Consider the following 45731-nt stretch of genomic DNA (forward strand, 5'->3'; position numbering starts at 1 on the left):
TTGCCGCTGTTATCAATTGTATCGCCGTCAACGTCTACATAGCCAACCGACATGGTGTCGTCGTTCTCTGTACCGTCAACAATTCCCGGACCGTTTGGATCAGCCATTGTACCCTCTTTCTCATCATGCAAGCCGCGGGCGTCGCCAACCTGGCCAAAAACCCCCAAAATGGGTTCGTGGCGCCGTTTGGCGTTCATCACACGGCATCGCTGGATGCCCTCTACATGTCGTTTGGCTGCCCCAAGCCAGAACTCGTCCCCCAGTTGGACTTGCTCTAAATATGATGCAATCGAGGCGAGGAAGAAACAAAAACCTGAAAAATTTGACGAAAAGCGCCGCAATTACGGCGACATTGAGTGTTAATTATTGGTTAATGTCTGTTGGGGTGTCGGCGCCATTGTTTCCGAATTTGGGCGCAATCATGGCATGAATTAAGACTTTTGCCTGCCGGGGAGGAACATATTTGAGCCTTTATTGGCTTGGGCTTCCCCCGGGTCACTCCGCCGGACAAGTTGTCGTTTCCAAGTGTGAACCAATGGCAGAAGATTAAGCTGAAAATCTGTTGTGGTACGTCAGACACAGGTTGGGGTTTGGGATTGTTCGCAAAATGGCGACAAGTCGGGGTTAGGTGGGTAATTGACCTCAAATCAGGAACGATGTGGTTCGAATCGCTGGGCAAAAATTCAGGAGATTGCGCGGTTTATTGCCAAATACGGGCGAATCTCGTGCTGAGCGATTCTGCCCGTGATCTTTCCGTTGATATGACGGGTGTCGCGAGATCTCAAAGCGGTGCGAGATTGTTGGTGACACGAAGGCACGGGCATACGTTCGTTACCGCAAACTCTGCCGCAGCGTGTGTTCTGCCTAATCTGTCTTGAGAGAGCGGTGGTGCTGTGAGGGAGGATCGAACTCCCGACCTCACCCTTACCAAGGGTGTGCTCTACCACTGAGCTACCACAGCATGACCGTGGCGCGGTGTTTAGGACCAAAGTTGATCATGTGCAAGCGCAATCTGGACCCTTTTTTCCGGCTCATGTAAAGAAACTGCATGGAACGTAAAACGACCCCAGTAAATAAAGCCAAAAAATCTGCCAACAGCCGTGACGATCGGCTAAAGGCAGCGTTAAAAGCCAATATGGGTCGCCGCAAAGCGCAGGCCAAAGCACGTGCGCACAGCGATGCGTCCGACTCAACTGAGGCAGTGAAGAGTGAAGGGCAGGATTAAATGGATTCGATAGTTGTACGCGGTAACGGACCGCTAAAAGGGCAAATCCCAATTGCGGGGGCCAAAAACGCCTGTCTGACGCTGATGCCAGCCACGCTGTTGAGCGAAGAACCGCTGACGCTGACCAATGCCCCGCGACTGAGCGACATTAAGACCATGAGCGAATTGCTTGGCTCATTAGGTGCGGAAGTGACCAGTCTGCAGGATGGCAAGGTACTGGCAATGTCGAGCCATGACATCAACAACCACATCGCGGACTATGACATCGTGCGCAAGATGCGCGCCTCCAACCTCGTGCTTGGTCCGATGCTGGCGCGTTTGGGCCATGCGGTTGTGTCGCTGCCCGGGGGCTGCGCGATTGGTGCGCGTCCGATGGATTTGCACATCTTTGGTTTGGAAAAGCTGGGCGCAGAGATTGAACTGAAAGACGGCTACCTGCACGCCAAAGCGCCAAGCGGCCTGAAAGGTGCGGTGATCGAGCTGGCCTTTGCCTCTGTGGGGGCAACCGAGAACATTCTGATGGCGGCCACGCTGGCCAAAGGCACCACCGTGATCAAAAATGCCGCGCGGGAGCCGGAGATTGTTGATTTGGCAACCTGTCTGCGCGCGATGGGCGCCCAGATTGACGGCGACGGCACTTCCGACATCACCATTCAGGGTGTGGACCGCCTGCACGGCGCGACCCACCCGGTTGTGACCGACCGCATTGAACTGGGCACCTTTATGTTGGCTCCGGCATTCTGTGGTGGCGAAGTGGAACTGCTCGGCGGGCGCCTGGATCTGGTGGAGAGCTTTGTTGCGAAGCTGCATGAAGCTGGCATTGACGTTGATGAGACCGAGAAGGGTCTGAAAGTGGCGCGCAAGAACGGCCGGGTGAAGGCTGTGGATGTGACCACCGAGCCGTTCCCAGGATTTCCAACCGACTTGCAAGCGCAGTTCATGGCAATGATGTGTACCGCCGCAGGCACATCGGTGCTGGAAGAGAAGATTTTTGAGAACCGCTTTATGCACGCCCCGGAGCTTATACGGATGGGCGCCAATATTGAGGTACACGGCGGCACCGCAACAGTGCATGGTGTGGACAAGCTCAAAGGCGCGCGCGTCATGGCGACCGATTTGCGCGCCTCGGTGTCGTTGATTCTGGCCGGATTGGCGGCAGAAGGTGAAACGATTGTGAGCCGGGTGTATCACCTGGATCGCGGCTATGAGCGCATTGAAGAGAAGCTGGGCGGCGTGGGTGCCCATATTGAAAGGGTACAGGAAAAGTGACGCAACAGGATGCACGGTTTGAAGACGGCGGTGACCACCCGCTAAACCTCGGCGCGTTGGATGCGGAGGATTTGCAGGTGCTTTCCACGCTGGTGCAGGACGCCATTTTTCCAGCGTCCGAGATGCAGTGGTTGGCCAAAGACCGCCGTTTTGCCGTGTTGTTGAATCGGTTCAGGTGGGAAGACCAAACAGCAGCGGATCGCCGCAAGCGTTCGGTGGAGCGGGTGCAGAGCCTGCTGGTGGTCGACAATGTAGTGGGGGTGGCCTCACAAGGTGTGGAGCGCGGTGATGCGGACACCATTCTGTCAGTTCTTTCGGTGGCGTTTGAGCCTGGGGATGATGCGGACGGCGCGGTAATCCTGACCTTGGCGGGTGACGGGGCGATCCGGCTGCAGGTGGAGGCGCTGGAAGTGTCACTAAAAGACGTGACACGTCCCTATATTGCGCCTTCCAGATCCACGCCAAGCCATCCAGAATGATCCGTGCCCTCACGGCCGATGATTTGCACGCCTACCGCAGTCTCTGGCTGCACGGGTTGAGTGCCGATCCATCTGCGTTTCTGCTGACGGCTGCGGAAGCGGTGGCGACAACTGACAGTGCTCTGGTGGCCAAGCTTTCTGCGGGTGAGGGGATTGGTGCGTTTGAGGGCGAAGCACTTGTAGGCTTTGTGGCGCTGCGGCGTGGTGGTCCGGAACGAATGCGTCATATGGCAGACCTTGGGCCACTATATGTGCATCCGTCCGCCCGGCGTCGCGGATTGGCGCGCGCGCTTATGGATGCGGCGGTTGAGACAGCGCTGGCGCTGGACATTCTGCAGCTGGAACTTTGTGTAGACATACAAAACGCTGCGGCGCAGGCGCTCTACCAAGCTTGTGGCTTTGAGCAGATTGGCGTGCGGCCCCGATCTGTGATTGCGGATGGCGTGGCGCGGAATGATGTTCTGATGCTGAGACAGCTTGACGCTTGAGCCTCTTAAGGGTGCGGTCTAAGAAGGCGTGACCTTTACGGAGAGACCAAATGCCCGTTTTTCTTGATGCGCAAGCTGCTGATTTTGAAGCCGCCTTCACCACCCTTCTGGGGGCCAAACGTGAAGACAGCCCGGATGTCGATGCCATCGTGGCAGACATCATCGCAGAGGTGCGCCATCGCGGAGATGCGGCAGTCATTGAGCTGACAGCGAAGTTTGACCGTCTGGAGCTGACGCCAGACACACTGCGCTTTTCCGCAGAAGAGATTGAAAGCTACTGTGCGCAGGTGAATGACACTGACCGTGCTGCGCTGGAATTGGCCGCAGACCGCGTGACCGCCTATCACGCGCGGCAAATGCCAAGTGACGAAAGCTGGACCGACGACAGTGGTGCCACCTTGGGGTGGCGCTGGACGCCCGTGTCGGCGGCCGGGCTATACGTGCCAGGTGGATTGGCAAGCTACCCGTCGTCTGTGCTGATGAACGCGATCCCGGCCAAAGTTGCTGGTGTGGAACGGTTGGCGATTGTGGTTCCGACTCCGGATGGCGTGGCCAATCCGTTGGTTTTGTTGGCGGCACGGCTGGCGGGCGTGGATGAAATTTACCGCATTGGTGGGGCGCAGGCCGTAGCCGCGCTCGCCTATGGCACCGACACAATTGCACCGGTGGATAAAATCACCGGGCCGGGCAATGCCTTTGTGGCGGCGGCCAAACGCCGGGTATTTGGCAAAGTGGGCATCGATATGATTGCCGGGCCAAGTGAAATTCTGGTGATCGCGGACAAAGACAACACCCCGGATTGGATTGCACTCGACCTGCTAAGCCAGGCGGAGCACGACGAAAGCGCGCAGTCGCTGCTGATCACCGATGATGCCGCTTTTGGGCAGGCGGTTGCTGACGCGGTGGACAAGCGTCTGGAAACACTAGAGCGGCGTGAGATTGCCGGGGCAAGTTGGCGTGATTTTGGTGCGGTGATCACCGTGTCGGATTTGGATCAGGCGGCGGCTTTGTCCAACCGGATTGCGCCCGAGCACTTGGAGCTGTGTGTGGCGGACCCAGACGCGCTGTGTGAAAAGATCACCCACGCGGGGGCGATTTTCTTGGGGCAATTCACGCCGGAAGCGATTGGCGACTATGTGGGTGGTCCAAACCACGTGCTGCCCACAGCCCGCTCCGCGCGGTTTAGTTCTGGCTTGTCGGTGATGGATTTCATCAAACGCACCACGTTGTCGAAAATGACGCCGGAAGCGTTGAAGGCGATTGGCCCTGCGGCGGAAGCTTTGGCGATTTCTGAGAGCCTTGAGGCGCATGGATTGAGTGTGCGCGCGCGCTTGGATGCGTTGAACAAATAAGGGGCTTTGCCCCGTCACAGCAGGCTGTGACTCCCCAAGGTATTTTGGGAAAGAGAAAGCAGGTGTCGCCTCAATAGTGGCTGGTGTAGCCGCCATCCACTGCCCAGACCTGTCCCGTCACATAGCTGGCGGCGGGGCTGGCGAGGAAGAGGATGGCGGGGGCCAGCTCTTCGGGATTGCCCCAGCGCTTGAGGGCGGTGGCGTTTTGGAGTTTTTCCAAAAGAGCAAGATCTTCTGCTGCGGCGGCATTGGGCGCGGTCTTGAAAAAACCCGGTGCGACGGCGTTTACGTTGATGCCATGCACACCAAGTTCGGCGGCCAAAGCTTTGGTCATGCCGTTGATGCCCGCTTTGGCCGATGTATACGCTGCGTCGCCCGATTGGGCGATCAGACCCGCTATGGACGAGATGTTCACGATGCGCCCATATCCTTTGGCCTGCATTTGGTCTGCGGCCCTTTGTGACAGGCGGAACGGCGAAATCAGGTCGATGTTTAGAAGAGATTGCAGGTCGTCACGGGTGAACTCTGGCAATGTCCGACGGTCTCGTTGGCCGACGTTATTGACCAGAATTGAGAGACCGCCAGAGTCGGACAGTGTTGGAAACGCCAGCTCAGCGGCGGTTTCATCCGTGACATCAAAGGGCAGGGATGTGGCTTTTAGACCTGTCTTGCGCAACTTGGCGGCAACTTGCGCGCAGCGTGTCTCGCTGCGACCGTTGATCCAGACATGCGCGCCGGCTTGTGCGAGCAGCTCTGCGGCGGCCTTGCCGAGCCCATCGGTGCTGCCAGTGATCAGGGCATTTTGATCCATGAGATCAAAGGCGGGCAGGGGCGATGGCATGGCGTGTCCTCTCAGTGGGTTGGGGATGGATTGCGCAGGGGATGCTGCCTGTCAATGGCGCCGTAAGTGCGACAGTGGCAACCGATGGACAAAGCGGGGGGTGGTGCGCTACTCATGCTGCATCGCAAAAACGCAAGAGACTGACATGTCCCGGATCAGCCACATCCAAATCGACGACCGCAACCTGCCGCCTCCCACACCGGAGATTGATCAGGAGCGCAAGGTGGCGATTTTTGATCTGTTGGAGGAGAACAGTTTCTCGCTGCCCAAGCGCGATGATCGTGTGGTCCCGGATGGGCCTTTTTCGGTGGATCTGTCGATCCGCGAAAAACGGCTGGTGTTTGATGTGACCAGCGAAGGGGGCGACAAGGCGGCAGAGTTTCACTTGAGTCTGTCCCCGTTTCGTCAAGTGGTGAAGGACTATTGGGCGATTTGTGAGAGCTACTTTGATGCCGTAAAAAATCTGCCGCCAAGCCAGATTGAGACCATCGACATGGCGCGGCGGGGCATTCACAACGAAGGTGCGCGGGTGTTGCAGGAGCGGTTGGAAGGCAAGGCTGAAATCGACACTGACACGGCACGCCGTTTATTTACGTTGATTTGCGTTCTGCACTTCGGAGGCTGAGCTTGGTAGCGGACCCCGATCAGAAGCAGGTTTTGCCACAATCGGTTTTATTCTGTTGTGACCAGAACGCGGTGCGTTCGCCCATGGCGGAAGGCATCATGAAGAAATTCTACGGTCAGGATGTCTATGTCCAGTCTGCGGGCATTCGCAGTGATTTGGAAATTGATGGGTTTGCCATTGCCGTGTGCTCTGAGATTGGTGTGGAACTCGACCGGCACCGCACCCGCAGTTTTGAAGAGATGGAAAAGCTCGGCGATGAGTTGTCCAGCTTTGACATGGTGGTGGCGCTCACACCGGCCAGCCGCAGCACGGCTGAGGACCTGACGCGGTTTGACCATCTTGAGCTGGAGTATTGGCCGGTGTCTGATCCAAGTGGTGCACAGGCCGGGGATGGGCGTGAGGCGAAGCTGGCCGCATACCGCATCGCGCGGGATGAGATTGTGGCCTATCTGCAAGGCCGGTGGGGACCGCCGCGTTAAGAGCTTTGGCTGCCTGCTAACCTTTTGTTTGCCATAATTGGCGATGCTTGCGGTGATATCAGCAAAGGACTCACCATGCGGCAGACTTCGCCAAGCGTTTCAAAGACCCAAGCAGCGGATCTTGGGGTGATCCAATCGCTTTATGATAAAGGTGAGTTTCGCAAAGTTGTGTTTCGTGCACAAAAAGCCCTAAAGGCCCTCCCGGGCCATGTGGGGTTGCACGCGCTGGCGGGGTTTTCGGCGCAGCAATTGGGGGATGATAGGACCGCAGAGGCTCTGCTGTCCAAAGCTGCACAGCTTGCACAAACGGAAGAAAATGCCTCCGTTGATTTGCCGCTTGGGCTTGCGCAGATTGGGCGCCATGCGCTGGCCGTGCCGCTCTTTGTGGCGTGCCTGAAAAAAACACCAACGCATGCAGCAGCTCTCAATGGTCTTGGCCGGTCCCTGCTTGCGCTGGGCGAGGTGCAAAATGCAATTGTTCTACTGGGCGACGCGCTAAAACATGGCGCGGACCAGCCAGAATATGCGGCGGATCTTGGAGCTGCGTTTGAAGCCTCCGGCCAGCCGGTTTTGGCGCTGGAGTGTTATGAAATTGCGCGAAAACTGGCCCCAGAGCTGGGCCGTTTTACGCGCTCCGCGAAGGCGATGTACGGCTTGGGGCAGTTTGACAAAGGGCTGGTGTGTTTGGAGGAAGGGCTTGCTCTTTGGCCGGACGATCCCGCGCTGTTGAGCAATTATGCGTCGATCCTGAATGCGCTTGGGCGCCGCGACGACGCTTTGGCGCAATGGCAAAAGGTGCTGGAGGCACATCCCACGTACAGCGTTGCCTATTCGAACTTTGCCAACAGTCAGAAGCCGTCCTTGATTGAGGGGTTTGAGGATCGGATTGACGCCCAGTTGAAGCGCAACCCCGCCAAAACAGATGCGCTCAAGTTTCACTATGCCAAAGTTGCCGTGCATGAAGAACGCGGTGACTATGAGGAGGCTTATCGCAATTTGCTGACCGCAAATGCGCTTCGATTTGAAGAAGCCGGCTTTGACATCGAGGTAGAGGCGCGTCTGTTTGATCAAATAAAGCAGCAGTTTGATGCGCAGCCAGATATTGAAGTCGCCATGGATGAAAACGAGGCAACGCCGATCTTTATTCTAGGCATGCCGCGGGCTGGGTCATCGTTGACGGAAACCATTATTGGCCGTCATTCTGAGGTCGAACAAAAAGGCGAGCTGGATTACCTTGCACTGCTTGTCAAACAACTCGGGCTGCTCGGCAACCCACTTGACGGCGCACAAGCCAATTTGTTGCGGCAAACCTATTTGTCCCGCCTGACCCAAGCCGGCGGTGGCGCTTTCATCACCGACAAAATGCCGCAAAACTTCCGTCTGATTGGGCATATCGCGACCGCCATTCCAAAGGCGCGAATCGTGCATGTGCATCGCGATCCCAAAGCCTGTTGCTGGTCCAATTTTCGACATTTCTTTACCAGCGACGGCCTTGGATTTACCAATGATGTTGACTGTCTGATCCGCTACTATGACATGTATCAAGACCTGATGGCGTTCTGGCATGAGCGGTTCCCCGGCCGCATTATTGATGTCGACTATGAAGCACTGACTGCCGATCCTGATGTTGAAATTCCTGAACTTATTCAAACTCTTGGCTTGGATTGGCAAGAGGCCTGTTTGGCGCCGCAAGACAGTGCCAATGTGGTGCGCACAGCCTCGCAGGAGCAGGTTCGGAAGAAGATATACAAGGGCAGTGCCCAAGGATGGCGCAAGTATGAAGCGCAGGCAGGCGGCTGGCTCAGCCGACTGCCAGACCACCAGCCAAATGGTGGCTAAAGGGAGGATTCGCCGAGGGATCTTCGGATAATTCGGCTTCTTTTGGTTTTGGCCCTTGAAAAAAAGGGAAAAAGCCCTCATTTAAGCGCACGTCCTGCAAAATGCTGCAGGTGCTAATCAAAGGAGAGACCATGGCGAAGGAAGAACTGCTCGAATTTCCCGGTGTTGTGAAGGAACTCCTGCCCAATGCGACGTTTCGGGTCGAGCTGGAAAACGGCCATGAGATCATCGCACATACGGCAGGAAAGATGCGTAAAAACCGCATCCGTGTTCTGGCTGGCGACAAGGTTCAAGTCGAGATGACACCTTATGATTTGACCAAAGGTCGGATCAACTACCGCTTCAAATAAGCGAACTACATCAAGACACTGCGCGGCCCCAAGCGGGCCGCCTTTTCGCATTTAAGAGGTCCGGCATGCGGTTGATACTTGGCTCGGGCAGTCCGCGCCGCAAAGAATTGTTGGCGCAGATTGGGGTGGTGGCAGATGCCATTTGCCCGCCTGACATCAACGAAGACCCCCATGAAAATGAGTTGCCACGGCCGTATTGTGTGCGGATCGCCCGTGAAAAAGCGCTGGCGGTTGAGGCTGCAGCCTCTGACGTTGTGCTGTGCGCGGATACAACGGTGGCCCTGGGGCGCCGCATTATGGGCAAGCCGCGTGATTCTGATGAAGCAGCCGCGTTTCTCAAGGCGCTGTCTGGTCGCCGCCATCGGGTGATCACCGCCGTTGCTCTGCGCAAGGGTGATCAGCTGTTTGAGCGCGATGTGGTCAGCGCGGTGAAAATGAAGCGTCTGTCTTCTGAGGAGCTCAACGCCTATCTTGCCACCAACGATTGGCAGGGCAAGGCAGGCGGCTATGCCATTCAAGGCCCGGCTGGGGTCTTCATCCCGTGGATTTCCGGCTCATTTACCGGCATTGTTGGCCTGCCTGTGGCCGAAACCGCTGGCCTGCTGCAAGCGGCCGGCTACCCGCTTTATAAGGAACGCACATGAACGGACGTCAGATCATTTTGGACCACATTGAGGGGCGCGAAGCCGCCGCGCTGATGGTGGATGGCCAACTCGATGACCTGCTGATTGACAGCGACATGCCGCGTCCCGGCACCATCTACCGCGCGGTTGCGGACCGGCCTGTCAAAGGGCAGGGCGGGATGTTCTTGAAAACTCCGGATGGCATGGCCTTTTTGCGCCAGGTCAAAGGTCTCGCGCCGGGGGATGTTCTGCTGGTGCAAGTGACTGGATTGGCCGAGGCCGGCAAGGCGATCCCGGTCACGCAAAAAGTGCTGTTCAAAAGCCGATATGCCATTGTCACCCCGGGCGCCCCTGGGGTGAATGTCAGTCGGTCCATTCGTGAGGAAGAGCGCCGTGATGCCCTTCTGGGGGTGGCCCATGGGGTGGTTGAAGCGCCGGATGCCGGGATCATCCTTCGGTCTGCTTGTGCCGAGGCGGATGATGCAGATGTGGCTGAGGATATTGCCGCCATGCTCGATTTGGCCGAGCAGGTTTTGGCAGATGCCGACGGCCCTGCGGAGAAGCTGATTGATGGCGATGGCCCACATGTTTCTGCGTGGCGCGATTGGTCCGAGCCCGCCGAGGTGGTGACCGACGCTGGCGGCTTTGACAGCCACGGTGTGCTTGATGCGCTGGAGGCGGCGCAAGGCGCGCAGGTGTCCTTGGGCGGCGGCGGCTATATGTATGTCGAACCCACCCGCGCGCTTGTGGCGGTGGATGTGAACACCGGCAAAGACACCTCACCTGCGGCTGGCACAAAAACAAACTTTGCCGTGGCCAAAGCGCTGCCGCGGGCCTTGCGCGTGCGCGGACTTGGTGGGCAAATTGTGCTGGATCTAGCGCCCATGCCCAAGAAAGACCGCCGCGGGTTTGAAAGCGCCCTGCGGGCGGCATTCAAGCGGGACACCATTGACACTGCTTTGGTGGGCTGGACTCCTTTGGGGCACTTTGAATTGCAACGCAAAAACGCCCGTGTGCCGCTTTTGGATGTGCTCAAATGAGCTGTCCGATCTGTAAGAAAACCACTCTGCAAAGCTATCGTCCGTTCTGCTCCAAACGCTGTGCGGACATTGATTTAGGCAAGTGGTTTGGCGGCGACTACGCAGCCCCCTCACACGATCCGGAAGAGGCGATTGAGGCCTTGGAAGAGATTGAAAAGCAGTCATCGCGATTGCATTGAATTTTTTCTCGAATTCCTCTGGACAGCCCCTGTTGGCTGTCATAGAAGGCCTGCACCCAAGGCGAACAAGCCTTCCCGTGCCCGGGTAGCTCAGGGGTAGAGCAGTGGATTGAAAATCCTCGTGTCGGTGGTTCGATTCCGCCCCTGGGCACCATTTCTACAAAGCAGATATGATCTATGGCGATAGAACTTTGCCGCCTTCGCATTGAACGCCTGTGAACCGTATGCAAAATCATGGCTCTGGGAGTTGAAAGCTTCGGTCAAACAGATCAGTTTCCGTCGGCGTGCAGCCATCAAGTAGGAATCGTCTAAACTCGTGACGTCGCTCATTACATTCCCCTTCAAATTCACGAATGCTCCTGCTGGGTTTTTCTCCGAAAGGTTGGTCAGTGTTCCGTACTCTTTGGCGAAGCACCGCGCAGGTAATGGCCGAAAGCCTCAGCCGGTTCTGGCCGGAAGAAACGTGCTGTCACCGTGTATTGATCTGAACGACTACAACTGCAGTGCTGTGGTCGACTGGCTTGAATTTGCAATGGAAACACCTGAGATCCATCAAGCGGTCAACGCGCATCGGTTTCTTTCGAACGCGCTGATGGCCTTGGGTTCGAAATCAACGGTGCACGTGTCCGGACCCAATCGAGAGACTGGCTACAAGGGCCATTCCTTTATTGTCCGAATTCAGCAGCCTCGTCCCCGTGACGTCCTCCGTTTGATGCAGCAGGCTGTCCGACACTACAATATTGACGTTGCAGGCATAGGATGCCTCCCAGTTAGGGGAATCGAGGTTTCCGTCGACTTCAAAATAAGAGCCAACAGGGAGCTGCCTTCTGATGAACGAGATATCAAGAGATGGCAAATACAGGACCTGCTCTGGCGGCATCTACGGGTTGTTCCCAGCTTTAGCGAATTGAAGAACTGTTCACCAAGGTTTACGCGCGAGGGGCCAAAACGAACCCGCGCAGACTTTGTTGTACAGCAAACAACCCCCAAGCCTGCGTCCGTTATTTCGACTGCTGGCATCAAAGGTAAGCAGGCATCAGCCCTTATGCTTTCAGCTTATCACCAACCACATCTGGACATGACCTACTACGTGGGCTCCAACCAAGAAAGTGTTTTGCTGAGGGTCATGGACAAACGGTCGGACAGGAGGGATCCAAGCAGAACTTCTAGGGATGAATTGCCCGAAAAAGAATGGCGGGCAAGAATAGAAGTCAGTCTATTGGGTGCTCATGGTGTGGTCGGTGTTCCCGAAGCGCTTGGTGTGGGCACGGTTAGGGACTTGGTCGGTTTCAAGTTTCGAGAAGTAAGAAAACTGGTATTTGAGTTCTATGTGCCAACCTTTGACGGTGATGGTGACGTACCAATCAGTGGCCTAAGAACTAGCGTGACGGAACTTGAGGCCTTTCGGCGCGGGGGAGTTTACGGTCTCGACCGATTTCATCAATCTCTGAATGAGGTCGCAACACAGACGGATCTCCTCGATGATGACTCCTTGTACGCTCAACCTTTAGGAAAGAAGGGGCGGCTTGTCTCTTACACAGCATTGAACGGAAAGGTAGATCGCGCGCTTAAGGCTCTCGAAACGCGTTGGGGTGGCTGACGCATGACCGTTAAGGAAGTGATGGCGCAACGTCTGAAGTGTTCTCAGGTTGTATTGGATCTCGGAACTTTTGTTGACGGAATTACCTTATAGAGGGAACGGTCCGAATTCCGTAGAAATTACGCATTCAGCCATAGTGGCTTAATCGATACTGCTTATGGCCGTAGGCTGCGAAATCTCAGCTGAAGTCGATCCCTAATAACTTCAATATACTCATACAGATCGCTGATCAGAGTTCTGAAGAAAACAAACCAAGTAAACTGAACGAAGCACGCAACGGTTAAGCTCTCTAACAACTCGTCTACTCTTTCTGTTTTATCAGTGAAGGATAAGGTGAAGCAGTTGCGTCTTGGCCAGCAGGATGTGTCATGTACTTCTACTTTCGTAGTGCTTTGAGGGCTGAATGTTGGTTGTGCAGGGATCGTGCAGGTCGGTTTGTTGGGTGTTGAAGCGAACGATATCTGCAGATCGCGGAGCTTGGCCCGTGACCTGCCCCCCCCCCGATAAAGGTTTTGACTGACGTACACGATCTGCAGGTGAGGGGGCTGCTCAGTTGGATTTGTCCGGGCAACTATCCACCACCAACTCAAGCAGCGTTTCGAGATACTTCCATAACGGTCCAATCGCATCCACGATGCCGCTTGCTTCGGTTGTCCTAAGAAGATCCAACAATCTCACCTCAGTGTCATTCAGGGGCAGCCCAAGGACATCAACCAGAACCTCATGGGTTCCAGGATGGTATTCCTCAATGGCGGTCATCAGGAATGTCTGGGCGTTTATGTCTAGGGTTTCAGCAAGAGCAGGGATGCGGCTCAACGGAACTCTGGTGATGCCTTGCTTCATCATGCTGATGACATTGGCGTTCTTCATGCCAATTCGGTCAGCGATTTCCCTCTGTGTCAGGTCTGACGCATCAATGGCTTCGGCAAGTATTTTGGCTGTGGGGCTGGCGGTCATTATCTTTCACCTCGTGATGTTGTTTCGATGAGATGTGATAGCGACGAGCGTTGCGTCCTTGTTTGAAAATTGCCTTGTTTCTGATGGGGGTGTCCGGTCGTGCGCAGGCGCATTCTAAGCGTCACCAGAACGCTTTAGCGATTGATGTGCTTAATGACTGCATTTTTCCGCTAGCAACACTTCCTGCGCGCGCCCTGTGGGCGTATGGGCGTTCCTTGGCGTCAATCTCCGGTCATTGTGTTCACGTCGCCTGAATCCCTCGGCCGCGCCTGTCTACGGTTCAGTTTCTAACGTTCCATTAGAGTCTCGCAGGCAGTCAATTTGTGACGAATGTGGTTTGCCACAACAGTGCCTTCTGGCATGGGCAGAGGAGCGTTGACACGCTCGGGGTCGGTTAGTTTCTGGCTGAGGAACGAGATCTGTTCTTCAGGCAAAATGGGTACTCTAGTGCAAGATAGGCGTGGGTGTTTCTTCGTCGTAGCCTTGTTTTGTCATTGATGGTGTCCGATTGCATCGATTGCAAAACAGGCCGAGTGAGGTGCCGGTAAGTGGGGTGGGGCTTCAAAGTTCATGCAGAGACGTAGTGCGATTGGAGCAGTCCCATTTAAGATTGCCTGTATAAGGATACGCGGCCGCCCCCAAGTTTTGGCGAGGGAATACCTTATACGCTTGTCCCTGACTGGTTAGGGCTTCTTGTCAGGTGGATGGCGGAGGTGTTCATTTGCTGTCTGAAAAGCCTTTCCCAACGGATGAGATTGGCAGCAGTTTGGCACATATCTATTCAGGTGCGACGCCGATTTTCGGCCCAATCTGGGTTTTCGACTGACCTTCAAGATGTTGCGACGCAGCGCGTCGAATCCGCTTTTCGCTGCATTCGCGAGTTCCATATCAAGAAGGCTTCACCCTTTGCTGACTGGATATATGCTATAAAAGATAGTCACGTGACGGAAGCGCTCTTAGCAAGTTCCCGAAAGGCTTCGTCGTCGAGATATCGTGATGAAGAGGATGCAACTGGGCAGCGGTTAGGAGCTGTGCAATAGTGCCCTTCGTGTAACTGGTCCGGTGGTGCCATCGCACTTTCCAGCCTGAACCGCATTCAACGTGGCGTTAGGCCACTTGTTTCCTTTTGGATCCTTACTTCCAGATCGTGTGCTTCTGATACACCCAGGCTGACGAGGTGACCAAGGATGGAATCGATGCGGTTTCGCGATGGGTGATCCTGACCAAACAGAGACGGATCATCGACGGCCGCTGTTGTAAACCATTCAGCGACTTTTCGACCTATAGCGAGCTCATGCCACATCGAGCGGTTGTCGCTTGTTACATCAAGCCAAGTTTCGACGGCGTCCAGTAGGAAGTCGATGTGGCGTGCGGTCGGAGCGACGTTCAGAGTGTTCATCGTACAGAGCGCAATAAAGGCAGTCGGTCCGCCCGCCATCATTGGTTGCAACGCTTCGAGAAGCGGATCGACACGGCCGAAGATAGCCGGAACGAGATAGGTTTTTGCGCCAGAAATTGGACTGCAATGGTTCAATAGTATCATGCCGATCAAGGGGCCGGTATATAGGCCAATCCCAAGTTTTCCTCGGCGGCGATCCCAATCCCAATGTCTAAGTTTGATCGCTCTCGAAACCATCTTTTGACGCAAATAGAATGCGCGATCTGGCGGTCGGTTAGCTTCGTTAAAATAGTGGACATCAGCTCCGTTTACGATCGTTGCGGCAATATCGCAGAAAGATTGATCTGGCAGTTCAATTATTGGCTGAAGGAGCGACAAGAAACGATCCTGCGCAGCGTCCATCAAAACTGAGGAGACCAATACATAGAATTGATCGTTCCAATCGCGCGGTGCCCGGTTGATCTCTGCATCAGCGGATTTGCCGTGGCCGTTCCTTCGAGCGGACCAAGCCGAATAGGAGTCAACTATTTCTTCGCGCCAGTCAGCCAGTGCACATCCTTCATTATTGAGCAGCGCGATCCATTTTGAGAGTTCCTGACTGTTGACGTGAACAACGGCTTCCTTGGAACTGTCCCTAAAAATGTCCCCGTCACGCTTGGGGGCAGTTTGCTTGCTGTTCGGTGAGAAAATCTTGCTGTGCTTGCGCGGCAAAATTGGCGGTTCTTCTGGAAGCTCTGGCCATGAGGGTTCAGGACCGCCATCGAGCCACATGATCTCAGCCGTAACCGCGTCAGCGTCCTTGCTCGCTTTCTCCTCCTCGTAAGCCGCTCGAATAGAGCTGTCCTCGTTATGGGGATTCCAGCGCCAACGACAGCACGTGAAAGCTAAGCGAACCGCAGATTTGAGCAGTCGCGGATCGGTATCTTTAACGTACTTATGTGCTGCCGTAACGGCAGTTGCAGCGGCCTGATCTTTTCGAAGTATCGCTTTAAGGAAGTTATTGCGGTCCTCAACCCGCCCATTCCGGCTCCAAAGATGGATGAGGGCGCAAATGCCTTGCGCCGGCCGGTTGAAATCGAGGCTTTCGTTCGAGCCGTGGCGGTCGACCTCTTCTGACAAAGCAGTGTCTACCACGGTCCGTACCCAGTTCTCATGCTCGTTAAGGAGAGCATCTCCACCATCCCTCGCAACAAGCAGGGCCGTTGAGATCAACCTCGTCGATCGTGATTTAAGGTGATCGGTGTCGCTGAAATCCGGTAGATCTCCAGCAGCGTAGTGGACGGCGTCTCGAGCCAAATCCTGCGTACCTTTTGCTGGATTACTGATGGCCATCTGAATTCTCAACTCAACCGAGTTTGAGCGCTCACTCGCCTGTCGTCGAACCTCAAGACGCTCGAGATGCGCAGCTTCTGCCATTGGCGATTTGTATGCGAGGCCCCCTTCGACCTCGATCCAGTTCGCTTTGTCGAGCATGTTGAGTGCATGGGATCCTATAAAGGCGGGATCGCTGAAGTCTGCTTCGTCGCAATGCGGGCCGGTCACATTGGTTGCATCAGCCAACAATGAGCGCACCTTCTGCCCAGGGCCATCCTCGTTGATGTAATAGGGTATTAGTTTCTCAAGCGAGATGGTGCGTGATTGGCGTTTTGCGAGGTCGGCAACCATGACCCGGCCTTTGGGCTCCCTTTGAAACATCATCCCGTCCCCAAGCCTCTCCAACGTCAAGCGTTTGCGATCGTTAGCGAGTAGGTCGGGGTTGGCCACAAACGGGACGAGCGCATCACGCGTATTCGGCCAATGTGATAGTAGCACGTCGAGCGCGACCAGCAGAAAGGCGGCGCAGCTACCTTCTGGTCCGAGGATGTCCCTGAGAACAGTGTCAAAGTCTTCGCCCTTGTCGAGGCGCTCTTGCGACCATGCTTCGAGCGCCATTAGGCCGGAAGACGCAGCGTATACTTGCGCTTGACTGGAGCGAGACCAGAAATAGGTCTGTACCCACGGAAAGAAGCGCTTCTCACCACCGAAGTCGATCGTGAAGCCATTCGTTCCCGCCTTTTTGCCATTCGCTTGGTGCTCGACAGCCTCGACTACGAGGGAGCGGATAAGTTCGAGCCCGACTTGGGGGATCGTATCGAGTAAGTCGAGAAAAGGGGGCTGCGCTGGCGATACCGGTAAGTAGTCGGTATCCGAAAAACCGAACGCGCCGTCCAAGGGATCTCGTCGTGATCGACCTCGCCCAGGCTGTCCAAGGAGACTGCGCTTGATTAGCGCCGCAAGCTCGTTTGGTGCGGCGCTGGCCAAGGTCTTGCTGAATGGCCGAATTGATTTGACCTTGTAGTGATCGTCCTCATTCGCGATCGCAATCAAATAGGCCTTCGTGTCATTGGGCGCGTGTGACGCGAGCAGAAGCGCCATGTTCCGAAGGTCTTCGATCATTGTCGAGTGAGTCCGGCGTTCGAGCCATGGCGTGTTCTCGGCACCCGGGATCGTTATCGTGGCATCACGCAAGTCCAGCTGCATCAACCAATCAAAGAGCATTTTAGCCGTACTTTGGCCAAGTGTGCGGACGCTCAGTATCGTTAGAGCCAGAGATTCGATGAGCTTCAAGATTGCAGCAATCGCTTGCATGGGAATTTCGCTCGCATTCACAGCGCACCAAATGAGGACCGTGAGAGCCGATGGTGTAGTAGCGATGCGCAAAGAGCCCGGCTCCTCGACAGGAAGCTCTACGCCTTTCTCGGCGATCTGTTTGATGGCGTTTGCGGCCGAGATCGTCTCGGTCGCGACGATGGCCGGTACAGATTTCGACGAGCAGCGCGCCACCGTCGGCCAGCAAAGCTGCGCGGTAGCGCGTGAGAAGCTGCGCCGACAGTTCGGATCGCACAATCCCAAGAAGCGCTTGGCGGCGCCACGCATCGTGGGCGCCTGGTCGAGAAAGGGCCTTAAGCATGGCTGCCCAGTTCGAAACATCCGACTCTTGCTCGAGTGCGAAGCGACCTGCAAACTCAATTCCACGCGCCACCCGTGGAGAGGGCGGGACCGAAAGATTGATGCTGTCAAGCAGCGTAGCGTCTTCATTGAGGCGCGCTCCGATCGCCCAATCGCGCAGCACGTCGTGGTGAAAGCCTAGGCGGTCGCGCTTGGGCTCGGACAACGTCAAACTGCGCAGCAAATGGGTTCTTGCTGACGTATCAGTCGACACCTCGATCAAATCTACCCCTACTAAAGCTGCATCTGCAAGCTCAGCCAAAAGCCGTTGTGCCGGACGTATATCATCTGACGGTGCTCCATCGGCGCTCTTCCACCAACGGTCGGCGAGAGCCACTTCAGTTCGAAGGTCGGCCGATCTCGGGATCTTGAGCAATTGGGCCAACCGATAGAGATTGCGCGCAATGCTCGCAGCAGGATGTTCCTTTGACAGTAGAGCGCGCAGTTCCGGTGCAGCAATACTCAAGGCTGCGACCTCTTCGTCGTTCAGTTCTCCCACAACCACTTTACAAGGTGTGCCCAGCATCGCTAGTGCGTCTTCAGAGACCCAGCTGGTGTCTTCTGCGTCAACGTTTGGCCGTTTTGAAACAACCACCGAAAAGCCTGGGACCTCTGCGATTTCGCGTAGCAAGTCATTCACTGTACGGCGCCGCTCGACTGACGTGAACATCTCGAGGGCGTCGATGAATAAGACTCCGCCACCACTGGCCGAAAGGTCCCATAAGAAATCCTTGGCAGTTCCAGAAACATCGAGGCGTTGCGCAAGCGCCGACCATCCCCCATCGGGCGTGCCTACGGGATCAAGGACGATGACATGGCCGTCACGGCCTATCCGCTCCGCAAGATGTCTCAAGACCCAAGATTTGCCCACTCCCGGCTTGCCGGTGATCTCGACGAAACGATGATCGTCGCGCGCAGCCTCAACTGCCGAAAGCGCGCCAAGGCGAGGGAGATTGACGCCTCCGACCGTAGTCCCGATCCCCAGAAGTGCGTGGCGCGACATTTCAGCCAGTTTGGCGTGGGAGAGCGCGAAATTCTTAGCACCTGCGAGGCGAAAACCACGGCTCATCAGCACATCTAAGAGACGTTGGCGCGAGATTGAGCCGCCAGCCTTGCCAGTCTCAATGACAATCTCAATGAGATTGCTCCAGAGCGCATCAGCGCGTTCCGTATCCTCGGGTGCGAGTACTTGACGAGCCAATGCCAATGAATGGGCCTTTGCCTCAGGTGCAGCAGACTCGAAATCAAACTCGAGGATTATGAAGCGCCTGAGAACGGCCCAAATCGCTTCGTCCTCGTTTGCCACACCTTGATCTACAAGGTTCTTTCGGAATGAGGCTGCGAAACTACGCATCTCATCGCTGGCGACACCTTTTAGCTTGAGCCGTGCGAAAAACTGACATCCACTCTGAGCTTTGCGCGCCCATTCGAGTACGTCTTGATAGGGCCCCGAAATAGGATAACTCGTTCTCTGGGTTGCGACCGCAAGCAGGTGGCGGTCCGTCGGGTTCTCAGCTGGATTGCTGCGCACGATCTGTTCGCAGACGCTTTTGAAAATTGGGTCTTTGGGTGAAAAGCGGATCGTGCGTTTCGACTGGATTTCGAGGATCGCGGTACCCTTGTCCGATATGCCGTGGACGATCAGGTCATCAAGGGCATAGCCATCGTTCTCTCCTTGAAGTTGAACGCGAACAATCTTGGAGCCGGGTAGGCCGCGCGCCGCGCTGCTTGCCAGCATTTGAAGGAGATAGTAGGCTCCAAGTTCACCCTCAATATAGGTTCCGGCACCACCGCGTCCGACAGGACTGGAGCCTTTCTGTTCCGAATTTGTGCTTTCCTCCAGGGACGGGCTCATCGCGTCGGTTGCCTTCAAATCAATTCTACATTTGCTCTATGCGATAGCGTAAACACCGAACAATTTCGATTTCTTTCTAAGAAATGCCTTCTTGGTTTCTCAGAAAAAGCAAACATGGTCTTTTGAATTGCTTCTTGTCCGTGACGCAAGTAGTCGATGCGCCGAAGCTCAGGAAACCGCTTGTTATGCTAATCCTGCTGCCCTGAGCGTCCGGCCGAATGTCCGCATTCCCAGTAGATCGGATGTACCCTCGGCCCGCGGCAAACTTCTGGAGTCCACTCCTTTCCCTATTGGACAAGCTAGAAACCAAAAAGGCTCTCATGGTGAGAGCCCTTGGGTAGTCATGCGAGTGTGCATTATCGTGGTGTACCGGCCAACATGGGCTCACATGCAACGGCGACCGCCGTGTAACCGAGGGAAGCCTCGCTATCCGTTGCTGGTGCTCGTTTTACGAGAAATACCCATCTCTGCAAGAAATATTTGCTGGTATGCAACAATAAGTGGCTATTCGAGGCGCTGTGGCTGCTGTTTGCGAAGGGGTTGTCGTCAAATATGAAAGGTGCCTGAGGCAGCTGCAAGAGTCTGGTGGCAATGCTTTCTGAAGCAGGAGTTGCGCTGGCGACGCTCCAACTTCCATTCCTTTCTATAAGGTTTGGCGGCTGGCCAGGCGTTGAGGCGAGGCAATGCCCTATATACGCGTCCGAAGGTGGCCAGGACTTTCTGTAAGGCGGTAGGGCAACGCCACGACGTTTATGCTCAACGAGTGTGCCTTTCCCAATTGGCTGGGGAATCAAACTCAGGTACTTGCAAGAGGGATTGGTGCTAAGGGCGGCTAACAGCAGACCTTCGCACCAAACACGTCTAACAACCGCTCCAGCCCAAAGAAGACATAGGCAATCGACACATCGGGCGGAGACCTGTCGGTCGCAACGAATGCGATTGCTTAGTGACACGCCAAGTAACCGAACAGTGGAATTCTATCCGCACGGCGACTTGTAGCCGCAAAAACGTCCTCACGATCCATCTTCTGCCGATTTTCACTTTGTTTTGAAAGCGTTATGCTGGAGGTTTTCACCACAGGCCCTTGTGCAAAAAAGGCGAACGGATGCCTCGGATCAGGACTGTGGAATAGGCGCCCGCTGCGTCCGGCATCATCGCAATAAAAGCAGCTGTCCTTTTCTTTGTGGGCTATAGTAGAGTTCAAATGAGGGAACTCAACGTAGGAATGTAATATGGAAGCCCGTACCAAGACCGTCGAAGATTGGTTCGCAATGATCCGCGAGGGGCATCTGACGTTGCCCAGATTCCAGCGCTTTGAGGCATGGCGGCCAAACCAGATCGAGGGCGTTCTGGAGAATATCCTCCGTGTTCCGTCACTGCCCATCGGAGCACTTCTGCTGCTGGAGGTGGGCGACAAAGAGCTCTTCCACTCTCGGCCACTTTCCGGGGCACCGAGCCCAAAGGGCATGCCGCAAATGAACTTACTTGATGGGCAGCAGCGCATGACGGCTCTTTGGAGGTCATTGATTGATAACTACGACGAGTTCACGGTCTTTGTCTCTTTGGAAAACGAAGACCGTCCCGAAGTTGAGATTGTGAAACGCTATATTTCCAAGTCCGGAAAGCGCATGCCGCTCTGGGCTGACAATCCGGTCGAGTGTCTGGAACGTCGTTATTTTCCTGTTGCGATTCTTTGCCCAGGTTCCAAAGGCGAGCTTCAGATGGACGAATGGACCGAGACAGCGGAGACGGACAAGGCAACTGACAAAGCCATCATGCGTTTGCGCCAAAGACTTGCCTCTTATCCCATTCCGTTTTTGTCGTTGCCCGTGACTACAGAACAAGAAACAGCGCTTGACGTGTTCATCAAGATGAACACGTCGGCATCACCGCTGAAGGATTTCGATATTGTTGTTGCACAGCTTGAGGGCGCAGTTGGCGACTCGCTGCACGACATGATTGCCGACCTTATCGAAAAGGTTCCAGCCGCGGCCGACTACGGGAAGGTAGAAGACGTAGCATTGGCGATTGGGGCGTTGCTGAACGGCAAGCCCCCATTAAAGCGCACTTACCTTGACCCAGCGTTTGGCAGTGAGCTCGCCAATGTTTGGGATCAGATTATAGTTGGATTAAAGCGCGGCGTGTCATTCTTGCGGGACGAAGCCATCTTCAATGAGCGTTTGCTGCCGACAGAGGTGATCGTCTACTTGACTAGTGCCCTTTGGGCGCATGTACCCGTCGACGGTGCAGATCAAGAGGGGCGTGCGCGGACGTTGATCAGGAAAGCAATCTGGCGAGCAAGTTTCACGGATCGCTATCTCAAGACTGCAACCACCCGTGCATTTGCCGATTACAAGGCGATCCAGCGGATGATCGTAAATCCAGATTCAGGTGCCACACCGGATCTGTTTGATGAAGTCCAAAATCCGTTACCAGCGGCCGTCGAACTCATTCGCGGCGGCTGGCCGAGTCGCAAGGACAGGCTTGGGCGGGCAATCGTCGCGGTCTCTCTCTATGGTGGAGGCTATGATTTTGCCGATGGCGCGAAAGCAACCGCAGACAATGTGCGCTTCCGTGAGTACCATCACGTTTATCCACGTAGCCTCCTTCAAGATCAGTTCCCTGATCACGAGGTGAATTCTGCCCTCAACTGCGCGCTGATTTCTTGGAAGACCAACCGGAAGATAGCGGCCAAAACCCCTAAGCAATACCTTGAGGAGCGGGGGCGGGATGCTAATGCCACAGAAGAACAGGTTCGGCAAAGGCTCGAAAGCCATCGCGTGCCTTACGATGATCTGGAAAATGGAGATTTCAAAATGTTCGTCGAAACGCGCGCAAATCTGATCCACTTGTCCATGCAGAAACTCTGCGAGGGCTCTGTCCCTTGAAGCGATTGTGTGACGGTCCGTCAGAAAGAAATCGAGCGACGTTTCCGCCCACGCATTAGGAGTACGAGTAGCTAGAGATTTGCTCATTCATTGAATGGTCGCATTGTGGGCTGCAACCGCAGCATCGAAACGCCTTGTCGAGATACCTCTTTGGGGCGTTCACCAAGCTTTGCAAAGACCGGTTCATACGCAGAGCGGCCATTATTCTAGATTTCAGAGACCGGGTGCTGCCTGCCCTCAAAGTGGATCTGCACACGGATCTGTCAAGGCCGCCAGCAAACACACTTTTCTCACGGGGAAACTCTGGGGTTGTCACGGCCTTTGAACGTGTCTTTGTCCGTTCAATGCACGAGCCTGGCTCAAGCAAACAAAGAGGATCTGACGTCAGTCCTAAGTATAAGCTAAGCACAGGGACATGCGTCAGAGGAATCTAAAGTGCCATACCGACAACCCAACCCTTATACTGACCTATTCTCAGCGCTCTTCCGTAGAGACGCCTTTACTACTGAGCGCTTCTTAACCTGACCTCCCATCTTCCAAACGCTTGAGCATACGGTCGACTGCTGCTGGGTTCCAAAGGTTGCCACGTGTCGTTCGTAATCCTTCTGCGTTTGCTGCATCAGCGATCTTCCGGTTGGAAACATCATTCGATGTCGCGGCCAGCAAGTTTCGTAGATCGGCAAGTTCACGGGCTTTTCCATCTGCCGCAATGGACCGGGCTTGCCTGGAAGCGTCAACAGCCTTTTGAGTTTGTAACTGTCGCTCGATCTTCGCCCTGGGTTCACGTGGAGACGGGGTCCGGACAAACTTGACCGGGCTTTCTGCGGCGCAAATCAATGTAATTTGCGTCTGCGTGAGCTCACCCAGGAGTTTGGCTGTCCTTAGGTCGCGGATGCTTTCTTTGAACTCCAGCAATTCATCAAACAACGCAACTCTGTTGTCGCCAGAATGGTTCGCAAACAAGCGCCGGAAGTCGTCGATGAGGATCGCCCCGTTATGCTCCTTGATGGCCTTTAAGAGCTTTAGAAGATTGGGAAGGTCGGCCAGTTTTGAGAAGTTGCGCGAATAATCGTGGAGAATACGAAGATCGACCAAACTCTCCAATTCTCTGGTTGCTCCACGCAGGTTGGAGATTTGTTGCCGGGCCGCAGGATGGTTCTCAATCGAACCTTTGGGTTTTGGGCCGTGTGACAGTAGGACGTATGCGTAAATCAAGGCGGCCTCTTTATGTTGTTGCAACATAGATAGATGGCCGGATGATTGCCCGCTACAAAGGTCTAGCTCAACTCAAGAAAAGTGATGTTTTCCTGCAACAAACAGCGGCCAATATGTGGAGAACGCCCGAAGGACACGAAGCCGCTGACTAACACAGATTGGTCGAAATCAATCCTAGGGAACCATCCTCATGTCCAAGCATACCAAAACCGTGTCCGACGCCTGCCAAAGCTGGTTGAGAACCTGTGAACGCAACGAGCTGGAGCGCTCAACAATGAAAGCCTATCGCAGCCATGCCAAGATCCACATTGAGCCAAAGATCGGGAATCTCCTGCTCGCGGATCTGTCGCGTGGCGACATTCGCGACTTCATGGACGATCTGCTGGACGATGATGTGTCACGAGCACAGGTGAAGAAGATCATGGTGAGCCTGCGCGCGATCCTGACGGAAGCAGTCGAGCGAGAATGGGCAACCCACAATGTGGCGACCGAAGTGAAATTGAAACGAAGTTCGCGGGCAGATGGAAAACGGGTTGAGGTGCCCACAAAACAAGAGATCAAGGTGATTATTGCAAACGCGCCGGCCTCCCATCGAGCGATGTTCATAACGGCAATTTTCACAGGAATGCGTATCTCTGAATTGCGGGGGCTGTCCTGGGATGCGGTCGACTTTGACCGGAAAGTCATTCAGGTTCGGCAACGCGCAGACGAGTATTGTGAAATCGGCTTGCCAAAGAGCCGGGCTGGAACGCGAGAAATCCCAATGGCACCGACTGTGTTTGAAGCGCTGCTGGACTGGAGGGATAAAGCCCCCGAAAGTAAGCTGAACTTGGTTTTCCCAAACTCCGTCGGCAAGGTCCAGAACTACTCCAACATCTACAACCGGGTGTTCAAGCCGATGTTGGTCACTGAAGACATCGTTGACGAAAGCGGGAAAGCCAAGTTTGGCATCCACGCACTTCGTCATGCAGCAGCGTCGTTGTTCATTGAACAGGGGTGGAACCCGAAGAAGATCCAAACCTTGCTCGGGCATGCGTCAATCACCATGACGATGGATGTGTACGGCCACCTGTTTGAGAATGCTGAAGAGGACGTTTCGATGTTCGAGAAGTTGGACGCAGATTTGATGGCTGCGTAGGGTGAGAAGTGGGATTTCGGCGCGAACGATACTGTGTTTGGCGGTGTGAACTCAGCGATTGCCAATGAGTTCTTCGCGAAGTAAATCTGTCGGAACGTTCATTGGCGTGAGGACTTGCGCTGTTGAGGCTGGCTTTGTTGTTGGTTCAAGTGCCAGCTTGTGGAAGGCAAGAAAGTGATCGAACGCGGCTCGAATGTCGCGTTGCAGATCATGGTGGAGAACGAAACTGATCTTCTCCTTGGCGAGCAACTCTTTGTTTTCTCGATCCAGATCGTGGGCCACAAAAACAAGTGGCTTCAGTCTACAGCGCTCAAGGGATTCAAGGATCGCCTTATTGCCGCCTCCCATTGAGTAGACAGCTTGTAGATCCGCAACATTCGCAAGTTTTTGAGTGAGTTGGGTAATAGTTTTTGCATAAATGCCTCCGCCACCCTGAAAGGGGATGATCGCCAGGTTGGGGCAAAGCTTCGACAATGCCTCTTTAAATGCGATTTCGCGATCCTCCTCTCCCAGGAAGCGTTCGTGGCTGCGGGTTGCCAAAACGGCTCCAGAACGGTTCCCCAGAGTTTTGGAAATGAGATAGGCTGCAGTACGTCCGGCGCCTGCATTGTCCAAGCCCACGTAAGATAGCCTGTCGCCGTCGCCGAGGTCCGTGACCAAAGTTACCACGGGAATCTTGGACGCTTGGAGTTTGCGCACCGCGCCCCGTATCGCGGGGGTGTCCTTGGCTTTTAGGCATACGCCTTGACTGCCCCTTTTGTGAATGCGCTCAAGGGCAGCCACAACTTCTGCCTCTTGCATGATTTCTTGCAACAGAAAGCGCGGACGACAGACTGCTGAACTGATGTACGGCAAGACAGCTCCGGTCGCATTTTTGACTTCGCGACTGAAACGCACGGGTGCCTCAATCACAAAGTCAAAGAACATGCGCCGCCCACGTGCGGAGAGCTGCGCCTCTTGCGCGGTTAGCTCTTCGATTGCGGCGGCGACACGTTGTTTTGTCTGAGTGCTGACGTTGGCGCGATTGTTGACAACTCTGTCAATGGTTGCCGTGCCAAGGCCTGCTTGCCGCGCTATTTCTTTGATTGGAAAGCGATGGGTCATTGATGTGTTTTTGATGTGTTTTCATTCAAAAATCAATCCTTCGGTCTCGTAGGTTAAGAGCAAACAGGGAGGAAACAGTATGACAAACGCGGCCGATTTAACTGGGTACTACGATCCACAAAAATGCAACGTGAGAGACTTTGCTGCATGTATTGACCAGGTGACACGCACGGAAAACGTGCCACTGGCGACGACCATCGAAAAGAATATTCCCGTCTATGACAGTGGTAAACTTCAGTCCGCCTTAGAAGGTGAGGGCCGCCGAACCGTGATGGCCGAATGGGCGCGGGTATTGCGAAGTGGGGCCGGTATTGTCGTGCTGGAAGGGGCGTATCGTGACACCCGCGTGTTGGATGAGGCCACGGAGATATACGGCGGTATTATTGAGCGGGAAAAGCAAAATGCAGGTGGCGGCGCGGATCACTTTGCGGCGTCCGGCGCCAATGATCGTATCTGGAACTCTCTTCAGAAGCTTTGCGAGACTGCTCCAGAAGTGTTTCTTCGGTACTTCGCCAACCCTGCGATTTCGGCTGTGTGTGAGGCTTGGCTCGGGCCGAATTATCAAATGACGGCGCAGGTCAATCTGGTGCATCCCGGAGGCGAGGCGCAGCAGGCCCACCGCGACTATCACCTTGGGTTTCAAACCGCGGAGGTGAGCGCAGCTTATCCTGCGCATGTGCATGAGGTCTCGCCGATTTTGACGTTGCAGGGCGCGGTGGCCCATTGTGATATGCCGCTTGAAAGCGGCCCAACCAAGCTGCTGCCGTTTTCGCAAACCTACAAGCCTGGCTATGCCGCCTGGCGGCGCGAGGATTTCCGAGAGGTGTTTGAGGAGAGCTGCGTGCAATTGCCCCTCTCAAAAGGGGACGCGGTCTTTTTCAATCCAGCACTGTTTCATGCCGCAGGCGCAAACAGCAGCACTGATATCCATCGGTTTGTGAACTTGCTGCAAGTGTCTTCTGCTTTCGGGCGGGCTATGGAGACCGTTGACCGGGGTAGGATGTGCCAATTGGTATTTCCGCATGCCTTGCAGGCATTTGCGGATGGATCATTGATCCAGGCTGAGCTCTCTGCGGCCATTGCTGCGACAGCAGAAGGCTATTCGTTCCCGACAAATCTGGATCGGAATCCACCGTCAAATGGGTTGGCGCCAGAAACACAGGCCGCGTTCTTTAAGCGGGCTATTGCTGAGGGACTGAGCCAAGAACAGTTCTGCGCAGGGCTTGAGCAAATGGAAGCTGTGAAACAGGCATCCTAAGCGGATCAGAGTGTCTAGCTTGAGGCAGAAAGGGCCATCGTGAAATTCACACGATGGCCCGTATGGCTTCTGCAGTACACTCTGACGATAGGGGAGCGGTTAAGTTAGGTCGACCGGCGCGCCGCTTTTCAGGGACTGATCTGCGGCATCAGCCAGCAACTGGGCCTGCAAACCGTCTTCAATGCTTGGCGTTGGTGACGTGTTGCTTTGAAGAGCGGCAACAAAATGCGCCATTTCGGCGCGATACGCCGCTTCATACCGTTCCAGGAAGAAGTGTTGCACCGGAGCTTTGGAGAACCCCGCTTTGGTAGCCACTTCAACCGTTGTCTCGTGCACGTTTTCGGCGCGCAACATGCCATGGGATCCGTGCACTTCTATCCGTTGATCGTACCCGTAGCTTGCGCGTCGAGAATTGGTGATCTGGCAGATTTTTCCGCTCGCTGTGGACAGCGTGACAGCGGCTGTATCAACGTCACCCGCATCGCCAATTTCAGGGTCCACAAGTGCAGACCCGACAGCGTAGACGCGAACGGGATTCTCCCCAAGTAGGAAGCGAGCCATGTCCAAGTCGTGGATCATCATGTCGCGGAAAATGCCGCCGGAGCTTTGGATGTAGCTGACCGGGGGCGGAGAGGGGTCGCGGGATTGAATGGTGATGATCTCTGTGTCGCCAATCTGGCCCTGTTGCAGTCGTGCCTGCAAGTCAGCAAAGTTTGGGTCAAAGCGTCTGTTGAACGCCGTCAGGAAGGGCACGCCAGCGGTTTCGACAACAGCTTTGCAGTCGCGAATTCTGTCCGAGGACAAGTCGACGGGTTTTTCACAGAAGATCGCTTTGCCCGCTTTGGCCGCGGCGTGAATGAGGTTGTAGTGGGTGTCGGTTGGGGTGCCAATGACAACTGCGTCGACGTCGGCGCAGTTGATAAGCTCCATGGCATCCATGACCTTTCCGTTTGCACGGCTGGCCAACTCCTGAGCAGGCGCCGGGAAAGAGTCGGCCACGGCAGATACAGTGACGCCGTCAATTTGTGCGATAGAACGGGCATGTACCTGGCCGATCCGGCCGCACCCTAATAGTCCGATACGTGTCATCTATGCCCCCTTGAAGCTGCGCAAGACTTGGCGGGTTTTGGCTACCAATGGATCGTGGGTTTCTTTTAGGATCTGCACGCGATCAAAGCGTGCGGGATCGGAATTCACTGCCGCGCGCATGGCGTCGCCAAAGGCCATACGCAGTTCTGTTCCAATGTTGAATTTGCAGATCTTGGAGCCGCGCGCCAAGGCTTGCCGTTGCGTGACGGGCACACCGGAGCCGCCATGGATCACCAAGGGCACTTCGGTCAAAGCTTCAATGGCATTGATGCGATCGATGTCCAAGCCGCCTTCTTTGTCTTGCTGCAAATGCACGTTACCGACTGAAATCGCCATGGCGTCAACGCCAGTGTCCCGAGCAAATTGTGCAGCTTCCTCTGGATCGGTACCCGCTGAGCCTTCGCCGCCAGAGTAACCGACAAAGCCGATTTCCCCTTCGCAAGACACGCCCGCCGCATGCGCCATTTCGGCAATCGCAGCGGTGTCGTCGATGTTTTGCGCCAAAGGCGTGCGCGACCCGTCAAACATCACTGACGTGAAGCCGCTGTCGATCGCAACACGGCATTCCTCTGCTGTGTAGCCATGGTCGAGATGCGCGACGACGGGCACGGAGGCGCTTTCCGCGAGATGCGTGAACATCTTTCCCAGCACAGGCAGGGGCGTGTGCTCCCGGCAGGAGGGGCCTGCCTGCAAGATCACCGGCACGTTTTCCGCTTCCGCCGCTGCAACATAGGCACGCATGTCTTCCCAGCCTAGCGTGACCAATCCGGCCACGGCATAACTATCCTTCAGCGCGGGCTGTAAGGCTTCCTTCAATGTCACAAGTGTCATTTGAATTTCGCAACCATATCCATAATACCAGGGATCGTGTGCAGCTGTTCCTCATGGGTTGGCTGAAAGTATTGCTTGAGGCTGCGCTGGCTCAAACCGCCGAGGATGGTGAAGTAATACATCTGGTAGCCGGGTAGAACGGCGCAGGGATGGTAGCCTTTGTCGAGCATGATCGTTGAGCCATCCATGATGTGATAAGCGTCGCCCGGCTTGTTGTCTTCGCGTTGCAGCATTTGAACGCCGGAGCCGTAGTTTGGCTTGAAACGGAAGTTATAGGTTTCGTCGTGACGGGTTTCGATCATCTCACCGTCTGCAGCCTGACGGTCGGTGTCATGCTTATGAGATGGGAAACCGGACCAGCCGCCTTCGCCAACTGTGAACAACTCGCTGACCAACAGGCGGCCGACCTTATCATGGTGGTGGGCGCCGAGGATGTGTTTGATTTTGCGGTGAGTTTTGGTGTCGTCGGAGCCGTATTGCACCAGATCAAGCTCTGGGACGCGCACATCAAACGGCTCCAGGACCTTATCGTATTTGGCGCCTGCAATAAAGGTCTCGGTTGCATCGGTTTTGCATGTGATGCGCACCGTCGCCCCAACCGGCACATAGACCCCTTCTGGGTCGCCGTCCCAGACATCTTCTGTCCGGTTGCCGAGGTCAGGGTAGACCGCACCTTCAACATCGACGTCCACAGTGCCGGTGGCCGGTACAACGCAGGTTTCGTAGCCAGGCACAGCGTATTCAAACACTTCGCCGCGATTGAGTTTCACGATGTTGAAGTAGTTCAGCGGCACCAGGTCATGGTTTGCATCAACGATGGGTTTGTTTTGGTTGTCATGGGGCGCAATGTGCATTGGCCTCTCCTTTCAAAGAGTTGGTCCGGAGTGCGAGGACAAAAAGGCCTCAAGCTCGGTGGTTGTGGGCATGGCGTTGGCGCACCCGGGTTGGGACACCACAATTGAGGCGCAGGCCGAACCGCGCAGCACGGCGTCGCGGAGGCTGTGACCTGCCGCGATTGACGCAAGGAGGCCAGCCATAAAGCTGTCGCCGGCGCCGTTGGGTTTTATGGCAGTGACGGGATAGATGCCGGTGCGAATTTCTTCACCATCAGCGAGGGTAATCGCGCCCTCGTGGCCCATTTTGTAGATTACCAGTTTGCCACTGGCGGCCAATTCCCGCGCCTTGTCGAGGCCTTTCTCAATGCCGCCAGCCATGAAGCCAAATTCTTCATCGTTGCCAACAATCAGGTCGCTGGCTTCGCCCGCGCGCGAAAGCACATCGGCTGCAACTTCTGCAGACGGCCAGATGTAGGGCCTGTAGTCGATGTCAAAGATGACCGGCAAACCAGCCGCTTTTGCGTTGTCGAAAGCGCGAAAAGTTGCGGAGCGCGATGGTTCAGCGGCAAAGACGGTTCCCGCGGTGATAAGTGCAGTGAAAGCGCTGTAATTAACCGCGTCCATGTCATTGTCGCTGACTTGAAAATCCGCTGCGCCGTTGCGGTAAATCACATTTTGGAAATCCTCAATGCAGCTTTCATAGACCGCCAAAGAGGTGCGGGCCTCACCGCCGACAGAGCGGACGTAGCGCGTATCCACACCGTAATCTTCAAGGCGGTTGATGCAAAACCGTCCTACCGCGTCGTCCGACACTGATGTTACGAGAGACGCGTCCGATCCAAGTTTGACCAGACCCACGCAGATGTTGGCAGAGGATCCACCTAGGTCAGCTTGGAAGGTGGTTGCATCCTCGCTTTTGACTCCAACAGGATCGGCAAACATGTCCATGCCTGCACGGCCAAAAACGGCAAAGCGGTTGCCTTTAATCGATTCAATTAAGTTCATCACACGCCCCGACGTTGTTTGACGCGGCTGGCTTCCCACTCAACATGCGCTTCGCGCACCGCGTCGTCTTCGGTGATGTGCGGTGTACCGACTTCCCACCAGGCATGGCCTTCCGTGGTCCAACCTTCGTAGGGGTCCACATCCATGACGATAACGTAAGTCTTGTTGCTGGCTTTGGCGCGCTTGAAGGCTTCGCCCAACTCGGCCGGATTGGCCACCTTTTCGGCTGTTGCCCCCATGGAGGCTGCATGGGCCGTGAAGTCCACGCCAAAGGCCTCGGGGATGGTTGGGCAGTCCTCCAGCAGGTTGTTGAAACTCTCGTTTCCGGTGTTGTTTTGCAGCTTGTTGATCACGGCAAATCCACCGTTGTCCAACACAAGCACAATCATCTTTTTCCGGCTGAGGACGGAGGAATAGATGTCTGAGTTGAGCATCATGTAGGAGCCGTCACCACAGAAAGTGATGGTGTCTTGATCCGGTTCTCGTTCTGCTTGCGCGATGCGCGCGCCCCAGGCCCCCGCGATTTCATAGCCCATGCAGGAGAAGCCAAACTCCACATCCACTGTACCAATGTCCAGCGTGCGCCAATTGGCGGTGACCTCAGCCGGCAAACCGCCTGCGGCCGCCACAACGCGGTCTCGCGTATCGCAGAGCTCGTTCACCACGCCAATCACTTGCGCGTAGGATTTGGGGCGGTTACCGTGGGATACGTTATCAGCCACATAGGCGTCCCACTTTGTCCGCTCTTCTTGCGCGAAGGTGACCCATGGCGTGGGCGTGCTCATATTGAGTTCGCTGTCCAGTGCGACCAGTGACAGTTTGGCATCGCCAACCACAGGAAGGGACATATGTTTGCCTGCGTCATGGCGGGCGGCGTTGATCGAAATGAACTGCGCGTCTTGGTCAAAAGCGGTCCAGCTGCCAGTGGTGAAGTCTTGCAACCGGGTGCCAACCGCAAGGATCACATCCGCCTTTCCGGCAATGGCATTGGCGCTGTCGGAGCCCGTGACCCCGATAGGGCCGATATTCAGAGGATGGGTCGCGAGCATATTGGCGCGACCGGCGATGGTTTCAACCACGGGAATGTTGTGCTTTTCTGAAAAGGCGGTGAGTTCAGTGGCCGCCTGCGAGTATTGAACACCGCCCCCTGCAATGATCATTGGGCGCTTTGCTGTTGCGAGCATCTCTGCTGCATCGATAATCTCGGCCACATCTGGTGCCTGGCGGCGGATGCGGTGTACTTTCTTGGCGAAGAACTTTTCCGGGTAGTCGTAAGTCCATCCCTGTACATCCTGCGGCAATCCAAGAAAGGCGGGGCCACAATCGGCTGGGTCCAACAGTGTTGCGAGGGCGTTTGGCAGGGACTGGATTACCTGGGCGGGGTGGGAAATACGATCCCAGTAGCGCACGACGGGTTTGAAAGCATCATTCACTCCGAAGGTTGGGTCGTTGTAGTTTTCCATCTGCTGCAGAACTGGGTCCGGCAGGCGTGTGAGGAAGGTATCCCCACAGAGCAGCAACATGGGCAGCCGATTTGCGTGTGCCAATCCAGCTGCCGTCAGTAGATTGGCCGTGCCGGGACCAGCCGAAGCGGTGCATAACATGAAACGTTGGCGCAGCCATTGCTTGGCGTATCCCGCGGCCGCGAATCCCATGCTTTGTTCGTTCTGACCACGGTATAGCGGCAGCTCTTCCCGCACGCCGTTTAGGGCCTCACCTAAGCAGGTCACATTGCCATGGCCAAAGATGCCAAATCCGCCGCCGCAGACGCGCATTTCCTGCCCGTCAATTTCTATGAACTGATTGGAAAGCCAGCGAATAATCGCCTGAGCCGTGGTGAGGCGGATGGTGGTGTTTACTGTCGTCATCTTTGCGCGACCCTTCTGGAGCATTTGGCGGAATCTGAGTGTCCCGAACGAATGCGGCTTGCGAGTTTTCGAATCTCAAGATACAAGTTTTGCAACCGGTTGCAAATTGAATTTCAAAATGGAGGCTGCGCGGTGACTGAGATTGGCATTGGCATTTGTGGCGGCGGCTATATGGGCAAGGCTCATGCGGTTGCGATGGCCTCCGTGGGGGCGGTGTTCAACACGGCCCTGAGACCTCGGTTAGAAATGGTGTGCGCTTCGTCACCCGAGAGTGCGCAGCGGTACCAAAAGGCCTACGGGTTTGCGCGTTCAACAGCTGACTGGCGTGCGTTGGTGTCTGATCCAAAAGTTGAAGCTGTTGTGATTGCGTCGCCGCAAGAAACGCATCGGGACATTGCGGAGGCCGCCTTTGCGTTGGGAAAACCCGTGCTGTGTGAAAAGCCGTTAGGGGCGTCTATGGCTGACGGCGCGGCCATGGTCGCGGCAGCGGAAGCGACTGATGTAGCGAATATGGTTGGGTTCAACTACGTGCGCACGCCTGCAACGCAGTTTGCGCGCGATTTGATTGCACGTGGAGAGATTGGGGATGTGACCTGGTTTCGCGGCGAACACACCGAAGATTTCTATGCAGACCCAAAAACGCCGGCCAGCTGGCGTACACAGGGTATGGCGAATGGCACCATGGGTGACTTGGCGCCGCATATGGTCAATTGCGCGCTGGCGTTGATGGGGCCTATTTCTCAAGTTCTGGGTGAAGTTGAGACCGTTCATGCGGAGCGGCCGGGTGGCCGTGTGACCAACGATGATCATGCGCAGGTGATGTGCCGGTTTGAGCGTGGCGCCATGGGACATATGTATTTCTCTCGCGTCGCGACCGGGCGCAAGATGGGCTATGTCTATGAAGTGTCTGGCACAAAAGGCGCAATTCGCTTTGACCAGGAAGATCAGAACTCGCTTTGGCTCTATCGCATGGAGGGGCCGGAAGCGACGCGGGGGTTCGTGAAAATCCTGACCGGCCCTGCGCATCCCGATTACGAGCCGTTCTGCCAGGGACCGGGGCACGGTACTGGCTATCAGGATCAGATCATCATCGAAGCGCGGGATTTCCTGCGGGCGATTGAGACGGGAAGGCCGGTGTTTCCGACTTTCCGCGACGGACATGAGGTGAATCGTGTGATTGCAGCGGCCTTGGCCAGCAATGACGCGAAAACCTGGACAAATATCAACAGCTTCTGACTTTGGAGTGAGCGAAATGAGCATTCGGATTGGCAATGCACCGTGTTCTTGGGGTGTGGAGTTTGCGGAGGATGACCGCAATCCAACCTGGCAAACCGTTTTGAAACAATGTGCCGAGGCTGGCTATAAGGGCATCGAGCTCGGGCCGGTAGGTTTCATGCCAGAGGACCCGGCAGTGCTAGGCGAGGCTTTGGCCGAGCATGATCTGGAGCTGATCGGCGGGGTGGTGTTCCGCGCCTATCACGATCCGGACGCGTGGGGTGATGTGCTTGATGCCACCCATCGCACCGCAAAAGCGCTGAAGGCGCATGGTGCACAACATCTTGTTTTGATTGATTCAATATCCCCGCGTCGGGCGCCTACGGCTGGGCGTTCTGGGGAAGCTGAGCAGATGGATAAGGCGGAGTGGGCCGCCTATCGGGATCGTATTGCGGAGACCGCGCGGATCGGGAGCGAAGAGTATGGCCTGACCGTTGGTATTCACGCTCATGCGGCCGGGTTTATGGATTTTGAGCCAGAGCTGGAACGGTTGCTTGATGAGGTAGACGACAGCATTCTGAAGATCTGCTTTGATACCGGGCACCACAGCTATGCGGGCTTTGACCCTGTGGCCTTTATGAAGAAGCACGTTGGTCGCATTTCCTATATGCATTTCAAGGACATCGACCCAAAGGTGAAGGCGGAAGTGATCACCAATCGCACTGGGTTCTATGATGCCTGCGGGCAAGGAATTTTCTGCAATCTCGGCGACGGGGATGTCGATTTTCCAGCGGTGCGTCAGGTGCTTTTGGATGCTGGATTTGAAGGCTGGTGCACGGTTGAACAGGACTGCGATCCACTTCTAGACCCGGATCCTGTGGGCGATGCGCGCAAGAACCGAGAGTATTTGGAATCCATCGGATTCAGCTAAATCTGGACGTCGGTATTGCGTCTGTATCACGACTGTATTGCGGAGGTGCCGAATTGCGGGCGCCTGAGGAGGAATGAGAGCCATGACCAAGTTGAAATGGGGCATGATTGGTGGCGGTGAGGGCAGCCAGATTGGACCGGCGCACCGGCTAGGAGCGCTGGCGGATGGGCGGTTTGAATTTTCGGCTGGCGCTTTGGATCATCGCCCGGACGTGGGTAAAGAGTACGCGCAGCGCCTGGGCGTTTCTGCGGATCGCGCCTATGGTGATTGGCAGGAGATGCTGGCTGGTGAGAAAGATCGCAGCGATCGCATTGATCTGGTGACGGTGGCGACGCCCAACTCGACCCACTTTGAGATCACCAAGGCCTTCCTGGAAAACGGTTTCAACGTGCTTTGTGAAAAGCCGATGACCATGACCGTTGAGGAAGGCGAAGAGATCGTCAAGGTCGCGGAGAAGAGCGGTAAGATTTGCGCGGTCAATTACTGTTATTCGGCTTACCCAATGGTGCGCCAAGCCCGCGCGATGGTACGGGCGGGTGAAATTGGCAAGGTCCGTTTGGTGGTCACAAACTTCAGCCATGGCCACCACGGCGACGCAACGGATGCGGACAATCCGCGCGTGCGGTGGCGGTATGATCCTGCGATGGCCGGTGTGTCCGGGCAGTTTGCGGATTGTGGTATCCATGCGATGCATATGGCGGGGTTCATCGCGGATGATGAGGTTGAAAGCCTGTCCGCCGATTTTGCCTCCGCCATCGCCAGTCGTGAGCTTGAAGACGACGCAATGGTCAATTTTCGCATGAGTGGCGGCACGGTTGGGCGGCTTTGGACGTCGTCCGTGGCGATTGGACGGCAACATGGTTTTGATATTCAGGTGTTTGGCGAGACTGGCGGTCTGCGCTGGGCCTCAGAACAGCCAAACCAGTTGATCTACACGCCGGTTGGTGGGCGCACGCAGATCATTGAAAAGGGCGAGGGCGGCCTGCACGAGGATGCGCAGCGTTTGAGTCGTGTGGCTATTGCGCATCCCGAGGGTTTCCCGCTGGCGGTGGCCAATATCTATTGTGATCTGGCAGATGCCATTTCCGGCGAAGCGCGTGACGGTTTGCCAAATGCAGCTGACGGTGTGCGATCCATGGCAGCGGTCTATACGGCGGTGGCTTCCGCAAAATCAGACGGCGCATGGATGGATGCCCGCCCACCAATGTTCCGCTAAAGGAACGTCGAGGCCGCGCTTATAGGTGCGGCCTCATATCCCCGGCTTCAAGGTGCCACGCTCCACAATGGAGCAGGGGAAAATCCGCGTTTCTGGATAGCGTTCCGGGTCGTCCAGCATTGCCACCATCAGTTCAATTGAACTGGTCACAATCTGGCGTATTGGCTGATGAATGGTGGTCAGGTCGATGTTTTCCCATTGCGCCATTTCCATGTCGTTGAGGCCTATGATGCCAATATTATCCGGGCAGGACAGGCCGCTGTCATCTATGGCCGACAGTGCGCCAATGGACAGTACGTCGTCACCACAGAAGTACGCTTGCGCGGGGCCGTTCTTTAATAGCCTGAGCATTTCACGACGTCCTGCGTCAAAGGAATAGGCGTCGGCAAAGGAATGGCTAGCCTTGATGTCTGGGTGTGCGGACATCTCTGCCATAAAGCCTGAGTAACGGTCTTGGGTTGAGGAGGCGCCTTCGGGTCCGCCCATGAAGCCAACGTGTGTGTAGCCGCGCCGCACCAGTTCGCGGGCTGCCATCCGGCCACATTCCACGTTGTCGATTCCAACAACATGCACTTGTGGTGCTGATGAGGCCCGTCCAAAAGAATGTACAACCGGTACACCGGCATCGCGAAAGGCCTTGGCAAATTCTGGCGGGAGGGTAGAGGAGGCGACCACCACGCCGTCCACCGAATACTGGCGTAGCATTCGGACCGAGTTCTCAGGGTCAGTCTCGTCGGTGAGGTTAACCAGCAAGGGGCGCAACCCGCGATCCTGTAATCCGCGTGTAAACAGATCAAAGACTTCCAGGAAAATTGGGTTGTGAAAGTTGTTGGAGACCAGGCCGATCAGCTTGGTGCGTCCGGTTGTGAGCGAGGAGGCCAGGGCATTGGGGCTGTAGCCAAGCTCCTTGGCCGCCTTTTCGACTTTGCGTCGCATCTTGTCGGAAACAGAGGCGCCGTCGGTGAAGGTGCGCGATACGGCTGATCGTGAAACGCCCGCGCGTTCTGCAACCTCTTTCAAAGTGACGGCCATTTTTTGTCGGTCCTTAGCTCTTTATTACTGCTTGTTTACAAGGTTTTTTCAATAAGTGCAGCATGAAACAGTGCTGGCAATTTTGCAACCGGTTGCAAAAAGCGCTGGAGTGTGGTTTAAATTGAGTCGGAGAGGCGGGATCAGCCGCCCACGTGCCATGAAGACGTGATTTTGGGAGGAAAACATGACGTCAATTACAAAGAAGCTGGCTCTGGCCGCTGCCGTGGTGGCAGCACCATTCGCCGTGGCAACTTCGGCAGTGGCCGAAGGTGAGAAATATGTTCTCGTCAGCCATGCACCGGACAGCGACAGCTGGTGGAACACAATCAAAAACGGCATCGCGCTTGCCGGTGATCAGATGGGTGTTGAGGTGGAGTACCGCAACCCGCCAACCGGCGACCTTGCCGACATGGCGCGCATCATCGAGCAGGCGGCGGCCTCTGGGCCAAACGGCATCATCACAACCCTGTCTGACTATGATGTTCTGTCCGGCCCGATCAGAGCCGCCGTGGACAGCGGTGTTGATGTGATCATCATGAACTCCGGGACGCCAGATCAGGCGCGCGAGGTTGGTGCGCTGATGTATGTTGGTCAGCCAGAGTATGATGCGGGTTACGCTGCTGGTCTGCGCGCCAAAGGTGACGGCGTTGGTAGCTTCCTCTGTGTGAACCACTATATCTCTTCCCCATCTTCGACAGAGCGTTGCACGGGATTTGCTGACGGTCTGGGTGTAGAACTCGGCGACCAAATGATCGACAGCGGCCAGGATCCTGCGGAGATTAAGAACCGTGTTCTGGCGTATCTGAATGCCAACCCGGACACCGACGCGGTCCTGACGCTTGGCCCAACATCCGCAGATCCAACTCTGTTGGCGCTGGATGAAAACGGTATGGCGGGTGACATCTACTTTGGTACTTTTGACCTCGGCGAAGAGATCGTTAAGGGCATTAAGGCCGGCGTGATCAACTGGGGTATCGACCAGCAGCCATTCCTGCAGGCCTACCTGCCGGTTGTGGTGCTCACCAACTATCACCGCTATGGCGTTCTGCCGGGCAACAACATCAACTCCGGCCCTGGTTTTGTGACCGCAGATGGCCTGGAAAAAGTTGAAGAGTTCGCAGGCGAATACCGCTAAGCGTCACTCACATCGCGCAGGGCGCTTGCATTAGCGCCCTTCGCACTCTGTACTGCAAATCCTACAATTCAGACCAAATGGGAGATGTCGCATGACAAGCGCGACGCAACCCACGGCCAATTCCGACGAACGCGTTAAGGAAATTTCCAGTTTCCGCAATGCATTGATCCGCCCAGAGCTGGGCGGGATCGTCGGCACCGTCGCCGTGTTCACTTTTTTCCTACTGTTCGCTTTTGACAGTGGCATGTTCAACAGCCAGGGCATCATGAACTGGAGCCAGATCTCGGCGCAATTTATGATTATTGCCGTTGGGGCCTGCCTTCTGATGATTGCAGGGGAGTTCGACCTCTCTGTTGGCTCCATGATCGGTTTCGCGGGCATGCTGATCGCGATCTTCAGTGTGACGCTTGGCTGGCCGGTCTGGCTCGCGATCATTGTCACCTTCGCGATTGCAGTGTCAATTGGCGCGTTGAACGGGTTCATTGTGGTGCGCACGGGGCTGCCGAGTTTTATCGTAACCCTGGCGTTCCTGTTTATTCTAAGAGGGTTCGCGATCTACCTGCCACAAACCATCGAGCGCAAAACCATCATTGGCGGCGTCAGCGATGTAGCAGAAGGTGACTGGCTGGCCGCAGTGTTTGGCGGCAAGATCTTCACCGGATTTTTCCAGTGGATGGGCGACAACGGCATCATCGCTGTGTTTGAACGCGGTACACGCAAAGGGCAGCCCGTGGTCGAAGGTCTGCCCATGCTGATCGTTTGGGCGATTGGCCTGGTGATTGTCGGGCATATCATCCTCACCAAGACCAAATTCGGCAATTGGATTTTTGCTGCTGGAGGGGACTCTGAGGCGGCACGCAACTCGGGGGTGCCGGTGAACAAAGTCAAGATTCTGATGTTTATGTTCACGGCTTTCTGCGCCACGGTGCTCGCAGTGTGTCAGGTCATGGAGTTTGGCTCTGCTGGAGCCGATCGCGGGTTGCTGAAGGAGTTTGAAGCTATCATTGCGGTGGTTATTGGGGGCGCGTTGCTCACTGGCGGGTATGGTTCTGTGATTGGTGCCGCGTTGGGCGCTTTGATCTTTGGGGTGGTTCAGCAGGGCCTGTTCTTTGCGGGCGTGGAAAGCTCATTGTTCCGCGTTTTCCTTGGGCTGATCCTGCTTGGTGCCGTGATCTTAAATACTTACATCCGTCGCATTATCACGGGGGAGCGTTGATATGGATCCTGAACATGCCCCCCTCATCCAGATGAAGAACATCGAGAAGCATTTTGGCCGCGTGATCGCACTGGCAGGTGTTTCGGTCGATATCTTCCCGGGCGAATGTCACTGCTTGCTTGGAGACAACGGTGCAGGGAAATCGACCTTCATCAAAACTATGTCCGGTGTGCATAAGCCAACTAAAGGAGAAATCCGTTTTGAAGGCAAAGAGATGCATTTTGCCGATCCCCGGGATGCAATTTCAGCGGGAATAGCAACGGTGCATCAGCACCTCGCAATGATCCCACTGATGTCAGTGAGCCGGAACTTCTTCATGGGCAATGAGCCGGTGAAAAAGGTTGGCCCGATGAAGTTCTTTGACCATGACTACGCCAACAAAGTCACGATGGATGAGATGCGCAAAATGGGCATCAATCTGCGAGGGCCGGACCAAGCCGTTGGTACGCTGTCTGGTGGTGAGCGGCAAACCGTTGCCATTGCGCGGGCGGTGCATTTCGGTGCAAAAGTACTTATCCTGGATGAGCCTACGTCCGCGCTTGGTGTACGCCAAACAGCAAATGTTCTGGCCACCATCGACAAAGTGCGCAAGCAGGGCGTGGCGGTTGTCTTCATCACTCACAACGTGCGTCATGCCATGGCCGTCGGAGACCGATTCACAGTTTTGAACCGAGGCCAAACGCTCGGCACGTCTCAACGCGGTCAAATCACGCCCGATGAGTTGCAGGACATGATGGCTGGTGGGCAAGAGCTGGTGGCGTTGGAAGGCAGCCTAGGCGGCACTGTTTAACAGGCTGGTGCTACCTAGTGTTGTCCGTTTTCCAAAAATAAGGCCCCATCCCGCACATTCGGGGTGGGCTTCTGTTTGGTAGCTGCAGTTTGGCTTTGGTGCTGGACGTCAGTGTCAGCAGTGAATGCCCCTGATCGCGCATATCCATCGGTTGTGGGCGTGGGTTCGAAATTGAACTCGAAGGTACGTCCTCTCGCTGATTGGGGAACTTTGGTATGTCTTTACCTATCGAAGTTATTTGGGAGCGGTTCTGCGGACGGGCTTGCCATATCGTCTTACGATCCACTTTTAGATGGCGTCTGTCTTGCCAAGCAAAAGTGTGGCAAAGCACTACCATTGCTACATACTATTTATGTAGCTGCAACATAAATACGAGGCCTTTGATTTTGCGTTATGGATGGATTGAAAATCCTCGTGTCGGTGGTTCGATTCCGCCCCTGGGCACCATTTTACCATCCAGTTGCATCCAAATTGATCCGTCAGTAGCCTGTATTCGCAGGATTTTCGCTATTGGTTTGTCCGGAGATGTCCTGCCACGTGCGCTGCAATCTACCCCAAAGCGGGGTACCGATCTGGGGTACGTGTCATGAGACATCTGGAAGGTACCCCCATGCCGGTTTTAAGCGACGCACGGATTCGGGCTCTGAAGCCTAGGGAGAAGCCCTACAAGCAAGCCGACTTCGACGGGCTCTACTTGCTGATCAAGCCGAACGGGTCGAAACTTTGGCGTTTTAAGTACCGCTGGCTGCGGAAAGAGAAGCTTCTGGCGCTGGGCAAATACCCAGAGGTGACTTTGGCCGATGCACGGCGCAAACGGGATGAGGCCCGCAGTTTGATCGCGAACGACGAAGATCCCTCGAGCGTGCGCAAAGATCAGAAAGCGAAGGCGGCAGCTGAGCAAACCGAGACCTTCGCCAAGATCGCCGCAGAACTGCTCGAAAAGAAGCGCATTGAAGGCCGGGCAGAAACTACACTTGCCAAAACCGAATGGCTCCACCGCCTGCTCGGCGCCGATATCGGGCAAATGCCCATCTCCCAAATCACAGCACGAGATGTTTTGGTTCCCCTGAAGAAGATCGAGAACAAGGGCAATCACGAAAGTGCTATTCGAATGCGTTCTGCCGCTGGGGCTGTCTTTCGATATGCCATCGCGCTGGGCCTGGCCGACAATGATCCGACCTATGGTTTGAAGGACGCCCTGATCCGACCGCAGGTCCGTCACCGGGCGGCAATCACAGATCCTACGCAGGTTGGCGCCTTACTTCGTGCTATCGATGGCTTCTCCGGACAAACCTCAACCCGCCTGGCTTTACAGCTGCTGTCGCTGACCGCTCTGCGCCCCGGTGAGTTGCGCATGGCCGAGTGGGAAGAGATCGACGGGGCTAAGGCGGTCTGGACGGTTCCTGCCCATCGCGCCAAGATGCGCCGCCCTCACGCGGTGCCCCTGTCGCATCAGGCGCTTGAGTGCGTGAAACAGCTGCGAACTCTCACCGGCTGGGGTGCGCTCCTCTTCCCATCCGTACGCTCTTCGCGGCGTTGCATGAGTGACAACACTCTGAACGCCGCCCTGCGCCGCATGGGCTATGGCAAGGAAGAGATGACGGCGCATGGGTTCCGGGCGATGTTTTCCACACTGGCCAATGAATCCGGCCGCTGGCATCCTGATGCCATCGAACGCGCCCTTGCCCATGTCGAGAAAAATGAAATCCGCCGCGCTTACGCACGTGGCGAGTATTGGAGCGAACGGGTTGAGTTGGCGCAGTGGTGGGCGGACCATCTGGATACTTTAAAAACCAAAAGGCCGGAACATGACTGATTGCGAACAGATGCCAACGCGACCAACCGAGCAATTGATGCAGGCCTGGATTCACCGGAGCCACTGGGCTTTGGAAGAAGCCCTCCTGCTCGCGCTGGGCACCTCACCTGACACCGATGATGCTTCGGAAACGCTCCAGTCTCACGAAGTGTTTCTGGCACGCGCGAAACGGTCTGGCGAACGGTTTGGCGCCCCGAGTGACTGGCTTTGGTGGGCGGAGCGAAACAACATTCCCTTCCATACAGACTGGTGGCTGGCCATCACCCCAGAAGGCCCAATCGGATATGACGGGCAGCACTTTGCCCATCACCGGCGTGAAATGCTCTCCGAACAGTACCTTCAGCAGGAACGGCGGCTCATCGGGAAGTGGGCTCGCAAGCCTTATTGGACCGCTCGGGAAGCAATCGATCTGTCCTTGAACTTTGATCCGTTCACCACAGACGGCTGGCGCGGAGAGGCGCCGGAAACCGGCGAAACAATCCGTGAGCGCGAAGACAGGTTCAGAATATTTGAGCGGGCGATGGAGATCGGGGAGATCGGCAAGAAGTCCCCTGCTCAAGACTACCTGCTCTGGCTAAAACAACGGGGCTATTACGTGTCTCCAGCCTGGCATCGAGCAGCCGGCCTGGTTGATCAAAGCTCACAACAGTCGGAGACCGTTAAATTGGCGGATATGTCCGCCGAGAACGCAGATCTACAACAGCAGCTCCAGGAAAGAGATGAGCAGCTCAAGGAGTTGCAGCAAAAACTAGACGCCGCTTCCAGAGACGAAGACAGTCGAGCTCAAAAATCGGCAAGTACACTCCGGATCGCAACCCTGCAGAAGGCCCTTATTGCCTGTGCCGTCGACGGCCACAGTTACGACCCGCGGCAAAATAGATCCGATGTGCCCAAGCAGATTGCCGATAAATCCGTCGAACTTGGCTGTGCTCTGGGCCAGCAAACGGTGCGGAAGCTGCTAAAGGTAGCCAGTGAGGAGCATGCCGACCGCGACTATTGGGGCAGTTTGACCCCTTAAAAATATGAAACGCATCGTGAATCCACGATGGACTAAGTGGATCCACCCTGCACATAACCGGGCTTCGTCAGCCTTGGACCATCCTTAACACACATGGATGGATTACCATGCACTTTGACGACCTTCCCGATGACGCGCTGCTGCGCGAAAAGCAGATCCTGCATCCCAACGGCCCGGTACCGGTGTCTCGTTCGACCTGGTGGGCTGGCGTCCGAGCCGGACGTTTCCCCCAGCCGGTGCGCCTTGGCCCGCGCACCACAGCCTGGCGTGTTGGTGGCATTCGCGCGCTCCTGAGGGAGGGCGCGTAATGAAGCGGGTGCTCGCCCCTTCCCTGCCTCAGAGCTGCTTGCGCCTCATTGGAGGCGCCAATGGCTAAACACAGTGACAATTCGGCAATGGGGGATCTGTTCGCGGATCCCCCTGTTCGCGTTGAGGCACCGATTGCACCCATTCGCCGTCGGGACAGTGATCAGAAGCAGACTCAAACTGGATCTCAAGACTTGCCTCCACAACAGCTGGCGGCACTTAAAGGCCATAACGCTGGCAACCTCGGTGTCGGTGAGCGCTATATGAAAGACACTGAGGTCGCTGAACGCTTCGGCATTGCCCGTCAAACAGTGTGGAAGCGCGTCAACCGGGGCCATCTGCCCGCCCCGGTCAAGCTTCCCCCAAACAGCACGCGCTGGCGCTTGTCGAGCCTGCTTGCATTTGAGAAGGCGCTTACGGTCACGCCGCCGCAGCCTCTTCAGCAGATCTGTCGTTCGGAGACCGAGAAATGACCCGGGCGCACTACAAGATAAAGGTTTGCCAGGATCAGGTCTTCTCGGTCGAGGAGCTGTGCGAGATCTATGATGTGCGGCGCAATGCCGTGACTGACTGGATCAAGTCGGGGCTTCTAAAATCGGATGAACAGGTTCCGTATGTCTTCCGTGGAACAGAGCTGCAACGCTATCACGATGGGCAGAAACGCAAGCAGCGGGCAAAGCTGAAACAAGGTGAGTTCAACTGTTTGAGCTGCGACAGCGCAGGCTATCCAGCCCCGCATTCCGTCACGTTCCGCACAACCCTAGCGGACGTTCCGATGGCGCAAGGCATCTGCCCAAACTGCGACGCAAATGTGTCGAAGTTACTGAAAGCGACAGAATACGACAGCCTCAAAAAATGTGTCATGTCAGGTACCAGCCTGGCCTTGAGAGACGAAAGTAATGGTGACTCCCCAACTGGTATCGAGAACCTTCCTACATCTCGCGGCACGGTTTGTTATCTGACGAATGACCGGATCGTGCATAGGTGGCAAGCCTATGCCGGGCGCTTCGAAACCGTGACCGTCCGAGCGCACCTGCGCAGCATCCGTATGTTAGAGGTTCATATTGGCGGAAAAGCTTTCGACAAGGTCACGCCGACGGACGCGGCCGCCTTCCGCGACCACTTGGTCAAGCTGGGTCAAACCCCTAAGGAGGATGGTGGCTTGAGCAACTCCACCATCCGCCATCACGCGTCTCAAGTGCGTCAGTTCTTCGAATGGCTTCGCATACAGGATGGCTATAAGCGTCTCAGTCAGAACATCTTGCTCAATCTTGAGCTGCCCAAAGCGGTGCGCGCAAAAACACTGCCGCGCGAAGACCGGGACTATCTCACGATCGAAGAAGCGGAAGAGATGTTGGCGAAGATGCCCGGCAGCACGATCGCAGAACGTCGAGACCGGGCCATCATTGCTTGTGCCTATACCTGCGGACTACGTGCAGCGGCCCTTACCACGCTTCGCCTGAAGCACATCGACCTGCAGAAGAAGGAAATGCTACAAGACGCCACCGAAATGCGGGCCAAGAACGGCAAGAGCTTTCGCAGTTTCTTCTTCCCTCGCACGGAAGCCTTCCAGCAGGTCCTCGGTGATTGGCTGACCGAACTTGGGGCCCTGGGGTTTGCCGAGGATGACGCAGTCATCCCCAGCTTTGATGATCTGAGCCATCGCGCCCCCGGCGCCGCCCCGGTGCTCCCCATGCAATCGTCCGCCGCGGTAGGCAAAGCTTTCAAGGCAGCCACGGCCCTGATTGATCGCTGCTGCACACCGCACTCTGCACGCGACACACTGGTCTACCTAGGAAACGAACTGACGAGCTCACGGAAAGAAGAAAGGGCTTTCTCTCTCAACCTTGGACATGCGAGGCCTCAAGTCAAAGAAACCTATTATGCCAAAATGACGGACGAGCAACGCCGCAGCACGATCGAAGGGCTTTGTGCTGGAACCCAGTTTACGGCCGAGGAACAGTCAATGGTTCTCGACTATTACGAAAGCCGCTTCGAACGCGGGTCCAAAGAATACAACTACGCCAAACGGCTGGCCGACCGACGCGCCGCCGCGCGCGATGGGGAGGACGTGCTGGAATAGGGGCGGTATCGGTGAAGCAGCGCTCTCTTCTCTAGCCTTCGGGAAACGGTCGTACTTTGTTGAAGGCTCATCCTAAACAAGGAGGCCGCTTCCACCCCAAGTCGGGCTGCCTCCCCGCTGACCGATCGCAAGCACGCAGTCGCAGTGGGCGGA

40 protein-coding genes and 2 tRNA genes are annotated in these 45731 nt (G+C 55.7%); 28 read left to right on the forward strand and 14 right to left on the reverse strand.

The window, feature by feature from the left end; translation table 11 throughout:
- A partial coding sequence (locus QZ517_RS06420; protein WP_294223910.1) for a hypothetical protein occupies positions 1-197 on the reverse strand: 197 nt, incomplete at its 3' end.
- Positions 198-886: 689 nt separating this feature from the next.
- Positions 887-961, reverse strand: a tRNA-Thr gene (locus QZ517_RS06425).
- 87 nt (positions 962-1048) lie between these two features.
- Here QZ517_RS06425 and QZ517_RS06430 point away from each other — a divergent pair.
- The 5 genes from QZ517_RS06430 to hisD are packed head-to-tail and all read left to right on the forward strand — an operon-like array spanning position 1049 to position 4813.
- The gene (locus QZ517_RS06430; RefSeq protein WP_294223912.1) at positions 1049-1225 is read left to right on the forward strand and encodes a hypothetical protein; all 177 of its coding nucleotides are present in this window, start codon (positions 1049-1051) and stop codon (positions 1223-1225) included.
- The gene (gene murA, locus QZ517_RS06435) at positions 1226-2494 is read left to right on the forward strand and encodes a UDP-N-acetylglucosamine 1-carboxyvinyltransferase (protein WP_294223915.1); all 1269 of its coding nucleotides are present in this window, start codon (positions 1226-1228) and stop codon (positions 2492-2494) included. It abuts the gene before it with no gap.
- On the forward strand, positions 2491-2973 hold the full coding sequence (locus QZ517_RS06440) for a DUF2948 family protein (RefSeq protein ID WP_294223917.1): 483 nt from the start codon (positions 2491-2493) through the stop codon (positions 2971-2973). The genes murA and QZ517_RS06440 overlap by 4 nt, the downstream gene beginning before the upstream one ends.
- The gene (locus QZ517_RS06445) at positions 2970-3461 is read left to right on the forward strand and encodes a GNAT family N-acetyltransferase (protein ID WP_294223919.1); all 492 of its coding nucleotides are present in this window, start codon (positions 2970-2972) and stop codon (positions 3459-3461) included. The genes QZ517_RS06440 and QZ517_RS06445 overlap by 4 nt, the downstream gene beginning before the upstream one ends.
- Before the next feature lie 50 nt (positions 3462-3511).
- Positions 3512-4813: a histidinol dehydrogenase gene (gene hisD / locus QZ517_RS06450; protein ID WP_294223922.1), complete on the forward strand. Its 1302-nt coding sequence runs from the start codon at positions 3512-3514 to the stop codon at positions 4811-4813.
- A 70-nt stretch (positions 4814-4883) separates the two neighbouring features.
- Here the strand turns inward: hisD and QZ517_RS06455 are convergent, their stop codons facing one another.
- A complete protein-coding gene (locus QZ517_RS06455; protein WP_294223924.1) occupies positions 4884-5654 on the reverse strand; it encodes an SDR family oxidoreductase in 771 nt (256 codons plus the stop codon).
- Positions 5655-5679: 25 nt separating this feature from the next.
- Between QZ517_RS06455 and QZ517_RS06460 the strand changes: the two genes are divergently transcribed.
- The 9 genes from QZ517_RS06460 (at position 5680) to QZ517_RS06500 (ending at position 12389) form a co-directional block, all read left to right on the forward strand.
- Positions 5680-6279, forward strand: a complete 600-nt coding sequence (locus tag QZ517_RS06460) for a UPF0262 family protein (protein ID WP_294224019.1) — start codon at positions 5680-5682, stop codon at positions 6277-6279.
- Between the two features lie 32 nt (positions 6280-6311).
- Positions 6312-6758: a low molecular weight phosphatase family protein gene (locus QZ517_RS06465; protein ID WP_294224021.1), complete on the forward strand. Its 447-nt coding sequence runs from the start codon at positions 6312-6314 to the stop codon at positions 6756-6758.
- 75 nt (positions 6759-6833) lie between these two features.
- Complete coding sequence (locus QZ517_RS06470; RefSeq protein ID WP_294223927.1) at positions 6834-8597, forward strand: tetratricopeptide repeat-containing sulfotransferase family protein; 1764 nt, start codon at positions 6834-6836, stop codon at positions 8595-8597.
- A gap of 131 nt (positions 8598-8728) precedes the next feature.
- On the forward strand, positions 8729-8947 hold the full coding sequence (gene infA / locus QZ517_RS06475) for a translation initiation factor IF-1 (RefSeq protein WP_007205486.1): 219 nt from the start codon (positions 8729-8731) through the stop codon (positions 8945-8947).
- A 65-nt stretch (positions 8948-9012) separates the two neighbouring features.
- A complete protein-coding gene (locus tag QZ517_RS06480; protein WP_294223930.1) occupies positions 9013-9591 on the forward strand; it encodes a Maf family protein in 579 nt (192 codons plus the stop codon).
- On the forward strand, positions 9588-10610 hold the full coding sequence (locus QZ517_RS06485; RefSeq protein WP_294223932.1) for a ribonuclease E/G: 1023 nt from the start codon (positions 9588-9590) through the stop codon (positions 10608-10610). The genes QZ517_RS06480 and QZ517_RS06485 overlap by 4 nt, the downstream gene beginning before the upstream one ends.
- Complete coding sequence (gene yacG, locus QZ517_RS06490) at positions 10607-10789, forward strand: DNA gyrase inhibitor YacG (RefSeq protein ID WP_294223935.1); 183 nt, start codon at positions 10607-10609, stop codon at positions 10787-10789. The genes QZ517_RS06485 and yacG overlap by 4 nt, the downstream gene beginning before the upstream one ends.
- 79 nt (positions 10790-10868) lie before the next feature.
- Positions 10869-10943, forward strand: a tRNA-Phe gene (locus QZ517_RS06495).
- A gap of 162 nt (positions 10944-11105) precedes the next feature.
- A complete protein-coding gene (locus QZ517_RS06500) occupies positions 11106-12389 on the forward strand; it encodes a hypothetical protein (protein ID WP_294223938.1) in 1284 nt (427 codons plus the stop codon).
- A gap of 549 nt (positions 12390-12938) precedes the next feature.
- Here QZ517_RS06500 and QZ517_RS06505 read toward each other — a convergent pair.
- The 3 genes from QZ517_RS06505 to QZ517_RS06515 form a co-directional block, all read right to left on the reverse strand.
- A complete protein-coding gene (locus QZ517_RS06505; protein WP_294223941.1) occupies positions 12939-13346 on the reverse strand; it encodes a helix-turn-helix transcriptional regulator in 408 nt (135 codons plus the stop codon).
- 1096 nt (positions 13347-14442) lie between these two features.
- Positions 14443-17373 carry a hypothetical protein gene (locus QZ517_RS06510; RefSeq protein WP_294223944.1) on the reverse strand — a complete coding sequence of 977 codons (2931 nt, stop codon included), beginning with the start codon at positions 17371-17373 and terminating at the stop codon, positions 14443-14445.
- On the reverse strand, positions 17285-19606 hold the full coding sequence (locus tag QZ517_RS06515) for a hypothetical protein (RefSeq protein WP_294223947.1): 2322 nt from the start codon (positions 19604-19606) through the stop codon (positions 17285-17287). Before QZ517_RS06515 ends, QZ517_RS06510 begins: the two co-directional genes overlap by 89 nt.
- A gap of 1214 nt (positions 19607-20820) precedes the next feature.
- Between QZ517_RS06515 and QZ517_RS06520 the strand changes: the two genes are divergently transcribed.
- Positions 20821-22476, forward strand: a complete 1656-nt coding sequence (locus QZ517_RS06520; RefSeq protein WP_294223949.1) for a DUF262 domain-containing protein — start codon at positions 20821-20823, stop codon at positions 22474-22476.
- Positions 22477-22992: 516 nt separating this feature from the next.
- Here the strand turns inward: QZ517_RS06520 and QZ517_RS06525 are convergent.
- Entirely contained in the window at positions 22993-23691 is a 699-nt protein-coding gene (locus QZ517_RS06525; RefSeq protein ID WP_294223952.1) for a hypothetical protein, read from the reverse strand.
- A 190-nt stretch (positions 23692-23881) separates the two neighbouring features.
- Here QZ517_RS06525 and QZ517_RS06530 point away from each other — a divergent pair, with 190 nt between their 5' ends.
- Positions 23882-24829 carry a site-specific integrase gene (locus tag QZ517_RS06530; RefSeq protein ID WP_294223955.1) on the forward strand — a complete coding sequence of 316 codons (948 nt, stop codon included), beginning with the start codon at positions 23882-23884 and terminating at the stop codon, positions 24827-24829.
- 51 nt (positions 24830-24880) lie between these two features.
- Here QZ517_RS06530 and QZ517_RS06535 read toward each other — a convergent pair whose 3' ends face one another.
- Complete coding sequence (locus QZ517_RS06535; protein ID WP_294223958.1) at positions 24881-25933, reverse strand: LacI family DNA-binding transcriptional regulator; 1053 nt, start codon at positions 25931-25933, stop codon at positions 24881-24883.
- Between the two features lie 79 nt (positions 25934-26012).
- On the opposite strand from QZ517_RS06535, the gene QZ517_RS06540 reads away from it, so the two are divergent.
- Positions 26013-27191: a phytanoyl-CoA dioxygenase family protein gene (locus tag QZ517_RS06540; RefSeq protein ID WP_294223961.1), complete on the forward strand. Its 1179-nt coding sequence runs from the start codon at positions 26013-26015 to the stop codon at positions 27189-27191.
- Between the two features lie 99 nt (positions 27192-27290).
- Here QZ517_RS06540 and iolG read toward each other — a convergent pair whose 3' ends face one another.
- From iolG to iolD, 5 genes are read right to left on the reverse strand one after another with little or no spacing between them, the layout of a single operon-like run.
- Positions 27291-28280 carry an inositol 2-dehydrogenase gene (gene iolG, locus QZ517_RS06545; RefSeq protein ID WP_294223964.1) on the reverse strand — a complete coding sequence of 330 codons (990 nt, stop codon included), beginning with the start codon at positions 28278-28280 and terminating at the stop codon, positions 27291-27293.
- Positions 28281-29111 (reverse strand): class II fructose-bisphosphate aldolase, encoded by an 831-nt coding sequence (locus tag QZ517_RS06550; protein WP_294223967.1) that lies wholly within the window; start codon positions 29109-29111, stop codon positions 28281-28283. It abuts the gene before it with no gap.
- Positions 29108-29965 (reverse strand): 5-deoxy-glucuronate isomerase, encoded by an 858-nt coding sequence (locus tag QZ517_RS06555; RefSeq protein ID WP_294223972.1) that lies wholly within the window; start codon positions 29963-29965, stop codon positions 29108-29110. The genes QZ517_RS06550 and QZ517_RS06555 overlap by 4 nt, the downstream gene beginning before the upstream one ends.
- A gap of 12 nt (positions 29966-29977) precedes the next feature.
- A complete protein-coding gene (iolC, locus tag QZ517_RS06560) occupies positions 29978-30952 on the reverse strand; it encodes a 5-dehydro-2-deoxygluconokinase (RefSeq protein WP_294223975.1) in 975 nt (324 codons plus the stop codon).
- The gene (gene iolD / locus QZ517_RS06565; RefSeq protein ID WP_294223978.1) at positions 30952-32820 is read right to left on the reverse strand and encodes a 3D-(3,5/4)-trihydroxycyclohexane-1,2-dione acylhydrolase (decyclizing); all 1869 of its coding nucleotides are present in this window, start codon (positions 32818-32820) and stop codon (positions 30952-30954) included. Before iolD ends, iolC begins: the two co-directional genes overlap by 1 nt.
- Before the next feature lie 132 nt (positions 32821-32952).
- Here iolD and QZ517_RS06570 point away from each other — a divergent pair, with 132 nt between their 5' ends.
- From QZ517_RS06570 to QZ517_RS06580, 3 genes are all read left to right on the forward strand, one after another.
- Positions 32953-34056 (forward strand): Gfo/Idh/MocA family oxidoreductase, encoded by a 1104-nt coding sequence (locus QZ517_RS06570; protein ID WP_294223981.1) that lies wholly within the window; start codon positions 32953-32955, stop codon positions 34054-34056.
- A 16-nt stretch (positions 34057-34072) separates the two neighbouring features.
- On the forward strand, positions 34073-34966 hold the full coding sequence (locus QZ517_RS06575) for a TIM barrel protein (protein ID WP_294223983.1): 894 nt from the start codon (positions 34073-34075) through the stop codon (positions 34964-34966).
- Positions 34967-35048: 82 nt separating this feature from the next.
- Positions 35049-36182 (forward strand): Gfo/Idh/MocA family oxidoreductase, encoded by a 1134-nt coding sequence (locus tag QZ517_RS06580; protein WP_294223985.1) that lies wholly within the window; start codon positions 35049-35051, stop codon positions 36180-36182.
- Between the two features lie 33 nt (positions 36183-36215).
- On the opposite strand, the gene QZ517_RS06585 is transcribed toward QZ517_RS06580, so the two are convergent.
- Positions 36216-37214, reverse strand: coding sequence for a LacI family DNA-binding transcriptional regulator (locus QZ517_RS06585; protein ID WP_294223988.1), 999 nt, complete (start codon positions 37212-37214; stop codon positions 36216-36218).
- Positions 37215-37398: 184 nt separating this feature from the next.
- Between QZ517_RS06585 and QZ517_RS06590 the strand changes: the two genes are divergently transcribed.
- The 8 genes from QZ517_RS06590 to QZ517_RS06625 all read left to right on the forward strand — a co-directional run bounded on the left by QZ517_RS06590 (position 37399) and on the right by QZ517_RS06625 (position 45578).
- The gene (locus QZ517_RS06590; protein WP_294223990.1) at positions 37399-38349 is read left to right on the forward strand and encodes a sugar ABC transporter substrate-binding protein; all 951 of its coding nucleotides are present in this window, start codon (positions 37399-37401) and stop codon (positions 38347-38349) included.
- Positions 38350-38440: 91 nt separating this feature from the next.
- Positions 38441-39565, forward strand: coding sequence for an ABC transporter permease (locus tag QZ517_RS06595; RefSeq protein ID WP_294223993.1), 1125 nt, complete (start codon positions 38441-38443; stop codon positions 39563-39565).
- Position 39566: 1 nt separating this feature from the next.
- Complete coding sequence (locus QZ517_RS06600; RefSeq protein WP_164645787.1) at positions 39567-40355, forward strand: ATP-binding cassette domain-containing protein; 789 nt, start codon at positions 39567-39569, stop codon at positions 40353-40355.
- 586 nt (positions 40356-40941) lie between these two features.
- Positions 40942-42171 carry an integrase arm-type DNA-binding domain-containing protein gene (locus QZ517_RS06605; RefSeq protein WP_294224005.1) on the forward strand — a complete coding sequence of 410 codons (1230 nt, stop codon included), beginning with the start codon at positions 40942-40944 and terminating at the stop codon, positions 42169-42171.
- A complete protein-coding gene (locus QZ517_RS06610; protein WP_294224008.1) occupies positions 42164-43189 on the forward strand; it encodes a hypothetical protein in 1026 nt (341 codons plus the stop codon). Before QZ517_RS06605 ends, QZ517_RS06610 begins: the two co-directional genes overlap by 8 nt.
- Before the next feature lie 107 nt (positions 43190-43296).
- Positions 43297-43497, forward strand: a complete 201-nt coding sequence (locus QZ517_RS06615) for an AlpA family phage regulatory protein (RefSeq protein WP_294224011.1) — start codon at positions 43297-43299, stop codon at positions 43495-43497.
- A gap of 60 nt (positions 43498-43557) precedes the next feature.
- Positions 43558-43968 carry a helix-turn-helix domain-containing protein gene (locus QZ517_RS06620; RefSeq protein WP_294224014.1) on the forward strand — a complete coding sequence of 137 codons (411 nt, stop codon included), beginning with the start codon at positions 43558-43560 and terminating at the stop codon, positions 43966-43968.
- On the forward strand, positions 43965-45578 hold the full coding sequence (locus QZ517_RS06625) for a tyrosine-type recombinase/integrase (protein ID WP_294224016.1): 1614 nt from the start codon (positions 43965-43967) through the stop codon (positions 45576-45578). Before QZ517_RS06620 ends, QZ517_RS06625 begins: the two co-directional genes overlap by 4 nt.
- Positions 45579-45731 lie beyond the last annotated feature (153 nt).

Source organism: uncultured Shimia sp. (assembly GCF_913054185.1).
Lineage (GTDB): Bacteria > Pseudomonadota > Alphaproteobacteria > Rhodobacterales > Rhodobacteraceae > Shimia.

Bases quoted from the DNA above. Each gene is read 5' to 3' on its own strand.
- QZ517_RS06460 (WP_294224019.1), top strand. From the start codon at position 5,680: ATGGATTGCGCAGGGGATGCTGCCTGTCAATGGCGCCGTAAGTGCGAC.
- QZ517_RS06540 (WP_294223961.1), top strand. From the start codon at position 26,013: ATGACAAACGCGGCCGATTTAACTGGGTACTACGATCCACAAAAATGC.
- iolC (WP_294223975.1), bottom strand. From the start codon at position 30,952: ATGAACTTAATTGAATCGATTAAAGGCAACCGCTTTGCCGTTTTTGGC.
- QZ517_RS06580 (WP_294223985.1), top strand. From the start codon at position 35,049: ATGACCAAGTTGAAATGGGGCATGATTGGTGGCGGTGAGGGCAGCCAG.
- QZ517_RS06575 (WP_294223983.1), top strand. From the start codon at position 34,073: ATGAGCATTCGGATTGGCAATGCACCGTGTTCTTGGGGTGTGGAGTTT.
- QZ517_RS06625 (WP_294224016.1), top strand. From the start codon at position 43,965: ATGACCCGGGCGCACTACAAGATAAAGGTTTGCCAGGATCAGGTCTTC.
- yacG (WP_294223935.1), top strand. From the start codon at position 10,607: ATGAGCTGTCCGATCTGTAAGAAAACCACTCTGCAAAGCTATCGTCCG.
- QZ517_RS06520 (WP_294223949.1), top strand. From the start codon at position 20,821: ATGGAAGCCCGTACCAAGACCGTCGAAGATTGGTTCGCAATGATCCGC.
- QZ517_RS06455 (WP_294223924.1), bottom strand. From the start codon at position 5,654: ATGCCATCGCCCCTGCCCGCCTTTGATCTCATGGATCAAAATGCCCTG.
- QZ517_RS06615 (WP_294224011.1), top strand. From the start codon at position 43,297: ATGCACTTTGACGACCTTCCCGATGACGCGCTGCTGCGCGAAAAGCAG.
- QZ517_RS06550 (WP_294223967.1), bottom strand. From the start codon at position 29,111: ATGACACTTGTGACATTGAAGGAAGCCTTACAGCCCGCGCTGAAGGAT.
- murA (WP_294223915.1), top strand. From the start codon at position 1,226: ATGGATTCGATAGTTGTACGCGGTAACGGACCGCTAAAAGGGCAAATC.
- QZ517_RS06445 (WP_294223919.1), top strand. From the start codon at position 2,970: ATGATCCGTGCCCTCACGGCCGATGATTTGCACGCCTACCGCAGTCTC.
- iolG (WP_294223964.1), bottom strand. From the start codon at position 28,280: ATGACACGTATCGGACTATTAGGGTGCGGCCGGATCGGCCAGGTACAT.
- QZ517_RS06430 (WP_294223912.1), top strand. From the start codon at position 1,049: ATGGAACGTAAAACGACCCCAGTAAATAAAGCCAAAAAATCTGCCAAC.
- QZ517_RS06585 (WP_294223988.1), bottom strand. From the start codon at position 37,214: ATGGCCGTCACTTTGAAAGAGGTTGCAGAACGCGCGGGCGTTTCACGA.
- QZ517_RS06480 (WP_294223930.1), top strand. From the start codon at position 9,013: ATGCGGTTGATACTTGGCTCGGGCAGTCCGCGCCGCAAAGAATTGTTG.
- QZ517_RS06505 (WP_294223941.1), bottom strand. From the start codon at position 13,346: ATGACCGCCAGCCCCACAGCCAAAATACTTGCCGAAGCCATTGATGCG.
- QZ517_RS06535 (WP_294223958.1), bottom strand. From the start codon at position 25,933: ATGACCCATCGCTTTCCAATCAAAGAAATAGCGCGGCAAGCAGGCCTT.
- QZ517_RS06590 (WP_294223990.1), top strand. From the start codon at position 37,399: ATGACGTCAATTACAAAGAAGCTGGCTCTGGCCGCTGCCGTGGTGGCA.
- infA (WP_007205486.1), top strand. From the start codon at position 8,729: ATGGCGAAGGAAGAACTGCTCGAATTTCCCGGTGTTGTGAAGGAACTC.
- QZ517_RS06555 (WP_294223972.1), bottom strand. From the start codon at position 29,965: ATGCACATTGCGCCCCATGACAACCAAAACAAACCCATCGTTGATGCA.
- hisD (WP_294223922.1), top strand. From the start codon at position 3,512: ATGCCCGTTTTTCTTGATGCGCAAGCTGCTGATTTTGAAGCCGCCTTC.
- QZ517_RS06470 (WP_294223927.1), top strand. From the start codon at position 6,834: ATGCGGCAGACTTCGCCAAGCGTTTCAAAGACCCAAGCAGCGGATCTT.
- QZ517_RS06510 (WP_294223944.1), bottom strand. From the start codon at position 17,373: ATGCAAGCGATTGCTGCAATCTTGAAGCTCATCGAATCTCTGGCTCTA.
- QZ517_RS06530 (WP_294223955.1), top strand. From the start codon at position 23,882: ATGTCCAAGCATACCAAAACCGTGTCCGACGCCTGCCAAAGCTGGTTG.
- QZ517_RS06610 (WP_294224008.1), top strand. From the start codon at position 42,164: ATGACTGATTGCGAACAGATGCCAACGCGACCAACCGAGCAATTGATG.
- QZ517_RS06620 (WP_294224014.1), top strand. From the start codon at position 43,558: ATGGCTAAACACAGTGACAATTCGGCAATGGGGGATCTGTTCGCGGAT.
- iolD (WP_294223978.1), bottom strand. From the start codon at position 32,820: ATGACGACAGTAAACACCACCATCCGCCTCACCACGGCTCAGGCGATT.
- QZ517_RS06485 (WP_294223932.1), top strand. From the start codon at position 9,588: ATGAACGGACGTCAGATCATTTTGGACCACATTGAGGGGCGCGAAGCC.
- QZ517_RS06595 (WP_294223993.1), top strand. From the start codon at position 38,441: ATGACAAGCGCGACGCAACCCACGGCCAATTCCGACGAACGCGTTAAG.
- QZ517_RS06600 (WP_164645787.1), top strand. From the start codon at position 39,567: ATGGATCCTGAACATGCCCCCCTCATCCAGATGAAGAACATCGAGAAG.
- QZ517_RS06605 (WP_294224005.1), top strand. From the start codon at position 40,942: ATGAGACATCTGGAAGGTACCCCCATGCCGGTTTTAAGCGACGCACGG.